The sequence below is a fragment of the Paenarthrobacter sp. MSM-2-10-13 genome (genome assembly GCF_011605365.1).
Lineage (GTDB): Bacteria > Actinomycetota > Actinomycetes > Actinomycetales > Micrococcaceae > Arthrobacter.
In genome coordinates this window covers 1-57671 of record NZ_JAAOXO010000005.1, presented here as the reverse complement: position 1 = coordinate 57671, position 57671 = coordinate 1, and the positions used below count along the sequence as shown (strand labels likewise).

Annotated in this window: 55 protein-coding genes and 1 riboswitch (1 of these 56 running past the window's edge); of the genes, 32 read left to right on the top strand and 23 right to left on the bottom strand. The window is 62.8% G+C overall.

The annotated features are described in order from the left end of the window. Window positions 1-155, top strand: partial view of an aromatic acid/H+ symport family MFS transporter gene (locus HAV21_RS12215; RefSeq protein WP_166841898.1) — the 3' portion only. The gene continues 1216 nt to the left of window position 1, outside the view; 155 of the gene's 1371 nt are visible here — the last part of the coding sequence; its start codon lies beyond the left edge, outside the window; it ends in the stop codon at window positions 153-155. 7 nt (window positions 156-162) lie between these two features. Beyond that, window positions 163-558 (top strand): thioesterase family protein, encoded by a 396-nt coding sequence (locus HAV21_RS12210; RefSeq protein ID WP_142937443.1) that lies wholly within the window; start codon window positions 163-165, stop codon window positions 556-558. A 99-nt stretch (window positions 559-657) separates the two neighbouring features. Here the strand turns inward: HAV21_RS12210 and HAV21_RS12205 are convergent, their stop codons facing one another. Further along, on the bottom strand, window positions 658-1191 hold the full coding sequence (locus tag HAV21_RS12205) for a hypothetical protein (protein WP_142937444.1): 534 nt from the start codon (window positions 1189-1191) through the stop codon (window positions 658-660). Window positions 1192-1453: 262 nt separating this feature from the next. Here HAV21_RS12205 and HAV21_RS12200 point away from each other — a divergent pair, with 262 nt between their 5' ends. Next, window positions 1454-2338, top strand: a complete 885-nt coding sequence (locus tag HAV21_RS12200) for a PaaX family transcriptional regulator C-terminal domain-containing protein (RefSeq protein ID WP_166841897.1) — start codon at window positions 1454-1456, stop codon at window positions 2336-2338. 50 nt (window positions 2339-2388) lie between these two features. Here HAV21_RS12200 and HAV21_RS12195 read toward each other — a convergent pair whose 3' ends face one another. Continuing rightward, the gene (locus HAV21_RS12195) at window positions 2389-3171 is read right to left on the bottom strand and encodes a VOC family protein (protein WP_166841896.1); all 783 of its coding nucleotides are present in this window, start codon (window positions 3169-3171) and stop codon (window positions 2389-2391) included. Between the two features lie 210 nt (window positions 3172-3381). Beyond that, window positions 3382-4023: an NAD(P)-binding domain-containing protein gene (locus tag HAV21_RS12190; protein WP_142937446.1), complete on the bottom strand. Its 642-nt coding sequence runs from the start codon at window positions 4021-4023 to the stop codon at window positions 3382-3384. Window positions 4024-4105: 82 nt separating this feature from the next. On the opposite strand from HAV21_RS12190, the gene HAV21_RS12185 reads away from it, so the two are divergent. Together HAV21_RS12185 and HAV21_RS12180 are read left to right on the top strand one after the other, a co-directional pair. Then, window positions 4106-4426, top strand: a complete 321-nt coding sequence (locus HAV21_RS12185) for a hypothetical protein (protein WP_223941232.1) — start codon at window positions 4106-4108, stop codon at window positions 4424-4426. After that, window positions 4416-5120: an HAD family hydrolase gene (locus HAV21_RS12180; RefSeq protein ID WP_347877648.1), complete on the top strand. Its 705-nt coding sequence runs from the start codon at window positions 4416-4418 to the stop codon at window positions 5118-5120. Before HAV21_RS12185 ends, HAV21_RS12180 begins: the two co-directional genes overlap by 11 nt. Before the next feature lie 49 nt (window positions 5121-5169). Here HAV21_RS12180 and HAV21_RS12175 read toward each other — a convergent pair whose 3' ends face one another. Further along, entirely contained in the window at window positions 5170-5781 is a 612-nt protein-coding gene (locus HAV21_RS12175; protein WP_142937448.1) for an NADPH-dependent FMN reductase, read from the bottom strand. A gap of 185 nt (window positions 5782-5966) precedes the next feature. On the opposite strand from HAV21_RS12175, the gene HAV21_RS12170 reads away from it, so the two are divergent. The 4 genes from HAV21_RS12170 to HAV21_RS12155 all read left to right on the top strand — a co-directional run bounded on the left by HAV21_RS12170 (window position 5967) and on the right by HAV21_RS12155 (window position 9329). Next, a complete protein-coding gene (locus HAV21_RS12170) occupies window positions 5967-7232 on the top strand; it encodes a Re/Si-specific NAD(P)(+) transhydrogenase subunit alpha (protein ID WP_166841996.1) in 1266 nt (421 codons plus the stop codon). Further along, the gene (locus HAV21_RS12165; protein ID WP_142937450.1) at window positions 7232-7600 is read left to right on the top strand and encodes an NAD(P) transhydrogenase subunit alpha; all 369 of its coding nucleotides are present in this window, start codon (window positions 7232-7234) and stop codon (window positions 7598-7600) included. Before HAV21_RS12170 ends, HAV21_RS12165 begins: the two co-directional genes overlap by 1 nt. After that, complete coding sequence (locus tag HAV21_RS12160) at window positions 7597-8970, top strand: NAD(P)(+) transhydrogenase (Re/Si-specific) subunit beta (protein ID WP_166841894.1); 1374 nt, start codon at window positions 7597-7599, stop codon at window positions 8968-8970. Before HAV21_RS12165 ends, HAV21_RS12160 begins: the two co-directional genes overlap by 4 nt. 167 nt (window positions 8971-9137) lie before the next feature. Continuing rightward, window positions 9138-9329: a hypothetical protein gene (locus HAV21_RS12155; protein WP_223941228.1), complete on the top strand. Its 192-nt coding sequence runs from the start codon at window positions 9138-9140 to the stop codon at window positions 9327-9329. Window positions 9330-9354: 25 nt separating this feature from the next. On the opposite strand, the gene HAV21_RS12150 is transcribed toward HAV21_RS12155, so the two are convergent. The 9 genes from HAV21_RS12150 to HAV21_RS12110 all read right to left on the bottom strand — a co-directional run bounded on the left by HAV21_RS12150 (window position 9355) and on the right by HAV21_RS12110 (window position 18782). Continuing rightward, window positions 9355-10089: an aspartate/glutamate racemase family protein gene (locus HAV21_RS12150; RefSeq protein ID WP_142937453.1), complete on the bottom strand. Its 735-nt coding sequence runs from the start codon at window positions 10087-10089 to the stop codon at window positions 9355-9357. Between the two features lie 8 nt (window positions 10090-10097). Beyond that, window positions 10098-11525 carry an amidohydrolase family protein gene (locus tag HAV21_RS12145; RefSeq protein ID WP_166841893.1) on the bottom strand — a complete coding sequence of 476 codons (1428 nt, stop codon included), beginning with the start codon at window positions 11523-11525 and terminating at the stop codon, window positions 10098-10100. Window positions 11526-11553: 28 nt separating this feature from the next. Continuing rightward, entirely contained in the window at window positions 11554-12363 is an 810-nt protein-coding gene (locus tag HAV21_RS12140) for an aspartate/glutamate racemase family protein (protein ID WP_166841892.1), read from the bottom strand. Then, window positions 12360-13043 carry a GntR family transcriptional regulator gene (locus HAV21_RS12135; RefSeq protein ID WP_142937456.1) on the bottom strand — a complete coding sequence of 228 codons (684 nt, stop codon included), beginning with the start codon at window positions 13041-13043 and terminating at the stop codon, window positions 12360-12362. The genes HAV21_RS12140 and HAV21_RS12135 overlap by 4 nt, the downstream gene beginning before the upstream one ends. A 104-nt stretch (window positions 13044-13147) precedes the next feature. Continuing rightward, entirely contained in the window at window positions 13148-14497 is a 1350-nt protein-coding gene (locus tag HAV21_RS12130; RefSeq protein WP_223941225.1) for an MFS transporter, read from the bottom strand. A gap of 265 nt (window positions 14498-14762) precedes the next feature. Then, window positions 14763-15641: an amino acid-binding protein gene (locus HAV21_RS12125; RefSeq protein WP_166841891.1), complete on the bottom strand. Its 879-nt coding sequence runs from the start codon at window positions 15639-15641 to the stop codon at window positions 14763-14765. 169 nt (window positions 15642-15810) lie between these two features. Next, window positions 15811-16275 (bottom strand): large conductance mechanosensitive channel protein MscL, encoded by a 465-nt coding sequence (gene mscL / locus HAV21_RS12120; protein ID WP_166841890.1) that lies wholly within the window; start codon window positions 16273-16275, stop codon window positions 15811-15813. 132 nt (window positions 16276-16407) lie between these two features. After that, window positions 16408-17403 (bottom strand): agmatinase, encoded by a 996-nt coding sequence (gene speB / locus HAV21_RS12115; protein WP_166841889.1) that lies wholly within the window; start codon window positions 17401-17403, stop codon window positions 16408-16410. Beyond that, on the bottom strand, window positions 17400-18782 hold the full coding sequence (locus HAV21_RS12110) for an MFS transporter (RefSeq protein WP_166841888.1): 1383 nt from the start codon (window positions 18780-18782) through the stop codon (window positions 17400-17402). The genes speB and HAV21_RS12110 overlap by 4 nt, the downstream gene beginning before the upstream one ends. 163 nt (window positions 18783-18945) lie before the next feature. Between HAV21_RS12110 and HAV21_RS12105 the strand changes: the two genes are divergently transcribed. The 16 genes from HAV21_RS12105 (at window position 18946) to HAV21_RS12030 (ending at window position 36762) form a co-directional block, all read left to right on the top strand. Continuing rightward, complete coding sequence (locus tag HAV21_RS12105; protein ID WP_166841887.1) at window positions 18946-20475, top strand: PucR family transcriptional regulator; 1530 nt, start codon at window positions 18946-18948, stop codon at window positions 20473-20475. Window positions 20476-20549: 74 nt separating this feature from the next. After that, window positions 20550-20648: riboswitch (glycine riboswitch) on the top strand. A 149-nt stretch (window positions 20649-20797) separates the two neighbouring features. Next, window positions 20798-23650 (top strand): aminomethyl-transferring glycine dehydrogenase, encoded by a 2853-nt coding sequence (gcvP, locus tag HAV21_RS12100; protein ID WP_166841886.1) that lies wholly within the window; start codon window positions 20798-20800, stop codon window positions 23648-23650. 11 nt (window positions 23651-23661) lie between these two features. Next, the gene (gcvT, locus tag HAV21_RS12095; RefSeq protein ID WP_166841885.1) at window positions 23662-24807 is read left to right on the top strand and encodes a glycine cleavage system aminomethyltransferase GcvT; all 1146 of its coding nucleotides are present in this window, start codon (window positions 23662-23664) and stop codon (window positions 24805-24807) included. Between the two features lie 84 nt (window positions 24808-24891). Next, window positions 24892-25275: a glycine cleavage system protein GcvH gene (gene gcvH, locus HAV21_RS12090; protein WP_017197389.1), complete on the top strand. Its 384-nt coding sequence runs from the start codon at window positions 24892-24894 to the stop codon at window positions 25273-25275. Next, complete coding sequence (gene glyA / locus HAV21_RS12085) at window positions 25272-26594, top strand: serine hydroxymethyltransferase (protein WP_166841884.1); 1323 nt, start codon at window positions 25272-25274, stop codon at window positions 26592-26594. Before gcvH ends, glyA begins: the two co-directional genes overlap by 4 nt. Window positions 26595-26924: 330 nt before the next feature. Further along, entirely contained in the window at window positions 26925-28325 is a 1401-nt protein-coding gene (locus tag HAV21_RS12080; RefSeq protein WP_166841883.1) for an L-serine ammonia-lyase, read from the top strand. 103 nt (window positions 28326-28428) lie between these two features. Continuing rightward, a complete protein-coding gene (lipA, locus tag HAV21_RS12075; protein WP_166841882.1) occupies window positions 28429-29448 on the top strand; it encodes a lipoyl synthase in 1020 nt (339 codons plus the stop codon). Window positions 29449-29977: 529 nt separating this feature from the next. Next, window positions 29978-30433, top strand: a complete 456-nt coding sequence (locus HAV21_RS12070; RefSeq protein WP_142937471.1) for a hypothetical protein — start codon at window positions 29978-29980, stop codon at window positions 30431-30433. Window positions 30434-30688: 255 nt separating this feature from the next. Next, a complete protein-coding gene (locus tag HAV21_RS12065) occupies window positions 30689-31372 on the top strand; it encodes a hypothetical protein (protein WP_347877647.1) in 684 nt (227 codons plus the stop codon). 1 nt (window position 31373) lies between these two features. Next, the gene (locus HAV21_RS12060) at window positions 31374-31889 is read left to right on the top strand and encodes a hypothetical protein (RefSeq protein WP_142937473.1); all 516 of its coding nucleotides are present in this window, start codon (window positions 31374-31376) and stop codon (window positions 31887-31889) included. Continuing rightward, window positions 31886-33142, top strand: coding sequence for an Ig-like domain-containing protein (locus HAV21_RS12055; protein ID WP_166841880.1), 1257 nt, complete (start codon window positions 31886-31888; stop codon window positions 33140-33142). Before HAV21_RS12060 ends, HAV21_RS12055 begins: the two co-directional genes overlap by 4 nt. Window positions 33143-33308: 166 nt before the next feature. Beyond that, window positions 33309-34373 carry an FUSC family protein gene (locus HAV21_RS12050; protein WP_166841879.1) on the top strand — a complete coding sequence of 355 codons (1065 nt, stop codon included), beginning with the start codon at window positions 33309-33311 and terminating at the stop codon, window positions 34371-34373. A 96-nt stretch (window positions 34374-34469) separates the two neighbouring features. Further along, window positions 34470-34967: a MarR family transcriptional regulator gene (locus tag HAV21_RS12045; protein WP_223941217.1), complete on the top strand. Its 498-nt coding sequence runs from the start codon at window positions 34470-34472 to the stop codon at window positions 34965-34967. A 116-nt stretch (window positions 34968-35083) separates the two neighbouring features. Beyond that, complete coding sequence (locus tag HAV21_RS12040) at window positions 35084-35449, top strand: hypothetical protein (RefSeq protein WP_223941216.1); 366 nt, start codon at window positions 35084-35086, stop codon at window positions 35447-35449. Next, window positions 35446-36426 (top strand): serine/threonine-protein kinase, encoded by a 981-nt coding sequence (locus HAV21_RS12035; protein WP_166841878.1) that lies wholly within the window; start codon window positions 35446-35448, stop codon window positions 36424-36426. Before HAV21_RS12040 ends, HAV21_RS12035 begins: the two co-directional genes overlap by 4 nt. A 75-nt stretch (window positions 36427-36501) precedes the next feature. Then, entirely contained in the window at window positions 36502-36762 is a 261-nt protein-coding gene (locus HAV21_RS12030) for a GlsB/YeaQ/YmgE family stress response membrane protein (RefSeq protein ID WP_142937478.1), read from the top strand. 190 nt (window positions 36763-36952) lie between these two features. On the opposite strand, the gene HAV21_RS12025 is transcribed toward HAV21_RS12030, so the two are convergent. The 4 genes from HAV21_RS12025 to HAV21_RS12010 form a co-directional block, all read right to left on the bottom strand. Beyond that, window positions 36953-38464 carry a leucyl aminopeptidase gene (locus HAV21_RS12025; protein WP_166841877.1) on the bottom strand — a complete coding sequence of 504 codons (1512 nt, stop codon included), beginning with the start codon at window positions 38462-38464 and terminating at the stop codon, window positions 36953-36955. Next, entirely contained in the window at window positions 38461-40233 is a 1773-nt protein-coding gene (locus tag HAV21_RS12020) for an MFS transporter (protein WP_166841876.1), read from the bottom strand. The genes HAV21_RS12025 and HAV21_RS12020 overlap by 4 nt, the downstream gene beginning before the upstream one ends. A gap of 45 nt (window positions 40234-40278) precedes the next feature. Further along, a complete protein-coding gene (locus HAV21_RS12015; RefSeq protein WP_166841875.1) occupies window positions 40279-42081 on the bottom strand; it encodes an SLC13 family permease in 1803 nt (600 codons plus the stop codon). A gap of 115 nt (window positions 42082-42196) precedes the next feature. Next, complete coding sequence (locus tag HAV21_RS12010) at window positions 42197-44755, bottom strand: LuxR C-terminal-related transcriptional regulator (protein WP_208096759.1); 2559 nt, start codon at window positions 44753-44755, stop codon at window positions 42197-42199. Between the two features lie 168 nt (window positions 44756-44923). Between HAV21_RS12010 and HAV21_RS12005 the strand changes: the two genes are divergently transcribed. Further along, window positions 44924-45559 (top strand): VTT domain-containing protein, encoded by a 636-nt coding sequence (locus tag HAV21_RS12005; RefSeq protein WP_238703306.1) that lies wholly within the window; start codon window positions 44924-44926, stop codon window positions 45557-45559. Window positions 45560-45569: 10 nt separating this feature from the next. On the opposite strand, the gene cls is transcribed toward HAV21_RS12005, so the two are convergent. From cls to HAV21_RS11990, 3 genes are read right to left on the bottom strand one after another with little or no spacing between them, the layout of a single operon-like run. Then, complete coding sequence (cls, locus tag HAV21_RS12000) at window positions 45570-47036, bottom strand: cardiolipin synthase (RefSeq protein WP_166841873.1); 1467 nt, start codon at window positions 47034-47036, stop codon at window positions 45570-45572. Window positions 47037-47042: 6 nt separating this feature from the next. Beyond that, window positions 47043-48107: an AI-2E family transporter gene (locus HAV21_RS11995; protein WP_166841872.1), complete on the bottom strand. Its 1065-nt coding sequence runs from the start codon at window positions 48105-48107 to the stop codon at window positions 47043-47045. A 44-nt stretch (window positions 48108-48151) separates the two neighbouring features. Next, on the bottom strand, window positions 48152-48529 hold the full coding sequence (locus HAV21_RS11990; protein ID WP_142937484.1) for a PLDc N-terminal domain-containing protein: 378 nt from the start codon (window positions 48527-48529) through the stop codon (window positions 48152-48154). A gap of 314 nt (window positions 48530-48843) precedes the next feature. Here HAV21_RS11990 and HAV21_RS11985 point away from each other — a divergent pair, with 314 nt between their 5' ends. Further along, window positions 48844-50130 carry a hypothetical protein gene (locus tag HAV21_RS11985; protein ID WP_166841871.1) on the top strand — a complete coding sequence of 429 codons (1287 nt, stop codon included), beginning with the start codon at window positions 48844-48846 and terminating at the stop codon, window positions 50128-50130. 46 nt (window positions 50131-50176) lie between these two features. Here HAV21_RS11985 and HAV21_RS11980 read toward each other — a convergent pair whose 3' ends face one another. Then, a complete protein-coding gene (locus HAV21_RS11980) occupies window positions 50177-50932 on the bottom strand; it encodes a ZIP family zinc transporter (protein ID WP_166841870.1) in 756 nt (251 codons plus the stop codon). Window positions 50933-51215: 283 nt separating this feature from the next. On the opposite strand from HAV21_RS11980, the gene HAV21_RS11975 reads away from it, so the two are divergent. From HAV21_RS11975 to HAV21_RS11965, 3 genes are all read left to right on the top strand, one after another. Next, window positions 51216-51824, top strand: coding sequence for a TasA family protein (locus HAV21_RS11975; RefSeq protein ID WP_142936802.1), 609 nt, complete (start codon window positions 51216-51218; stop codon window positions 51822-51824). A gap of 306 nt (window positions 51825-52130) precedes the next feature. Continuing rightward, window positions 52131-52871, top strand: coding sequence for a signal peptidase I (locus tag HAV21_RS11970; RefSeq protein WP_166841869.1), 741 nt, complete (start codon window positions 52131-52133; stop codon window positions 52869-52871). Next, window positions 52864-53277, top strand: a complete 414-nt coding sequence (locus HAV21_RS11965) for an Hpt domain-containing protein (RefSeq protein ID WP_166841868.1) — start codon at window positions 52864-52866, stop codon at window positions 53275-53277. The genes HAV21_RS11970 and HAV21_RS11965 overlap by 8 nt, the downstream gene beginning before the upstream one ends. Before the next feature lie 57 nt (window positions 53278-53334). Here HAV21_RS11965 and HAV21_RS11960 read toward each other — a convergent pair whose 3' ends face one another. Further along, a complete protein-coding gene (locus tag HAV21_RS11960; protein WP_243753278.1) occupies window positions 53335-54654 on the bottom strand; it encodes an aromatic acid/H+ symport family MFS transporter in 1320 nt (439 codons plus the stop codon). A gap of 228 nt (window positions 54655-54882) precedes the next feature. Here HAV21_RS11960 and HAV21_RS11955 point away from each other — a divergent pair, with 228 nt between their 5' ends. Next, window positions 54883-55623 carry an IclR family transcriptional regulator gene (locus HAV21_RS11955; protein ID WP_166841866.1) on the top strand — a complete coding sequence of 247 codons (741 nt, stop codon included), beginning with the start codon at window positions 54883-54885 and terminating at the stop codon, window positions 55621-55623. A gap of 118 nt (window positions 55624-55741) precedes the next feature. Further along, on the top strand, window positions 55742-56929 hold the full coding sequence (locus tag HAV21_RS11950) for a 4-hydroxybenzoate 3-monooxygenase (protein WP_166841865.1): 1188 nt from the start codon (window positions 55742-55744) through the stop codon (window positions 56927-56929). A 505-nt stretch (window positions 56930-57434) separates the two neighbouring features. On the opposite strand, the gene HAV21_RS11945 is transcribed toward HAV21_RS11950, so the two are convergent. Next, on the bottom strand, window positions 57435-57671 hold a 237-nt coding region (locus HAV21_RS11945; RefSeq protein WP_347877646.1), incomplete at its 5' end, for an HNH endonuclease.

The following is a 57671-nucleotide window of genomic DNA, read 5'->3' as shown; positions in this document are numbered from 1 at the left end:
GCTCCAAGCTGCCCTTCGAGGCCAACTTCGCAATCTTCGCCGGCATCGCGGTTCTGGCCGCGGGTGCTGTGGCGATGATTCCGAAGCCGCAGCCTGAGGTGGCAGTCGCCGCCGTCGACGTTGATCCTAACGACGCCGCCGTTAGCGCCCGCTAGGAGAATCGTGGATAGGTTTCCGGAGGCGTCTGTCCAGCGAACGGTGGAATGGGTGGACACCGACGCCTCCGGGCACCAGCACAACTCGGCCATTCTGCGCTGGGTTGAGGCTGCGGAGGCCGAGCTCTTCCGTTCGCTGGAGTTGCCGGACTATTTCCCCAGCGCTCCGCGTGTTCAGCAAGTCATCAACTACAAGGCCAAGCTGTGGTTCGGCCAGCGCATCACCGCCACGGTGACGGTAAGCGCGCTGGGCCGGACCTCGCTGACCCTGGCTTTTGAGGTAGCGTCCGACGCCGGTGAGGTCGCCGCCTACGGGACGGTCACCACCGTGTACGTCCCCCATGGAACCGCAGCTGCACAGCCATGGCCGGAACACTTCGTCAAAGCTTTGAAAGGAGCCTGACCCCCTACGCCGAGACGGCGGTTGATGACAATGGTGAGCAATGGGATTGTCATTCACTGCCGTCTCGGCCAGTGGTGGTTGGGGACGCGGGGTGGGTGGCTAGCGCAAGCCCTTGATGATGTTCTTCGGCCGCTGCATCTCGCCGTGCTTTGCGCCGAGGATGATCACCCAAGCCGCGAACGCCGGAATGGCCCACTGCAGTGCTTTGAGCTGGGTCTGAGCGGACTTCAACTCATCGGATGCGCCGGCCCGAGGTTCTGTTGCACCCTTGGCGCCTTCGTCGGAGAGCTCATCCACCTTCTTGCCCACAACACCTGCGTACAACGTGACGGCGGCTCCAGCCAAAGTCACTACAGTCTTGTAGACAGTGTTTGCGGCGACATTGTCCTGCTTGGCAATCCGGCCCTTGTTCTCCCATGCGATGGCAAGGTCAGAGGCCAGGTGTCCGGCGAAGGCTGCTGTCTGGATGGGGGCCCACTTTCCCCAGCCCTTGCTGGAGAGCCGGGTGCGCTCGGTGGGGTCTTTCGCTTCTGCAGCGGCACCATTAAGTCCGATGGCGCCCATCAGTGAGCCGCCAAACCATGCCGCGGCGGTGAGGTCGTGAATGGAGCGGGCTACGAGATTTCCTGCCATGATGTGTTTCCTATCGTTGATACGGAAAGGACCTTTCGGGGCGGTGTGAGCCTCGAATCAGCGTGGCTCCATAGTAAGCATGCTTACTATGACACGGCTAGCCGGACAGTCTCCAGAAGAAGAACGAGCGCCTCAGGCATTCCACATGATCCGTTGATCGGGGCCGAATATGGGCATTGAAGCAATCTGAGCGGAAGCATTACCGCGCCTATGATGAACTGGACTGGCGCCGGAACTGCGGCGCGGAAATGAGGATCCTTCGATGTTCGCCGTCCCGGCACCCCCGGTGCGCCACCAGCAGCTGCTCGTCACCATTTTCGGCCTCTACGGACGAAATGCAGGCGACGCATTGCCGGTATCTGCGCTGATCTCCATGTTGGGATCACTGGGCTACGACGCTCCCGGCGTGAGGTCGTCAGTTTCCAGGCTCAAAGCCAAGGGTGTTCTTAAGAGCGTCCGCGAGGGCGGGATTGCCAAGTACAAAATTTCGGAGTCCGTCAGTGATGTGTTCCGGGAAGGTGACCGCAGGATCTTCGCCCCGGAGCAGCCCGCGCCGGTGGATACCTGGGTGCTGGCGGTCTTCTCCGTGCCCGAATCCATGCGGAACCGCCGGCACCAGCTGCGATCAGCCCTGCTGTCCTTGGGCTTTGGTTCAGTCGCCAACGGTGTGTGGATTGCTCCCGCGCATAAATTGGAGCAAGCCCGGGAGCGGCTCACGGCTGGCGGGTTGATCGAGTTCGTGGATCTCTTTCGGAGCGACTACGTTTTTGATGGCCCTATGCGGCCCAAGATTTCGGAGTGGTGGGACCTCAAGGAATTGGACCAGCAGTTCACGGAATTCCTTGAACTCTACGACGGTGCGGAGCAGCGCTGGACCGGACTCGTGGGCAGCGATCCGGACATCGCACTGGCTGAATCCACCGAGGACATGCGTCGCGATGCCTTCCGCTACTACATCCCGATGCTCACCATGTGGCGCAAGTTTCCGTACCGGGATCCAAACCTCCCCACTGACTACTTACCGCCCGATTGGCACGGTCCTGCCGTGCGCAGGACGTTCCAGGCAGTCCACCGCTTGGCCGCTCCGCTTGCCGCGGCCCATGCGCATGAGGTCATAGCCGAGGCACTCAATCCGGCTGCTGCATAAACCCGGCTGCTGCCTGAGGCCCGGCTGCTGCCTGAGCGCGGGCCGGGTGTTTACTCGCCGATTCGGGGTGCGTCGATGATGCCAAACACCTCACCTTGTGGCGCTTGGATGATGGCCATGCGTCCCAGCGGGCTTTCGGTGACAGGCATCAGCAGGCTGGAGCCGAGCTCTACGGCCCGATTCGCAGTGCCCTCAACGTAGTCGCTGGCGAACCAGGTCAGCCAGTGGTTGGGGGTGCCGGAGGGAAGGTCAACGTCATGCTGAATCCCGCCCACTTCCCGGCCATCCAGCGGCCTGCGAATGGTGGAGTACACCAAGCCGTCTTCGGTGACGTCCTGGTAGCTGACGTCGAAGACCTCGGAGTAGAAGGACCGCGCCGATGCGAAGTCCCGGGTGTGGAGCTCATTCCAGCACAGTGCGCCGTGCTCATTGACGCGTTCCGCGCCGATATGGGTGCCTGCCTGCCACACGCCGAAGGTTGCGCCCACGCTGTCAGTCGCCAGCGTCATCCGCCCGGATTCCATGACGTCGAAGGGAGGGGCAAGCAGCTCTCCGCCGGCCGCGCTGATCTTCTTGGCGGTGACATTGACGTCATCCGATGCCAGGAACGTTGTCCATACGGTGGGCGCATCCGGATCCTGCTTGGGCCCTACGCCCGCCACCGCCCGCCCGGCGACGTGTGCAAGCGAGTATTCCCCGGCGTCCTGACCGCCGGCAACAAAATCCCATCCGAAGAGGTCTGCATAAAAGGCCTTCGCCGCTTGGAGATCGTCAACGCCCAGGTCAACCCACATGGGCGTCGCTGCGGGCCAGTTCGAGATTTTGGTGGACATGGAACTCCTCGGGGTAGGACGCTTCGGGGGCAGCTGCCTCCCGAACGCCTGATGCGCCAGGCATTAGAGAGGCAGCCACCCATAAAGTGCGCCGTGGCCCCGATTCGTGACACGATTTCGACCCAAAATTCAAGGCACCCGCAAAATTCACGGCGCCCGCAAAGGTGGGGCGGCAAGCGTAAGCCGCTTGCCGCCGTCGTGCGTTCCGGGTTAGACCGTGCGCGTTGCCTTGGCGAGGTTCCCGCGCAGTTCCTCCGCGTTCTGGCGGATGACGTAGGCGGGGCGGTCACGTTCTACGCGCCAACTGTCCTCCAGTGGGCCGATGTTGACGGTGTCGAAGCCGAATTCGTCGTAGAGCTTGGTGACAAGCTCGGCGGCTTCGGGGAAGTCGCTGGAGGTGGCCAGGGCGCGACGGTTGGGCGTGCCGGCAGCGGTGCCGTCCGTGGTGATGTCCTTGGCGAAAATGTGGTTGAAGCCCTTGGCTACCTTGGAGGTGGGCAGGTGCTTCTGAAGCAGGCCGGAAGTGGTGGCTTCTCCGTTGTCCAGCTCAGCGATCCGGCCGTCGCGCTCCCAGTAGTAGTTGTTGGTGTCGATGACGATCTTGCCCTCAAGCGGCTCGGTGGGGATGTCCTTATAGTTCTTCAAAGGGACGGTCACGACGGCGAAATCTCCTGCTGCTGCTGCCTCACCTGCTGTTGCGGCCCGGGCGCGCGGCCCGAGTTCGGTCACCAGCTCACGGAGGGTTTCCGGCCCTCGGGAGTTGCTGATGACTACGTCATAGCCGAGTTCTACCGCTTTGCGGGCGACTTGGCTGCCAATGTGTCCTGCACCGATGATTCCGATTGTTGTCATGCCTGCGACAACAACAAGTTGCACACGCCTAATTCCCGCGTGACGCAATATTACTGAGAGGTTTATACTAAGTAGTCTTACTATGCTGTTTGGCATCGAAGACGAGGAGGTTCGGATGGCCGGGCATTTGGAACTGGCTGAAACGCCTGATGGGGAATTCCGGATTCTGATGGTGGACGGCGACGACGTGTTGATGGGTCTGTCCAAGCAATTTTCCACCATGGACGAGGCTGTTGAGGGAGTCGCAGCCATCCGTGAAGTTGCAGGAACGGGGCTGCTAAGACCAGCTTCGGCTGAGCGGTATGCGGTACTCATGCTTGAGGAACCAGTGATCGACTCCGCGCTGGCCGCCCAAGGTGCGCAAGCGCAGACACATGCAGGGGTGGTCAGCTGTGGCAACTGATGAAGCGACAAAAAAGAAACGCGGCGTTCTTTTCGATGTGGATGGAACCCTGATCGATTCCAGCTACTTCCATGCCATGGCGTGGTGGCAAGCCTTCCGACGTGAAGGCCTGGATGTCGAAATGTCCGCCATTCACCGAAGGGTTGGCATGGGAGGTGACCGGCTCGTCCAGAGTCTGGTCCCGGACTGTCCCGAGGACATGCAGGAAGATCTCAAGTCTGCGCACGGTGCGGTCTTTTCGACGTTTTGGCCGGCTCTGCGCACCTTCGATTCGGTCCGTGACCTTCTGGCTGCATGCTCGGACGCGGGACTGGCTGTGGGCTTGGCCTCGTCAGCGCAGGAACGCGACCTTGAAGTGAGCAGGCACCTTCTCGATGCCGGATCCTCCATTGATGCGTGGACCAGCTCAAACGACGCAAAGCAGAGCAAGCCCGCACCGGACATCCTCGAGGCCTGCCTGGAAAAGCTGGGGCTCGGTCCGGAGGATGTGGTGTTCGTAGGCGACGCCGTGTGGGATGTAAAGGCCGGAGCTGCGATCGGCGTTCCCGTCATCGCCCTGACCTGCGGCGGAATCAGCGAAGCCGAACTGCGCGACGCCGGTGCCGCGGAAGTCTATGACAATCCGCGGCACCTGTTGGAGCACTTGGAGACCAGCATCATCGGCCAGCTGATGGCGGGTTCGCGGGACACCTAAGCGCCTGTCCAGCCGCCTGCGGGCATGCCGCCCGGCACCCGGAGCGGTGTTACCGCGTGAGCTTTGCCGAATCCGGTTCCTGATCACCGATGTGGCCGGGCGCGTTGGCGGCGAGGACGCGCTGAACGAACGCGCTGTATTCCTCCATATAGTGGCGCAGAAGCCCGGCTGTCGCTTCGTCCTTAACTGAACCGTCGTCGTCGTACGCATCTGCGACGAAGCGGATGTAAGCCTCAGGTGCGTTCAACTGTGGCGCATCCAGGAAGCTCAAAACGCTGCGCATGGACGACTGCATCACGGCTGTTCCAATACCGCCCGGCGATGCGCCGATGATTCCGGTGGGCTTGCGAGCGAATGAATTGGTGCCCCACGGGCGTGAACCCCAATCGATGGCATTCTTCAAGGCGCCGGGAATAGAGCGGTTGTACTCGGGCGAGATAAACAAGATGCCGTCCGATGCGGCGATGGCATCCTTCAAGTCCCGGCCCGCCGCCGGGAAATCAGCATCGTAATCCGAGCTGTACAACGGAAGGTCTTTGATGGCGATCTCATGGAACTCGAGTTCCGGCGGCGCCACGCTGATGAGGGCCTTGGAGAGGACCCGGTTGATGGAATTGCTTGCCAGGCTTCCGACGAAGTAACCGATTTTGAAGGTGTCCATAGTGGCGTTCCTTTCCGACGGCACGGCCGGAACCGGCTCGTCGACGGTGTGGTGCTGGTTGCTCCCAGCTTCCACCGACCTTAGTGGACTTATGCACATAGCGCAGCCCCTACTCCCGCCGGGCCCCTTGCAGTCATAGACTCATGCCAACTGAGTTCTGGAGGGTTCCGGAAAAGGGGTGGCGGGTGAAGGCAGGCATAGCGCGCGAGACGCTTGACGGTGAGCGACGTGTTGCTGCAACGCCGGAAACGGTGAAGCAACTGATGGGGTTGGGCCTTGAGGTGGATGTGGAGTCCGGCGCGGGGCTGGCATCGGGCCACAGCGACCACGACTACCTGGCTGCGGGCGCGTCAGTGGTGCAATCACTGGTTCCCGGATCGCTGGATGTCTACTGCCACGTGCGTCCCCTGGAACCGTCGACGGCGGGAGCTCTCCCACGCGGCTCGGTCACCGTTGGTCTGGGGTCGCCGTCCTCGGAGCTGCCCACGGTGCGGGCGCTCGCCGCCGGGGGCATCACCTCCTTTGCGCTTGAACTGGTCCCACGTATATCGCGAGCCCAGTCCATGGACGCGCTCACCTCGCAGGCCCTGGTGGCCGGTTATCGCTGTGTCCTCGAGGCCGCCATGAGGCTCCCGCGGTTCTTTCCGCTGTACATGACGGCGGCTGGGACCATTCCGCCCGCCCGCGTGCTGGTGCTCGGGGCCGGGGTTGCCGGCCTTCAGGCCATCGGAACCGCCAAAAGACTAGGTGCTCGCGTGTCCGCCAATGACATCCGACCCGCCTCGGCGGACGAAGTGGCATCCATGGGAGGAACCTTCATCAAGCTGGACCTTGAAACCGCAGAGGCTTCGGGCGGCTACGCCAGGGAGCTCAGCGCGGACCGGGGTGCCCTCCAAAGAGCCCTCTTGGCGCCGCACGTGGCTCAGGCCGACGTCCTCATCACCACCGCTGCCGTGCCTGGAAGGCGCGCCCCACTCCTTGTGACCCGCGAAATGGTCCAAGGGATGCGCCCGGGGTCCGTGGTGGTGGACTTGGCTGCGGAATCCGGCGGAAACGTGGAGGGGAGCATCCCTGGGCAGGACATCCCCATCCCCACCGGCGATGGCCAGGGCACAGTGACACTCGTGGGAATCAAGGACGCGGCATCGGCAATGCCTGCGGATGCCTCACGACTGTTCGCCAAGAACGTCGCCAACCTCCTGGCACTCATGACTCGGGACGGCGTGGTGGTTCCGGACTTTGAGGATGAAGTCATTGCAGGCACGTGCCTCACCCACAAAGGCCAAGTCCTCCACGCACCAACTGCGGAGGCACTTGCGGCGCTCGCAGGGGAGGCTGCGCCCCTTGTCGGCGGGAGTGCCGGCGTTTCCGGAGCCAGCAGTTCACCATCCGGCGGTTCTCGCACTGGCAGCGAACCCGGCAGCGAACCCGGTAGTGAAGGAGTGCGCTAATGGATGGCATGAGCCTGCTAACGATTACTGTGCTGGCGGTATTCGTGGGTTTTGAGGTTGTTTCCAAGGTCTCCAGCACCTTGCATACGCCCCTCATGTCAGGCGCCAATGCCATCCACGGCATCATCCTGGTGGGTGCCATCATTGTGGCGGGACAGGCCGCAGACCCGTGGGTGTTGGCAGTTGCGCTGCTGGCCGTTGTCCTTGCCACGGCTAACCTCGTGGGTGGTTTTGTGGTGACCGACCGGATGCTGGAGATGTTCCGCGGACGGCAGCGACCGCCTTCGAACGCTGCCGTTCCTGAAGGCCGCGGAGGCGCGGAGCCGGCCGCCACCGTGGAGCCGGAGAAGAAGGAGCGCCGGCCATGACGCTTCTGAACCCCACGTGGACCTCGCTGCTGTACCTCGCCGCGGCGGCCTGCTTCATCCTCGCCCTTAAGGGCCTAAGTTCACCACGGACTGCCCGGCGCGGGAACCTGATCGGAGCATTTGGCGCTCTGCTGGCTGTGGTGACGGTGTTTGTCTCTGTGAAACTGGACAACATCCCTTGGATTCTGGGGGCCATCGTTGTGGGCTCGGGTGTGGCTGCGCCGGTGGCCCGCCGGGTGCACATGACCCAGATGCCGCAGCTCGTGGCACTCTTCAACGGTGTGGGTGGTGGTGCTGCGGCGCTGGTGGCGTTGCTGGAACTCTCCCATTCGGGCGATCCGTGGGTTCGCCTGGCCATTGTCTTCACGTTGCTGGTGGGTGCGGTGTCCTTTGCTGGCTCCGGTGTCACTTTCGCCAAACTTCAAGGGCTCATGACCACCCGGCCGGTGACATTTCCCGGGTTACCAGCCTTGATGGCCGTGGTGCTGCTTGCCGCAGTGGGTGCTGGAATTGTGGTGATCCTGAACGGCTGGTTGGTGGTGGCGCTGCTCCTGCTGCTGTTGGGTCTCGCTGCCGGAATTCTGTTGGTGCTCCCCGTGGGCGGCGCTGATGTGCCGATTGTCATTTCGCTCCTGAACGCCTTCACTGGCTTGGCCGTCGCGGCATCCGGACTGGTGCTGGGCAATGTCCTCCTTGTGGTGGCCGGAACGCTGGTGGGGGCCTCGGGCACCATCCTGACCCGGGCCATGGCTGCCGCGATGGGACGCAGTGTCGCAGGCATCATGTTCGGGGCCTTCAAAGGTGGATCCACCGCGGGCTCAACTGCTGTGAGCGAGCGGCCCGTGCGTTCCTCCAGTGCGGAAGATGTGGCAGTATTGCTCGGCTATGCACAGCGGGTGATCATCGTCCCGGGATACGGCCTTGCAGTGGCCCAAGGCCAGCACACTGCCGCGGAGCTGGCCTCGGCCTTGGAGTCACGCGGAATTGAGGTGGACTTCGCCATCCACCCGGTGGCCGGGCGCATGCCGGGCCACATGAACGTACTCCTTGCCGAGGCTAACGTGCCCTACGAGTCCTTGAAGGAGATGAGCGACATCAACTCGGAGTTCAAGACCACCGATGTCGCGTTGGTGGTTGGGGCCAACGATGTTGTGAACCCTGCCGCAAAAACCACCTCGGGGTCTCCGATCTACGGCATGCCCATTCTGGAGGTCGCCGACGCCCGGCAGGTGGTTTTCCTCAAACGTTCCATGCGCCCCGGATTTGCCGGTATTGAGAACGAGCTCCTGTATGAGCCCCAGACCACCCTGCTGTTTGGCGACGCGAAGGACTCCTTGACCAAGGTGCTGGGGGCGGTCAAAGCGCTGTAATTGACGCAGGTCACACAACTGGGCCTGGTATTCGCGTCATGTGAGCATCGGCGACGGCACACTTCCTGTACAGAAAGTTTGTCCAGGACGCTAGGAGCCACCCATTGCAGCACCGTAAGAAGGATTCGTTATTTGGAGCACCCTTCGTACAAGCAAGGGGAAAGAGTGTGACCAACTGGAGGTCGCTGGTTGGTCTGAAAGTTCAGATCTGGCGCGGCGACGAGATCGTGGACCAGGGCGTAGTGGAGGCCGTGACATCTGACGGCAGCGTTGTATGGCTCACCCAAACGGGAGCAGTGGAACGTCGGATGGTGGTGAAGGAACGCGGCGCAGGCATCCGGATCCAGCTCATCAACTGAGCTGGATCCGGAGAGCTGGCTGACGCTACACAGCGTCAGCCAGCAAACGGCCCCACTTCGCGTCGAGCAGTGGGGCTCCCGCCAACTTCAGGGCATGCCAGAGGGTGACCGCCACGGAATCGAGAACGGGTACTCCGGTGCGGCTTTCCACCTCCGCCGTGATGTTGGCGCCGTACAGGTTGGTGCATAGGTAGACCAAGGCATCCGGGTGCGAAGCTGCCAACTCGAGTGACCCAGGAAGCATCTCTTGGTCGGTGACCCGCGCGAAGGACTCGTTGTCGCTGAGGTCCAGGTGCCGGTGGTCGACCGTCTTGATCCCTTCACGGGCATAGGACGAGATCACGGACTCGTTCACGTCGGCGGTGTAGGGCGTGAACAGCCCGATCCGCTCGGTTCCAAACGACGCGAACGCGTCAAGATAAGCGAGCGTGGACGTGGTGGCAGGGATGCCCGTGGCCTCTGTGATCTCGCGGACCAAAGCATGGTCATGCGCAGCGCCAAGCCACGATCCCGAGGTACCGTTCCAGGCGATCACGTCCACATTAGCCGTGGCCAGCAGCTCGGCCGCAGCACGCATCACTGAGGAATCGAACTGCTTGTCCGAGGAATCGTCCAAGGCAATGCGGGTTACCGGGATGCGCGTTGAGTGGATGGTGACGTCCTGGCGATCGCCGAGGATCCGGTACGTCTGCGGCTCCAGGCAGGTGTTGGAGGACGGCACGATCATTCCGATCCGGGTGGCGCGATTGTTGGAAGGCATGGTGGCTCCTAGAGAGTAAGCGTAGAAACGGGCACGGCCAGCGAGTCGCGGTGTTCGGTGAAGCCGTTTCGGGCAACGAAACGTCCCACGGGCCCTGGATCATGGAAACCGTCGCCGTCGAGTACCACGCGACCAGCGGAGACGACGACGGCGGGCCAGCCGTTCAGCGTCTTCCCCTCGAAAGGCGAGAAATCAGTTCCCATGTGCAGCGCGCCGCCATCGACGGTTTGCTGTCTGACGGGATCGAAGACCACCAGATCGGCGTCGAAACCTTCCACGATTGCGCCCTTGCGCGGCACGGCGTTGATCCGTGCGGGGCCGGCAGAGAAGACCTCCACGAAGTCCTCCACGGATCCGCCGGCTTCGGAAACCAAAGCGGTGAAGCTCACCGGCATGCGGGTCTCAACGCCGGGCAGGCCGTGCGGCATGTAGCGGACATCGTCGGTGCGCTCGCGTTTTTGGGAGAGGTCGTAGCAGGAGTGGTCCGAGGAAACCGTGTGGATGGCTCCGGCTGCAAGGCGGTCTTTGAGAGCGGCCACTGTTTCGGCGCTGCGCATGGGCGGGCAGCACGCGTACCACTCGGGAAACGCCGAACCGTAGACAGTGTCATCGAGGGTCAGATAGTGCGGGCACGTCTCGGAGTACGCCTCCTGCCCGCGCTCGCGGGCCTCGGTCACCAGGTCCACGGCGCCGGGTGTTGACTGGTGCACGAAGTACACGGGAGCCCCGGTGTACTCGGCCATGGCAAGCGTCTCTTTGACGGATACTTCCTCGGCGAGTTCCGGCCGGGTCCGGTGCAGGTGCTCGATCCCGATCAGGCCATCGGAGGCGTGTTGTTCCGTGCAGTCGGTGATGATGGCGTCGTGCTCGGCGTGGATGTAGGTCAGGCCGTCCAGGCGAACCATTTCGCGCATGACCTTCAGGACCGTATCTCCATCGGCCATGGTGGAACCACGGTTGGTGGTGTACATCTTCACGGACCGAACACCCTCGGCGGCCAGTTGCTCCAGTTGCCACGGGACGGTCTCGTCCCACGTGACCACTGCCCCGTGCAGTGCGACGTCGCAGCGTGAATCGGCGGCGAGCCGTTTCTTGTTCAGGACGGCATCCAGGGGAGTTTCCTGGGCGTCGCGTGGAATACCGAAGTCAATGATGGTGGTGGTCCCACCCCACAGCGCAGCGGTGGAGGTGGTCCGGTAGTCATCCAGGGTGCGGAAGCGGCCGGTCACTTGGGCCACGTGGCAGTGGCCGTCCACGCCGCCGGGAATGACCAGTTGACCCACCGCTTCTACGGTGCGGACGGCGGCAGGAACGGGCTCGGTGGCGTCAATGAGCTCGATGATGCGGCCTCCGTCCACCACTACATGGGCGTCCTGTCGGCCAAAGCTGTTGACCACGGTGCCGTGGGCAATGACGAGATCGGGGAGTTGGGACATCGTCGTCCTCCTTTGTTCTTGAAAAGTTCTAGACAGTGGCAGGGCGGTGGGCCGACTGCGCTGTGGCCAAGGCGGCGTCGAGGTCTTGCGACAGGCCCCGCCTGGCCTTCACCGGCGGTGCTGCGAACGAACCGCTGCGATGGGCGCCGGAACGCAGGGCCACCACGGCCTCCGTCATACGAATGCCGGCCGAGATACCGTCAACCACCGGCACGGGGATGTGGCCTTCAAGTTCCCGGGCCAGTCCGGCGAGCGGTGCACCCGCGAGGATCACGACGTCGGCGCCGTCCTCGTCGACGGCCTGCCGGCTAAGTGCCAAGAGGGTTTCCTTGAAATCGGCTTGTACGGAGCCGATCGAGTTCAGGCTCTGGTTGATGGAGCGAATGGAGGCCAGGCGGCCACCGAAGCCGAATCGTTCAACACAGTCGAGGTACCAGGCTTGTATGCGGTCCGAAATGGCGATGATGGAGAACCTGTGGCCTTGCAGTGCTGCTGCGCACAGGGCGGCCTCGGTGATGCCGATGACCGGTACGTCCACCAGCTCTTTCAAGGCCGGCATGCCGGGGTCTCCGAAGGCAGCCACCACAACGCCGTCCACCGCGGTTCCGCCGGGTTCGTCCCCGGCGTGAGTGCCGCCGTCGTGCCCGTATTCGGCGATGAGTTCGGCAACCGCACCCGCAGCGATCAGTGCCTCGAAGCGCGTCTCGATATATTCGAAGCCGTGCCCGGCGGTCCGCACGATCAACTTGGTATCCGGACCCGCCGACCGCTGTGCTTCGGCTTCGATCAGGGCTGTGACGTCGTCACTGATATTGGGATTGATGACCAGGAGTTTCATGGTTTCTTCCGTTGCAGCTTGGGCTCCGTCGCGCTGGACTCCTGCGGGAACTGCTCGCGGTACTTGCCGATGTGCGACGCCGATTGCGCGGCGGCGCGGTCTGGATCGCCACTGGCGATGGCGGCGTAGAGGTCGCGGTGTTCCTGGATGAGTTCCGGGAGGTCGCTGACATGGCGGAAGAGCCAATGCATGCGTCCCTGCAGGGGTTCCAGTGCGGAGCGGAGGAAATCGTTGTTGGCGATGCGCGTGATGGCATCGTGGAATTCGCTGTTGGCGCGGTGGGCTTCCAGAATGGAGCCCTTGGCCAGGCAGCGGTCGGCCTCGTTCAGGAGGCCTTGGAGGTGTTCGAGATCTGTCACGGTGGCTCGTTTGGCGGCCAGGCGGCAGGCAAGCACCTCAAGGGATTGGCGGACATCGAAGAGATCTTCCACGTCCTTGGGGCTCAGCCCGCTGACCTCGGAGCCGCGGCCGGCGCGGTCGCGGATCAGGCCCTCCTGCCGGAGCATCCTCAGGGCTTCGCGGATGGGAAGGCGGGAGACATTGAATTCGGCGGCGAGATCGCGTTCCACCAGCCGGGTGCCGGGCGCATAGTGCCCCTCAAAAATCCTGGAACGGAGCGTGTCACGCACAGACTCCCGGAGGGGGCGGTCAGTGTTCTTCGTGTCTTCTGCGGCAAGCATGTCCAGCTCCAATTCGTGATGTGTGAGGCAGTGCGCCCGGCGACCCGACGGGCATCCGGCCATCCGGCGGTTCAGGACCGTCCGGCCGGACCGGTCGATGCGAGTCAGACCGGGAGTCGCTTGTTGTAATCCAGTGCCAGCACCGAGATGCCCATGATGACGGCGGATCCAACAAAGTACAGCAGTGCCCAGGTGTAGGAGCCGGTGGCCCCGACAATCAGGCCTACCACAATCGGGGTGACGAATCCGGCAATGTTGCCGCTGAAGTTCATGGCACCGCCCAGGACACCGGCGTTGGTCCGGCCACCAAGGATGGACGGGATGGACCAGAACAGGCCAACCCAGCGCAGGAAGAACAGGACCACCGAGAGAAGCACGACGGCGGTGATCGGGTCCGCGACAATGGTGACACCTACGAGGCCGCTCACCACGACGACGCTGGAGATGCCCAGCAGCGTACGCATGACGAGGTTCGCGGATGCGCCGGAGGCGCGCCACTTGTCGGCGATGATGCCGCCGAGGATTTCACCGACGAAGCCGGCACCGAAGATGACGAACGTGGACCAGCCGATGGTCTTGAGGTCGAAGCCCTTGGCTTGTGCCAGGTAAAGCGGACCCCAGGTCAGCAGACCGTAGAAGACGCCGTTGAAGCCAAGCCAGCCGAAGCACATGGCCCAGAAGGACCGGAACTTCAAGTAGGGGAGGAGCGCGCGCTTGCCTTGGGCGCCTTCCTTTGCGGCCTCGGCATCGTCCTCGGCGTGGGAAGCCTCGATGTAGGCGGCTTCTGCCTCATTGACGCCCTTGTGCTGGCGGGGGTTGTCGCGGATGTACCACCAGACTGCAAGGCCCATGAGGATGGTGGCTGCTCCGGCGATGATGAAGGACATCCGCCAGCTGCCGGTGGACGCGATCAGCCAGGTGATGAGGATGCCGCCCAGGCCCGCGCCAAGGGGAGCTCCGGCGTCGAGGATGGTGGCGCCGCGGCCACGTTCCTTCTTGTGCATCCAGATGGCATTGAGCTTGCCACCTGCCGGCATGACGCCGGCTTCAGTGACGCCGATACCCAGGCGGGCGATGAACATGCTGACGAATCCGCCAGCGAAACCGGAAGCGGCCGTGGCCGCGCCCCAGCCGATGCAGGAAGCGGTGACCATTTTGCGGGGGCCGAACTTATCGATCAGCCAACCGACGGGGATCTGCATCAGGGCATAGGTCCAGAAGAAGGCCGACAACAAGAGCCCGACGAGCTCGGGAGGCAGGTTGAATTCCTTCTGGATGATGGGGAGGGCTACGGAGATGGAACCACGGTCTATGTAATTGACCGCGACGAGGACCAGAAGCAGGATGAAGAGCTTCCAGCGGACGTTCGTGCGTCGCTGCACGCCGTTCTTGCCGGATGTGGGCTCGTTCTCCTGGGTTTCCTCGGTTGCCAGTTGGGTGTTTTGGGGAGACACAGCTTCTCCTTCATTAGGAGTCAACGGGATGGAATGTCTTGGGGGGATGAGCCGGGCGGGATACCGCTGCAGCCTGACCCGCGCCGGCGGCAGCTGTTGTGGGCCTGCCCATCGATGGGGCGGAACCACAGCCGGAAGCGGGATCATTTGGGATCCCGCTTTGGGATCCCAAAAACAAAACTAGATGTGATGTGCGGCACTGTCAAGGGTTTTGGTATACCTGCGCTCCCCGCCGAATGTGACCGAGCCCGTTGCGGCGCCCTGCCTAACCCCGCTGTCCCTCCGTTGAGGCCGAACTGTATGCCAGAATCTCTGCCAGCTCGGCGAGCCGGTGCGCACGCGCCGATTCTGCCGGAGTGAACGGCTCGCCAGCACGAGAGAAGACCAGTGGTCCATGCCAGGCCGTCGGGATCTTGAGGATGTCTGTTGAAGGCCCGACGCCGGTTGTCGCCTCGCTGCCCGGGCGTTCCGGATCGATGGGAACTACTTTCGCGGAAAGAAGCTCGGCGACAGCCAGGGGGAGTTCCTGCGGATTCCCGGCGACCCTTGTGGCGAGGCTCAGCGCCTTGGTTTGGCCATCGGCCATGGCCAGTGCGGTGGTGGGCCAAACCTGGGACTCACGCCCGCCGCCGTCGTGCAGTGCCTTCAGCAGTTCCTGTTCGGTGACGCTCCCCGGTGCCGAGAGCACGAACTCGTCCATCACCGCACCCTCCATACCGGCTCCGGCCGTCACATGGACATGCAGGCTGAGGATGTTGCTGTCCAACTTCGCGAGTGATTGGGTGATTTTCTGCAGTGATCCCGGCTGGTCGTGGAGCAGGGTACGCGCGCGCCACAGCGAGGGCGCCAGATGAAGCTGCCTGCGCTGGTGAAGGGCTGCGCCGTGCAGCCAACGCCGCAGAACCTTCGCGGCAGACGGCTCAGCCACCCAGATGACCAGCACGGTGGCCGTGACCGCCAGCAACAGGACCTTGGCCACGTAGGGCAGATGGGTTTCCACCACTGCGGCATGGACCAGGAGCTCGATGGGAAGCATGACCGCGATGTTGGCGAGGGTGAGGCGGGCCTTGGGCGGTTCGGGCAACTGGCCGCAGACATCACAGAGGAGGTCCGCGGTGACGGGAGTGCTCGGGTTGGGCTTCATGCTTTCATGCTGCCCTGCCCCTGTTTCGAACCGATTGCCTGTGCGTCACGTTCCGGGGACAGCCCAGTGAACGCAAAGAACCCGGCGTTCTCGCGAGGAGAACGCCGGGTTCTTCAAGCAACCGGGTTCAGTGAAGCAACCGGAAAGGGGCGATCGCGGAGAGCGGGGCCTAGCGGATGCGGTCCGAATCGAGGTCCGGGTCGAGGTCCGAACCCTGGCCTGCGTTGCGGGCGGCGGCCGCGTCCTTCAGGAGATCGCGGATTTCGGCCAGCAGCGCAGTATCTGCAGGCAGCGGCTCCTCCTCGGGCTCCTCGGTGGAGAGCCGGTCCTTGACCAGGGAGTTGATCTTGTTCATGGGTGCCACGAAGATGAAGTACACCACGGCCGCGGTGATCACGAACGTCACCAGGGCGGTCAGCACGGCGCCGAAATCAACGAACGTAGCGGGGTTGTTCTCCCAGATCTTGAAGCCCAGTCCTTCGGCGTTCATGCCGCCGGCGGCAGCGATCACGGGGTTGATGATGTGGTTGGTGAAGGCTCCGACAAGAGCGGTGAAGGCACTGCCGATGACGACGGCAATGGCCAGCTCAATCACGTTGCCGCGAAGTATGAAGTCCTTGAAACCCTTAAACATGGATGGTCCTCCGATTGGGTGCGGGTGTCTGCCTCAGCAGAGATCAAACTACCACTCCGGGGTTTCACGTGGGGGTCAAGCGGTGTCTTTGGCCGCCGGACCCCCACTGGATTCCAGCTTGGGCGTTCCGGATCAGGCGGACGTTGCTTCCAGATCGCGCTGGGAAACCCTTGCGCCCTTCCCTCTGTTCACCATGAGAGCCAGCAGGTCGAACACCACGGTTGCCGCGGCCACGCTGGTGATGTCGGCGTGGTCATAGGCGGGCGCTACTTCAACGACGTCGGCGCCTACGATGTTGATGCCGTTCAGGCCGCGGAGCAGTGCCAGAAGTTCGCGGGCATGCAGTCCGCCCATTTCAGGCGTGCCAGTGCCCGGTGCGTAGGACGGATCCAGGACGTCGATGTCGATGGAAACGTACACGGGAGTATCGCCCAACCGCTGCTTGACCTGGTCAATGGCCGCCGGGACGCCGATGACATCCAGGTCAGAACAGCGAATGATCTGGAAGCCGAACTCGTGGTCCTTAAGGAAGTCGTTGCGATCGTAAACCGGGCCACGGATGCCTACATGCATGGATTTGTCTTCAATCAGGAGCCCCTCTTCGAAGGCCCTGCGGAAGATGGTCCCGTGAGTGACCGGCTGGTCAAAGTAGGTGTCCCACGTGTCCAGGTGGGCATCGAAGTGAAGCAGTGCAACGGGGCCGTGCACTGTGTTGAGGGCCCGCAACATGGGGAGGGCAATGGTGTGGTCGCCGCCGATGGAGATCAATTTCTTGTCCTGGCTGATCAGCGGGCGGGCCTGCTCCTCGATCTCGCGCACTGCCCGGCTGATGTCGTAGGGCGTACACGCGATATCGCCGGCATCCACTACCTGGACTTCGTTGACCGGCTCGACGTCCAGCTCGGGGTGGTATCCGGGGCGCAACAGGCGGGAGGCCTCGCGGACTGCGGCCGGGCCAAACCGGGCGCCGGGACGGTAGGAGGTACCGCCGTCGAACGGGACGCCGACGATCGCGATGTCGTAGTCGGGAACGCGATCGATCTGCGGCAGCCTCGCGAAGGTACCCAATCCTGCGAAGCGGGGAACCTTGGTGGCATCGACGGGGCCAATGGGCTGGTGAGTGGTCATGACAGGGATCCTTCGGTTACTTTGTGGGACTCCGGGGTGCCCGGCTTCTTTTTACTGGTGAGTTCTGAGAGGGACTTGTTGGCCGTTTCCGGCGCGAGCAAGAACGTCGCTATCAGGCCAACCAGAGAGATGACGGCGCCGATGAGCAGGGAACCGGCGGCACCAAAGCTCACAATGGCGATGGGCATCAAGTACGTGCTGGCCGCCGAGCCGATGCGGCTGATTGCCGTGCCGAAGCCCACTGCCGTTGCGCGGACCTCCGTAGGGAAGAGCTCGTTGGGGTAGACAACTTCGAGGAAGCTGGAGGCGCCGGAAGCCAGCGCGAAGATCGCCAACGCGATGAACAGCGGTGCGGCCTGGACGTCGGGAATGAAGGCCGGGATGGCGAGTGCCACCACGATGACGCCGAAGCTCCAAAGGAGCAACTTGCGTCGACCTATTCTTTCCACGAGCCAGAGGCCGGGAATGCCACCCACCACGAACAACATGGAGATCAGGAACGATCCCCCGTAGAGGTTGGCGTCGCCGTGCATCCCGAAAGATGCCAGAAGGTCCGGGGCGAACGTGTAGACGGCGAAGAGCGGGATCACCTGGGCCGTCCAGAAGATGGAGACAAACAACGTGCGCTTCCAATACTGGCCCCTGAAGATATCCAGGAACCGGCCCTGCTTGGCGGGACCCTCGCTGTCAGAAGCGATATCGCTCAGCCCGTATTGCTGCCCGTAGACCTTCTTGATGACTGCGTCAGCCTCATCACGTCGGCCTCGGGAGAGCAGCCAGCGAGGCGACTCTGGGGTGCCTAGACGGCACAGCAGGGTAATGATGGCGAAGATCGCAGGGCTGGCGACCATCCAGCGCCAGGCGTCCGGACCCATGTCCCGAAGCAGATAACCGACGGCGTACGCGACGGCCGCGCCAACGGCCCAGACCACGAAGGTGGCGCCCAGCAGACGGCCGCGGTGCTTCTTCGGCAGGAACTCTGCCAGAAGGGAGGTGGCGATGGGGTAGTCGGCGCCAATGGCCATTCCAAGGAAGAAGCGGCACAGGACAACCTGCCACACTTCGGTCGCGAAGCCGTTCAAGAGGGAGAAGACGGCCAGCGCGATGAGGTCGGCTATGTACATCTTGTGCCGGCCGATCTTGTCGGTGAGCCACCCAAAGACGGCACCGCCGAAGAAAATGCCCACCAAGCTGGCCGCGCCGATCAAACCGATTTCAGCCGTGCTGAGCTGCAGCCCCGGCGTCATGGTGATCAGGGCGATGCCGATGATGGATAGGGCATACCCATCAATGAACGGTCCGCCGGAGGCGAAGAACGTCAGCTTCTTGTGAAACGTGGTCAGTGGGGCATCGTCAATGAGGTTGCTTGTTGCGCTCATTGCAACCCTCTCTCGTGAGTGCTCTTGGGGAGCGGGGGGAGTAAGTACTTCAATTCTTGGTGACCCGCGTCACTCCGGCTATCTGCACTTTGAATACAAATGATGAAGTCTCTTATACCTTTGTCTAAAGCGCCCCATCAACGTACAGAACAGGAGTCCACCCATGGCAATCACCGTCGCCGAACTCGTCGCCGAGCCGCAGCTTGGCCTCACGCTCCTGGCCGGATCTGGCGGCGCCGACAACCGCATCACGTGGGCCCACACCTCGGACCTGCCACGGCTCTGGGAATGGGTCACAGGCGGCGAGCTCATGATGACCAATGGCCTCTCGATTCCAGCTGACGCTGACGGGCAAGTGGCGCTCGCCGAAGCCTTGATGGACTCCGGCGCCAGCGCCTTGGCCATCGGCGAGAAGATGCACGCGCCGCCCCTGACCGCGGAATTCCTGGCCGCTTGCGACAGGCTGCCGTTGCCCCTGCTCAACATCCCGTATCCCTTGCCGTTCATCGCGATCGCCCGCTCGGTTGCTGAGGCGTCGTTGGTGGAAGAATCCCGACGACTCCGGCAGACAGCGCGGGTCTACGATCTACTCCGGACTGTCGGGGCATCCGAGGATCATTGGCAGAGCCTTGTCCAGCGGCTTGCCACGGAGCTCGACGCAGAGCTGTTCGTGGTGGACCGCCGCTGCCTGCATCCGTGGCATCCCGAAGGTCAGCGGCTCCCGGACTTCCTGGCCGACGAATGGGCCCCGCTTCCCGGCCGGGTCTCTGTGGCCGGCAAGAACTTCCAGTGGCACCGGATCCGCGGCAGGCACGTGCTGACCATGGACATTCCCACCCATGCAAACGCGCTTCTGGTGGTGCTGCCCAACAGCGAACCGCACCCGGACGCCGTCGTACTTCTCCATGCCGCGACCGTGCTGGGACTGCAGCTTTCGCGCATCGTCCTGTCGTTGGAAGGCCGCCACCGGCTGGCCGGCGAGTTCCTGATGCAGGCCATGGAGGGACGCCTCGGAGTGGCCGAGATGGAGAGCCGGCTGACGGCTTTTGAGGTGCCGGCCCGGGATTTCGTGCTCGCCTCCATGTCGGCGGACGCTGCCAGGGAATTGGACGCTGTCAAGCAAGCGGACGACGGCGGTGGGCTGGCTGGCGTGCACATCGAACTGTGGCGGCACGGAGTTGCGTCAGCGTCCTTGAAGCGGAACAACAGGCTGCATGTGGTGGTCCCAGCTGATGTGGACGACGACGTCCTGGCGCACTGCGCCGGCGCGGAAACCGTCATCGGCATCAGTGCCCCGGCCGCCGTTGCGGGGCTGCAACGGGCTCTTCAGGAGTCCCTTTGGGCTCTCGGCTCGGCCAAGGCCAACAAGCTGGACGTCGCCCACTATGCGCAGGGACCATCGTGGTTGGGCATGACGGGTTTTGAGGAAGGAACGGCGCTGGTCCGGCGACTGCTGGGCCCAATTTTTGACTACGAGCAGAGCCAGGACGGCGATCTCATCGTCACCTTGCGGACCTATCTGAACTCGCAACGTTCCTGGCAAAAGTCGGCTGCCGCCCTGTTCGCGCACCGGCAAACAATCATCTACCGCATACGAAAAATCGGTGAGCTGACGGGGCTGGACATGGGTGAGACCTCCACGGTGGCGCAACTCTGGTTCGCGTTGCAGATTCACGAGACCATGCACCAGTAGCCGCACCTTGCTTGCGCTTTTTCGAAACTACCCGCTATGGTGTGAAGCGTGTCACTCAGGTGGCGCAACGCTTTTGATCTGCGGCGGGAGAGTCCTGCCGGTACATCCAGTCAGGCGCCGTAGGAGCAAATCCTCCCCAGGAATCTCTCAGGCCCATGTACCGCCGCGGTTAGGCAACTCTGGAAAGCAGTCCGGGCAACCGGGCTCACCGACGGTGCAAGCAGGAGACCATCCCTGCGGAATCTCTCAGGTCCAATACAGAGCGGGGAGGAACCCCACATCATCGTGGCGCTCAGTGGGCGCCTGAATCATGGAGTTCCTCTTGACTGTTAAATCAACCCCCACCGCCTTCGCGGACCGGCATATTGGCGCCAGGCGCCAGGCCGACGTTGACACCATGCTCAAGGCAATCGGCTACGACTCTGTCGACGGCCTGGTAGACGTCGCGGTCCCCGATTCCATCCGCCAGGACACTGCCCTGAAGTTGCAGGACGCCCTCACCGAGGTGCAGGTACTCGCCGAGCTCCGCAAGCTGGCGTCCAAGAACAAGACCGCTGTCCAGATGATCGGCCAGGGCTACTACGACACCGTCACGCCCCCGGTTATCCGCCGCAACATCCTCGAAGCTCCCGCTTGGTACACGGCCTACACCCCGTACCAGCCGGAAATTTCCCAGGGTCGCCTTGAAGCACTCCTGAATTTCCAGACCATGGTGCAGGACCTCACGGGGCTGCCTGTTGCCAACGCTTCGTTGCTGGATGAAGCCACCGCCGTTGCCGAGGCCGTGTTGCTGATGCGCCGGGCCAACAAGAACAAGGCTGCCAAGGACGGCAAGACTGTCCTGGACTCCGACCTCCTCCCGCAGACCATCGCGATCGTGAAGGGACGTGCCGAGGCGTTGGGCTTTGAGGTTGAGATCGCGGACCTGTCGGCCGGACTTCCCGACGGCGACATCAATGGCGTCGTCCTGCAGCAGCCGGGCGTTTCGGGCCGAGTCTTCAACCACTCCGGCGTCATTGCCGACGCGAAGGAACGCGGCGCCCTGGTAACGGTTGCCGCCGACCTTCTGGCGCTCACCCTCATCACGCCCCCGGGTGAACAAGGTGCGGACATCGCCGTCGGAACCGCGCAACGCTTCGGTGTGCCGCTGTTCTTCGGCGGCCCGCACGCTGCCTACATGGCCGTCCGTGAAGGCATGGAGCGCACGCTTCCCGGCCGCATCGTGGGTGTTTCCAAGGACAACGCCGGTGTCCCTGCCTACCGCCTGGCGCTGCAAACCCGCGAGCAGCACATCCGCCGCGAGAAGGCGACGTCCAACATCTGTACCGCGCAGGCTTTGCTCGCCATCGTTGCGTCGATGTACGCGGTGTACCACGGCCCCGAAGGCCTGAAGGCGATCGCTGAAACCGTCCACGGCCATGCCCGGGTTTTGGCTACCACTCTGCAGAAGGCCGGCCGTGAACTCGTCGCCGATTCCTTCTTCGACACCCTCACCGTCCGCGTTCCCGGCAAAGCTGACAAGGTCATCGCCGCCGCCGAAGCCCGCGGCATCAACCTGCGGCTCATCGACGCGGACACCGTTGGCGTTTCCGTTGATGAAACCACGACGCCGGAGGTCCTCTCCGCGGTGGCCGTCGCCTTTGGTGCCGGTCCAGTAAGGGACGCCGCAGGGTTCGAACTGCCCTCTGATGTGGTCCGAAGCAGCGACTTCCTGCAGCACCCGGTGTTCAACACGCACCGTTCCGAGACGCAGCTGTTGCGCTATATCCGCAAGCTGTCCGACCGGGACCTCGCTCTGGACCGCACCATGATCCCCTTGGGATCGTGCACCATGAAGCTGAACGCCACCGCGGAAATGGAAGCCATCTCCTGGCCGGAGTTCGCCTCAATCCACCCGTTCGCTCCGGACCACCAGACAGCGGGTTGGCGCGAACTGATCGAAGACCTCGAGGCCGACCTCACCGAGATCACGGGCTACGACCAAGTTTCTATCCAGCCGAACGCCGGTTCCCAGGGCGAGCTCGCGGGCCTGCTGGCGATCCGCGGCTACCACCTCTCCCGCGGAGACCAGCAGCGCAATGTCTGCCTCATCCCGGCCTCGGCTCACGGCACCAACGCTGCCTCCGCGGTGCTCGCCGGCATGAAGGTAGTTGTGGTGGCAACGGCTGCTGACGGCACCATTGATCACTCGGACCTGGCCGCCAAGATCGAGGCGAACAGGGACGTTCTGTCCTGCATCATGATCACGTACCCGTCCACGCACGGTGTGTACGACGCCGACGTCCGCGAGGTCTGCGACGCGGTCCACGCAGCGGGTGGCCAGGTGTACGTTGACGGCGCCAACTTGAACGCGCTGGTTGGCTTGGCGCAGCCGGGCAAGTTCGGTGGAGACGTGTCCCACCTGAACCTGCACAAGACCTTCTGCATCCCGCACGGTGGCGGCGGACCGGGCGTTGGCCCTGTTGCTGCGAAGGCACACCTGGCTCCGTTCATGCCAGGCGATGCGAACAAAGCGACGCACGAGGAAGGACACGGGGTGGCCATCTCGGCGTCCCGCTATGGTTCTGCCGGCGTTCTGCCGATTTCCTGGGCGTACGTGAAGCTCATGGGCGGCCAGGGTCTCACCGAAGCCACCAAGTCCGCGCTGCTCGCAGCCAATTACGTTGCCTCCCGCCTGGATGAGCACTTCCCGGTTTTGTACACGGGCGAGGGCGGACTGGTAGCCCACGAGTGCATCCTGGACCTCCGCGAGCTGACCGCCCGCACGGGTGTCACGGCCGAGGACGTGGCCAAGCGACTGATCGACTTCGGATTCCACGCTCCCACCCTGGCTTTCCCGGTGGCGGGCACGTTGATGGTGGAACCCACCGAATCCGAAGACCTGGCAGAAATCGACCGCTTCATCGAAGCCATGATCACCATCCGTGCCGAGATCGAGCAGGTGGCCAGCGGTGATTTCACTGTTGAGAAGTCGCCGCTGCGCAACGCGCCGCACACGGCTGCCGCCGTCGTGAGTTCCGACTGGGACCGTGAATACCCGCGTGAGCAGGCCGCCTTCCCGGTCCACCACCTCAAGCAGGAGAAGTACTTCCCTCCTGTTGGCCGCATCGACGGCGCCGCCGGTGACCGCAACCTCGTGTGCTCCTGCCCGCCCCTCGAAGATTTTGAAAACTAAGGACTCCCCACATGTCTGAGAACTACACCGCTCTCTACGAGCAACACAAAAAGGCTGGCGCGTCCTTCACCGACTTCGGTGGCTGGCAGATGCCCCTCAAATACGAATCCGAGCTCGCCGAGCACCACGCAGTCCGCAAGGCGGCAGGCCTGTTCGACCTCTCCCACATGGGAGAAGTATGGGTGTCCGGCCCGGACGCAGCCGCGTTCCTGGACTATGCGCTGGTGGGCAAGCTGTCCGCGATTGCGGTAGGCAAGGCGAAGTACTCGCTGATCTGCAACGCCGACGGCGGCATCATCGACGACCTCATTACGTACCGCCGCCCCTCCGAAGAAGGCGTGGACAAGTACCTGGTGGTCCCCAACGCGGGCAACGCGGAGGTGGTTGCTTCGGAGCTGCTGGCGCGCGCAGCCGGCTTCGACGTCGTGGTGGACAACGCCTCAGCCCAGACCTCACTGATCGCCGTACAGGGTCCCAACGCCGAGGCCATCCTGCTGACCCTCGTCCCGGCCGAACAGCACGCACTGGTTACTGAATTGAAGTACTACGCGGCCGTGGAGGTGGGCATTACTTTCGACGGCGGCACCCAGGACCTGCTGCTGGCCCGCACTGGCTACACCGGCGAGGACGGCTTCGAGATCTACGTCCCGAACGTCGATGCGCCTGGCCTCTGGGAAGCATTCCTCGAGGCAGGCGAAGGCCACGGACTTATCCCCGCCGGACTCGCAGCCCGTGACTCCCTGCGCCTGGAAGCAGGAATGCCCCTCTACGGCAACGAGCTCTCCCGCCACGTCAACGCCTACGCCGCAGGGCTGGGCCCGGTGGTTTCCCTGGCCAAGGAAAGCGACTTTGTGGGCCGCGACGCGCTCACGGCTATCAAGGCCGCGGGCGTCGGATCCACCCTCGGCCAGAAGCTCGTGGGCCTCAAGGGCGCCGGTCGTCGAGCTGCCCGCGGACACTACTCGGTCCTCAAGGACGGTTCCCTGATCGGCGAAGTCACCTCCGGCCAGCCAAGCCCAACGCTCGGCTACCCGATCGCGTTGGCGTATGTCGACGTCGAACATTCAAAACCCGGCACGATGGTGGACGTCGACCTCCGCGGCAAGGCAGAAGCCTTCGAGGTTGTGCAGCTGCCGTTCTACAAGCGCCAAAAATAGGAGTTTTTGTACACATAACGCCCTTATGAGGCCCCTTTGAGGGCATCAACTGTACAAAAACTCGAAGAGAGAGAAGGAAATGGAATGAGCAAGGTAGTTGCTGAATTGAAGTACTCGGCTGAGCACGAGTGGGTTGCCGTCGATGGGGACGGGCCGGTGGGGATCGGGATTTCCGCGGTTGCCGCTGATGCCTTGGGCGACATTGTGTATGTGGACCTGCCCGAGGTTGGTTCCACTGTGACCGCGGGGGAGACCTGCGGCGAGGTGGAATCCACCAAGTCCGTGTCCGATCTGTACTCGCCCGTGACGGGGGAGGTGACCGAGATCAACGACGCCGTTGTCAGCGATCCGGCGCTCATCAACAACGATCCCTACGGTGCAGGCTGGCTGTTCAAGGTGGCCGCAACGGAAGAAGGGCCGCTCATGTCGGCCGAAGAATACGCTGCAACGAACGGTGGAGAACTGTGAACCCGGTATCTGTAACTGACTACCAGCAGGTGGTGTCGGCGTCGTTGGACGCACAGCTCGCCGAGCTGGACCCCGAGATCGCTGCGAAGATCGACGACGAACTGGGTCGCCAGCGCGACGGCCTGGAAATGATCGCGTCCGAGAACCACACAGCCGTCGCTGTGATGCAGGCTCAGGGCTCGGTGTTGACCAATAAGTACGCCGAAGGTTACCCGGGCAAGCGTTACTACGGTGGCTGCGAGCACGTAGACGTGATCGAGCAGCTGGCCATCGACCGGATCAAGTCCTTGTTCGGGGCCGGGTACGCGAACGTGCAGCCGCACTCCGGAGCGCAGGCCAACGCCTCGGTGATGCACGCGCTGATCAAGCCCGGCGACACCATCATGGGGTTGAACCTCGCCCACGGCGGGCACCTGACGCACGGCATGCGCATCAACTTCTCCGGCAAGCTCTACAACGTGGTCCCGTACGGCGTTCGCGAGGATACGCACACCGTGGACATGGCCGAGGTTGAGCGCCTGGCGCAGGAACACAAACCGGCACTGATCGTTGCCGGCTGGTCCGCATACGCGCGGCAGCTGGACTTCGCTGAATTCCGCCGGATCGCTGATTCTGTGGGCGCTTACCTGATGGTGGATATGGCCCACTTCGCCGGGCTGGTGGCCGCCGGGCTGCACCCGTCCCCGGTCCCGCACGCGCACGTCACCACGTCCACCACGCACAAGACCCTCGCCGGTCCGCGCGGCGGCATCATCCTCTCCAACGACGCCGACATCGCCAAGAAGATCAACTCGGCCGTGTTCCCGGGCCAGCAGGGCGGACCACTTGAGCACGTCATCGCGGGCAAGGCTGTCGCGTTCAAGATTGCCGCTTCGGAGGAGTTCCGTGAGCGCCAGGAACGCGTCCTGGCCGGTTCCCGCATCCTTGCCGAGCGCCTGATCCAGGAAGATGTGGCAGCCAAGGGCATCTCCGTGGTGTCCGGTGGAACAGATGTGCACCTGGTCCTCGTGGACCTGCGCAACTGCGAACTCAACGGCCAACAAGCCGAAGACCGGCTCGCCGCGATCGATATCACCGTCAACCGCAACGCCGTCCCGTTCGACCCCCGCCCGCCCATGGTCACCTCAGGCCTACGGATCGGCACCCCGGCGTTGGCTACGCGCGGATTCGGCGAAGCAGCCTTCCGGGAGGTCGCGGACATCATCGCCGAAGTGTTGATCGCCGACGCCGATGCCGACCTTTCCGGGCTGCGTCACCGCGTTGAGGTTCTTGCGAAGGCGCACCCGCTGTACCCGGGTGTAGCTAACCTCTCGCAGTAGCCCGGCGTGTTCGCCCCTCGGGTTCGCCTGTTGGGTTCGCTCGGGTTGCCCGGTCCATAGGGGCCGACGTTCCACTCACCAGTGTTGGGGCCGGGCGCGCTTGTCCGTTTGCTTGGGAGATTATTCCTGGCCGATTCGGGGGTTCCCTGCGCAGTATGCCGTGCGAACGGCATGTTGGGCAGCGAACCCCCGGAATGGCGAGGCGCGGTGCCGAGGGGCGGCGTCGGAGGGGGCAGTCGGGCTCGTGGTTGGTGTTTGGGGTTTGAGGGTCCGCTCCGTTTGTTGGGGGCGGGGCGGGTTCTATTCGTTGTACGTCGTTAGGAAATGACCATGGCCGTTGGGGTCTTTGATCTGTTTACTGTGGGTATTGGCCCGTCGAGTTCTCATACTGTGGGACCGATGCGGGCTGGGGCAGTGTTTGCCCGGGAGCTCCGTGAGTCCGGGGTGCTCGAATCCGTTGCAGGCTTGCGGGTTGATCTCTACGGCTCCTTGGCCGCCACGGGCAAGGGACACGGGACGTTCACAGCTGTCTTGCTTGGACTTGAGGGCTTCGACCCCGAAAAGATCCTGCCCGCTGAGGTAGAGGAGCGGCTGGCATCCATTGCTGACACGGGCAAGCTCAATCTGGCCGGCGGGATCCTCCTCGACTACACCCTGGAGGATATGGTTCTTCATCCGTTGACGGTGTTGCCGCGGCATACGAATGGGATGAAGTTTCAGGTCTCTGATGCTGAGGGGAACGTTCTCAGGGAGGCGACGTTCTTTTCGGTGGGTGGTGGGTTCATTGTCCGGGAGGGTGAGGAAGACGCGGCCATGGAGGATCTTGAGGAGTCGAAGAAGGAGTTGCCGTTGCCGTTTAGGACGGCGGCGGAGTTGATGGGCCGGTGTTCGTCCAAGGGGTTGGGCATTAGCGACATCATGTTCATCAATGAGCGTGCCAGCAGGTCTGAGGAGGAGATCCGTGAGGGTCTTCTGCATATCTGGGCCGTGATGGAGGCCTGTGTTGAAACGTCGTTGAAGCGTGAGGGTGTGTTGCCTGGGGGTTTGAAGGTTCGTCGTCGTTCTCCTGATTGGTTGGAGCGGCTCCTGAAGGAGGACAAGGACCGGAATGATCCGAAGTATTGGCAGGAGTGGGTGAACCTGATCGCGTTGGCGGTCAATGAGGAGAACGCTTCCGGTGGCCGGGTGGTAACGGCGCCGACCAATGGTGCGGCGGGCATTATTCCGGCGGTGTTGTATTACGCGTTGAACTATGCCCCGGGCATGGACAAAGCTACCCAGCAGGACCGGGATGATGTGGTGGTGAAGTTCCTGCTCGCTGCTGGTGCGGTGGGTGTGTTGTATAAGGAGCAGGCGTCCATTTCGGGTGCTGAGGTGGGGTGTCAGGGTGAGGTGGGGTCGGCGTCGTCGATGGCTGCTGCCGGGTTGGCGGAGGTGATGGGCGGTACGCCGGGTCAGGTGGAGAACGCGGCGGAGATCGCCATGGAGCATAATTTGGGGCTGACGTGTGATCCGATCGGGGGGTTGGTGCAGATTCCGTGTATTGAGCGGAACGCGATCGCGGCGGCGAAGGCCATCAACGCGGCGAAGATGGCGTTGTGGGGGGATGGGACGCATCGGGTGTCGTTGGACGAGGTGATCGTGACCATGCGGGAGACGGGCAAGGACATGTCCCATAAGTACAAGGAAACCGCGATGGGCGGCCTGGCCGTCAACGTCGTCGAATGCTAAGTGGCACACCACCATGCATTGCGAGGCCCGTTCTGCGCCCTAAAACGCACGCTGAACGTGCAGAGCAGGCCTCACAACTGGAAAATCAACACAAAGGAACGTCATGACACTCGCACCTGAAGGCCGTAAGTTGCTGCGCGTTGAGCAGCGTAACTCGGCGGTCCCGGTTGAACGTAAGCCTGAGTGGATCAAGGCCAAGGTCCAGATGGGTCCGGAGTTTGTCCAGCTCAAGAACCTGGTGAAGAAGGAAGGCCTGCACACGGTGTGTGAAGAGGCCGGGTGCCCGAACATTTTTGAGTGCTGGGAAGACAAGGAAGCGACGTTCCTGATCGGCGGGTCCGAGTGCACCCGGCGCTGTGATTTCTGCCAGATCGATACCGGCAAACCCTCCCCGGTGGACATGTTCGAACCCACCAAGGTGGCCCGCAGTGTCCAAGCGATGCAGTTGCGCTACGCCACGGTGACCGGGGTAGCCCGTGATGACCTGGCCGATGAAGGTGTGTGGTTGTACGCCGAGACGGTTCGGAAGATCCATGAGCTGAACCCGGGTACGGGGGTGGAGTTGCTGATCCCTGATTTCTCCGGCAAGCCCGAGCACATCGCGGCGATCTGTGATTCCAAGCCCGAGGTGTTCGCCCATAACGTGGAGACCGTGCCGAGGATTTTCAAGCGCATCCGTCCGGCGTTCCGGTACGAGAGGTCCCTGGATGTGATCACGCAGGGCCGGGATTTGGGCATGGTGACCAAGTCCAACCTGATCCTGGGCATGGGTGAGACCCGCGAGGAAATCTCCGAAGCCCTGAGGGACTTGCACGCGGCCGGCTGTGACCTGATCACGATCACCCAGTACCTGCGCCCGTCCGAGCGTCACTTGCCGGTGGACCGGTGGGTCAAGCCGCAGGAGTTCGTGGACCTCCAGCACGAGGCCGAAGAAATCGGGTTCCTCGGCGTCATGTCCGGGCCGTTGGTGCGGTCCTCGTACCGTGCCGGGCGCCTCTGGGCAACCGCGATGCGGAAGAAGGGCCGGGACATCCCCGACGAGCTCGCCCACATCGCCGAGGGCATCCAGGACTCCGGCACCACCCGCCAGGAAGCCTCCACCATCCTCGCCGCCCACGGCTAAACACCCGCACAAGCATTTCGCTGGCCACCACGTTGCGGGCCATCACAACAGCAGTAGTACGACGGCGGTCGGTTGCCTCTCAGGGGCGACCGGCCGCCGTCGGGCGTGAGTCCTAGACACTAGTAAAACTGTCCGTCAAGGAGCCGACACAATCGAACACCAGCGCAGTTTTTGCTCAAGACGAGCACAATATTCGCGCACTCGCGCCACGGTTCGGGCGTTGGCGGCGGCGACGGCTGTGTCCATATTTTGGACACAGCCCGGGGAAGGTGAGTACTCGACGCGCCGCCGAAGCTGGGTATACCTGCGGGGGGCCAAGTAGTGAGGCGGAAAAACTAAGTACCGGCATCGCACAGGTGGGTATCTTTCGACTCCCCGTTCGAATGAAAAGAGAGGTACCCGGAAACCTAGCCACGGCACTTGCGCTGACTGAACTATTGGGGACATCGCTTCATCCGACAAGAACGATCGGATGCTTGGGGGTTGCGACGCGGCTCCCCGGGACGTAGATCAACCAAGGAGTCTTATCATGCGCAAGCTTTCCAAGAAGAGCCGGGTCACCGCAGCCGTCGCAGGTGTGGCATTGGTAGCAGTGGGTGGCGGAGCCGCCTACGCCTACTGGACCACCACCGGTTCAGGCAACGGCACGGCAACCAACTCGGCCGGCGGCGGAACGGTCACCCTTCACGCTAACTTCGCAGGAGGACTCGCGCCGGGCAACCAGGTTGATGTTGCCTACACGGCCGACAATTCGACCACTTCCAGCACCGTGGTGGGCGCCCTCACCGCCAGCGTGACCACAAACGTGGCTGGCTGTCTTCCGGAGTGGTTCCAGGTCACGGCCGTCACCAGCAACAGCCCGGTCGCGGCCAACACCACAGGAACGTCCGTGGGCGACGGCGTGCTGACGTTCAACGACAGCGCCACGGTGAACCAGGACGCCTGCAAGGGTGCAGTCGTCAAAATCACCGTCACCAGCCTGTAGCTCAGGACCGCCGGGGACCACTTTGCCAGTGGTCCCCGGCCTACGCATTTCTTCCCGCAGCACCGAACACGTCCGAAAAGAGCTTCCATGGACCACCGGCCAACGCGAACAACGCCGTTCCACCGAACACGAGTGCCACTCCGCGCGCTGATACTTGCGCTCGTAGTTGCTTTCGTCCCGGTGGCGGCCCTCGCGGCAAGCAGCGGGCAGGGGACCTCGCAAGGGAACCAGGCGAAGGACAGCAAGGGAATAACCGTGACGCTGTCACCCTCCAGCCGCACCGTGGACCAAGGGCAGTCCGTCACGTTCACGGTGGCTGCGACGTCCACCGGGGGCTTCGCCGGCCCGGTGACCTTCGCGGTCGCGGGACTGCCGGCAGGAGCGACTGCCAGCCAGTGGCCGTCGTCGGTTAACCTCACGTCCGGTAGCACCGCACAGGTGACGCTGACCGTTGCCACGGCAACCACGACGCCGGCCACGAAGACCGACTTCACCGTCAAGGCCGGCAGCGGGACAACCATGTCCAACACGGCACCGGGACAGCTGCAGGTTTTGGAGGTCAAACGGAACTTCGGCGTTTCCGGTTCCGTCGTCGGGCTCTTGGCCCCGGGGGTTTCCCGCGGAGTGGACCTGCAGATCAACAACACCAACAACAAGAGCATCGCGGTGACGAACTTGAGCGTGCAGATCAGCCAAGTGGTCAGGACGCCCGCCGCTGTGGCCGCTAACCTGCCGTGCACGGCCGCGGATTACCACATCGCCCAATACACAGGGTCATACCCACTCACCGTTGAGCCGGGCACCAGTTCACTTTCACGCTTGAACGTGCCGCCAGGGAAGTGGCCGCAGCTCAAAATGCTGGACACCGCCCAGCTTCAGGATGGTTGCAAAGGCGCGACCCTCAAGCTCACGTACTCCGGCACGGGACAGGCGAACTGACATGACTGCGACAGCCCGAACTCCGCGCACTCCAAACACAGGACGCCTGGCACGAACAGCCGCTGCCACCGTGGCCCTCTGCATCCTGGGCGGCGCAGGGACCGCGTACGCCTACTGGGCTACCAGCGGAACTGGCAGTGGATCAGCAACGAATGGCACCATGCAGACCGTCACGGTGGACGCGCTCATTCCGGGCGATACCCTGCAAACCAGCCTTGCACCCGGTGGGACCGCCGACGTCATCTTGCGAGCCACAAACCCCAATTCCCACGCGGTGACCATTTATGGCATCGCGGGCAATGGTGCCGTCACCGCCGACGCAGCCCACCCCGGTTGTGCCACCACAGGCGTCACCTTCACGCCGCCTCCCATTCCTTTGTCACCGCCGATAACTATTCAGGCAAACAGCTCCATCCCGCTCACGCTTCAAGGAGCGGCAAGCATGAGCGCTGCTTCGCCGTCTGCTTGCCAGGGCGCCCAGTTCACTGTTCCCGTCACCATGGAGGTGCGGAAGTGAGTCGGCTTGGTAAGGCCACGGGCCCGGCGACGTCCTCGCCGACTAGTGCCTTTGGTCGCTGGAACAGGATCGTCGTGATTGTCCTCGGGATACTTCTGGTCTCCTGGGGAGGGCCCGCTGCCGTTGCTTTCTGGGGTTCGGTCAGTGCCGGCTCCGGAGTGGCAAAAGCTGATGCCCTTAGCCAAGGCGCGAGGCCAACTACTACCGTTTCCGGCACCAGCGTGACGGTCGCCTGGACCGCTAGTACGACGGCGGCAGGACGGTCCGTAACCGGCTACAGCATCTCCCGCTACAGTACGGCGACCGGCGGGACGAAGGTTCCGGCAACGGGCAGCTGCAGCGCAACCGTTGCAGCATTGAGCTGCGTTGAAGTTGGCGTCCCGGCCGGAACATGGTTCTACACGGTGACTCCCCTGCTGTCCCTCTGGCAAGGAGCCGAAAGCCTGCGAAGCAACGCAACCACTCCGGTTACGGACACCACTGCGCCGGACGCGCCAAGTGTGAACGCACCCGCCGCCCTTAACGGGACAACTGCTGCGGAAGTTCTGGTCAAGGGCGCAGCCGAACCGAACTCGACGATCACCCTGACCATCTCCGGCGCAGGAGCGCAGCCCAAAATCCAACAAATAGGCACCGACAGCTCTGGCAAGTGGACGGCTGCAGTGGTTGATCTCCGTGGCTTCGGTGACGGAACCATCACCTATTCTGCGAGGGCAACGGACGCAGCAGGAAACGTCAGCCTCGCAGGGTCTGCGACCTCATCCAAGGACGCAACAGCGCCCAAGGTTACGGGCGTCAGACTGAACAACGGTGGGAGCAGGGATGGGAAGATCGACCCGGGCGATACCGTGACGCTGACGTACTCCGAGGTTCTTAAAGTCAGTACAGTCAACACCGCATGGACTGATTCGCCGGGTGGATCACCTACCCAAAATGTGACGGTCAGTATCAACTCAGGCAACGTGCTCACGGTCAGCGCCGGCAGCTCGCCGACACTTACGGTGGGCAGCGTGGATCTGGGAGCCATCTACGGGCCGTCACCAGGAGTCCTGACGTACTCCGGGTCAACCCTGGTTTGGGATGCCACGGCAAAAACACTCACCATCACCTTGGGTGCAACTGTTTCGGGCACCCCAAGCAACGCAAATCGAAGCGCGCTAGCGGCGACGTACACGCCCGCATCTGGAATCACGGACTTGGCCGGCAACCTACTGGCGACAACCCCGATGGCTGGAGCAGCGTCAAACTTCTAGTCCCAGGGTCCCGGCCATGTTTCAAAGATAGTGCCCCTCGTACACGTGATGAGGGGCACTATCTGCGCCCAATACCCGGGTAGCCCTAAATGCCGGGCGTAACCTTGAAGCGGACGCCAGCGCCGCCGTCGTACGTTTGGTCCTGCGACGAAAGGCGAGCCGCCCCTTGAAGGCTGTAGCGGAAATGTTCACGATGGGTCCTGGAAACAAGGACCACCATCCCGCACTCCGCTGCGCTGTAGGTGTGTTTGTTCCGTTGATTACGTTGACGCTGCTGGGACGGCTGGATCTGGCCGTGTTTGCTTCGTTCGGGGCGTTCACCGGTATTTATGGCAGGAACGAACCTCACAGCGTGCGCTTCCGCAGCCAGTTGCGCGCCGGCGGCTTCATGCTTCTCATTATTCTTCTGGCCACGATGGTTGCCCGCCTGGCGCAAGCAGGGGGCATGGATGGTGCAGCATACTCCTGGCTACTCACGGCAGTGACCACACTGGTTGCCGGCGCCTGCTCCGTGGTGGTTGCAGCGTGGCGGCTCCGGCCCGGTGGCTCCTTGTTTCACATCTTCGCCTTCGCTGCCATTGCCTCGATCACGGCTCAGCCTCCCCTCTGGGAAGCCATGCTGGTGGCGGTGGCGACTACCGTGTTTTGCCTGCTGATCGGTATGTCATCGCGGATCCTCAAGAGCCACCGGACTCCGTGGAAGCGGCCCCCGTCCATTCGTCACACTGCGGCCGAAAAGCGTGCCATCTGGCTTGAGGGTGCCGGCTACCTGGTGGCCGCAGGGCTGGCGGGAACCATCGCTACGTTGGTGGGGGAACGGCTGGGGTTCGGGCATACGTACTGGGCCATGGTGGCAGCTGTTGTTCCGTTGGTGGGTCACTCCACACGGCACAGGGTGAGCCGTGGCATTCAAAGGATCGCAGGAACGGTGATTGGGCTGGTCTTGCTCGCTGGCATTCTGTGGCTGAATCCTGCGCCGTGGGTCATGGTTTTGGTCATTGCCGCGTGCCAGTTCGGGGCGGAGATGTTCATTGCACGCCAGTATCTGGTGGCCCAGGTCTTCGTGACGCCGTTGGCGTTGATTGCTACTCTGCTGGCCGCGCCGGTGGATCCTGCTTTGCTGCTGCGGGACCGCATCATCGAGACCGTCATTGGCGCCGCCGTCGGTGTTGCCGTGGTAGTGGCGCCGGCTGTTTGGCGGCGTTTACGGGCGGCAAATTCGGGCGCTTAGCCTCGGGAAAAACGGATGCGGTCAGCGCCGCCCGGGCAAATCACTTAGTATCAATTGCTTAGACAATCTAGATACATGTCTACCAAAGGACCGGTGATGAGCGACAAAAGTGAACGTCAGGGCTATTGGTACGGGCTGGAAAGCCGCAAGCGGATGGGTGCTGTTGACGTGTTGAATGCACTGAGGGACTATCGCACGGCCGAGGCTGACATGCGTCGTCGAACCCAGGCGGCCATGGGCATGGGTGAGACGGACCTCATGGCATTGAGGTATCTGCTGGAGGCCGAGCGCGCTGGAAGGGACGTGGGCCCCAAGGAGCTGACGGTGCGTTTGGGGATGACGTCTGCCTCCATGACGTCCCTGGTGGACCGCTTGGTCCGTTCCGGCTACGTCACCCGTGAGCCGCATCCAACTGATCGGCGCGCCCTTATTCTCAAGCCCACACCCGGGTCCGATCAGGAAGTTCGTAGCACCCTGGGTGACATGCATGCCCGGATGATGGAGGTCGCCGAGACCCTGGATCCCGAGGAATCGGCAGTAGTGGTGGACTTCCTGCGGCGAATGCGCGGAGCCATAGACAGCGTGGCCAAATAATCCGGACTGGACATTAAGTAGTAAGTACACATATAACTAGATAGCCAAGCTACTTACTAGGGAATGTGTGGGAGAGAACGATGACAGTCGCGCTGCGTGAACCAAGTTCTAAACCAGTGGCTGAAAACACCGTGGATACCGTCACGGAACAGACAATTCCCAGTGGACCCGTGCACTGCGGTTCGCATATGGCAATCTCCGCCGGACCATCCTACGACTCCATGCAGTGGGTCGCAGTGGAGCCGATCTGGCCCGAATGGGCCTGCGGGTGCGGCTTCCGCATGGACATCGACGCCTTGGACCCCGTGAGTGGTGTCTGGATCGCGGCTCTCCGCCGCCAGAGCCTGCAGCATGAACTGGCAATTGCGCAGAACACGCTGGAGCTGGCGTTCAAAAAAGCGGTCGACGCCGGTGTCGACCCTCGCGCTCTGGCCGAGGTGACCGGAGTCCCGGTCACCGAAGTCGACCTCCTCCTCAAGTGACGCTCCTTGAACGGGCGGCCGTCCGCGCTGATCGCGGGGCCGTCTGTACCGAACGCGCCGCTAAGAGGGAAACATCAACCACGGCAGTCGCAACAGCAACGTCCGCGAGCATCGTCGCCGGGACTCCCGCCGCAATCGCCGTAGCCTCAAGTGACAGCCAACCGGACGTGGTCCTTGGAGGCCGCTACCGGCTCGGCACCCAACTGGGCGGAGGCTCGGAGGCTTACGTCAATGAGGCCTGGGACCTGGCTACCGGCAAAGCGGTTGCGGTCAAGATTTTCAGGTCCACGGATTCAGCGGATAACGCCCCTTTCCGGCGAGAGCTGGAAATCCACGGACGCCTGCGGCACAAAAACATTGTCAGGCTCCTGGACTCGGGAGACTCCCGCGACGCAGGAATCCACCATCAGGAAAGCCGCAGTTACGTGGTGCTGGAGCTGGTGGGCGGCAAGGATTTGCGCGGGATCATGCACCATAACCCGGCTTCCCCTGAACAAACGGCTGCCTGGATGACGGACATTGCCCGTGCCTTGGCCCACGTTCATCGCAGGGGAATCGTCCACAATGACATCAAACCCGGCAATATCCTGGTGGACTTCGCTTCCGACCCGCAAGGGCCGGGAATTGCGAAACTGACCGACTTCGGAATCGCGCTCAACGGACGCCACGCGGCGCCCAACTCTTCTTCGGGCACACCTCACTACCTCAGCCCCGAGGAGGTGTGCGGCGAAGCATCCACCACCGCCAGCGACATCTACTCACTGGGTTTGGTTGCGCTCGAATGCCTGACCGGGACCAAAGCGTTCCCAGGCACACCCTTGGAGTCCATGGTGGCAAGGACTCTTGGGGAACCCCGAATTCCCGGCACGGTGCGGCGGCGCTGGTCCATGGTGCTTCACGCCATGACTGATCCCCGCCCTGCCGGCAGGCCGTCTGCCAGCCAAACCGTCGGCATGCTCCGACGCCTCAGCTGGTAGCCAAACAATCAGGCAGATAGCGGCACACGTCCCCGTGCCGAACTGGGGCCTCCTTCAGGAAAGAGAGAATGAAAAATGGGAATCATTGGTTGGATCGTCTTGGGTTTGATTGCCGGCGCCATCGCAAAGGCCATCATGCCCGGTAAGCAGGGCGGCGGCTGGATCACCACCATCCTCCTTGGCGTCGTTGGCGCCGTGCTGGGTGGTTGGATCGGCAGCGCACTCTTCAAGGTGGGCATCAACGAGTTCTGGTCGCTTTCCACGTGGCTGCTGGCAATCGGTGGCGCACTGCTGGTCCTCATCATCTGGGGACTGTTCACGCGCAAGAAGGCGTAACTGCCCAAGCCCAAGAGGCCCCGCCGCTGCACGTTCTGCAGTGGGGGGCCTCTTTGCTGTCCATGAGGCCGGCACTTCGACGAGTCAGCGCCCCAGGATCCTGGCCTTCTGAACCTTGAACTCCTTGTTTGTGAGCACGCCGGCGGTTCTGAAAAGGCCCATCGCGGGATCCCTTCGCTGGAGGTAGTGGCTAACCGGCGGAGTAGCCGAGGGCCAGGTCGATCAAGAGGCGGGCGCCGAAGCCAGTGGCACCTTTGCTTCTCCACAAGTCGTCCTTGTCCGACTGCATGGTGCCGGCAATGTCGATGTGCGCCCAAGGGGTCTCCCCAACGAACTCGGCCAAGAACAGCGCAGCTGTGGTGGACCCCGCGTAGGGTCCGCCCAGATTGGAGATATCAGCAACGTCGGAATCCAGCTGGGGACGGTAGGCCCGCTCCAGGGGAAGCTGCCACACCTGCTCGTCAGCACGGCTCCCGGACTCAAGCACCAGGTCCACCAGGCGTTGATCGTTCCCGAACACCGGAGCGGTGAGCTGCCCCAGGGACATCAGCGCCGCGCCGGTGAGGGTGGCTATATCCACAATGCCGTCCACGTCGTCCTCCACCGCCAGCGTCATGGCATCGCACATCACCAGGCGACCTTCGGCGTCGGTATTCTTCACCTCGATGGTGAGGCCGCTGCGGGTGGTGAGAACGTCCCCCAACTTGTACGCCGAACCGGAGGGCATATTGTCCGTGCACATCAGAAACCCGGTAACGGCGGCCTGGCAGTCGAGGTCACGGAGAGCGGTGAAAACGGCCAGGACCGCTGCCGCCCCGCCCATGTCCATTTTCATGAGCAGGTGCATGGGATCGCTCGGTTTCAGGCTGACGCCGCCGGAGTCGTACATGATGCCCTTGCCCACCAATCCGAGGTGTCCTGTTGGCGATCCCTCCGGTCGGTAGCTGAGCTTGATCATGCGGGGCTCTTGGGCGCTGCCGGCATTGACGCCGAGGAGGCCGCCGCACCTGAGGTCGATGAGTTGTTGCTTGTTGAACTCCTCCACCGTGAAACCGAACCGATTGGCTAGCTCCTGCGACACCTCGCCCAAACCCGCAGCCGTCAGGTGGCTCGGCGGTGCATTGCACAAATCGCGGGCTATGTTGGTGGCGCGGACCTTCACCCGACCCGTGGTCAGCCCCCGTTCCGCTGCCGCTGTGTCTACGCCCGGGGCGAGGAACTGCACCTCGCTCAGAGCCGTTGGCTTGGCCTTGCTCTTTAGTGTGTCGTAGCGGTAGCGGGCCAGCAGCAAGCCCTCGGCCAAAACCTGCCCCAGGTGCTCGGCATCGATTCCCGCAGTATCGGAAAGCTCAAATCCAATCCGCGCGTGGCGCTGCGTGGCGCGAACCAAGGCCGCTGCGGCCTTCCGCCAGCCGTCAGCGTCCAATGAGCCCGGTTTGCCGCCGCCGACCGCAACCACCAGCGTGCCCGAGGCGTTTGCCAACTGCAGCGTGGTTCCGGGTTTGCCGTCGAAGCCCGCACTTTCCAAGGTTTCCCGGTGCAGTCCGACGGACGCCGGAACCTCACCCTCGGAGGGGACAACCACGGCAAGGGCATCCAGCTGGCCAAAGCCGTCCACGAAGTGCAGCTCCGGTTCGTCGGCCTCAAGGGACGGGACAGCCGTGAAACCTTCAGGGATGAGTTTGTAGGGTTCGTGATTCACCGTTTCGCCTGTTCTGTAGTGGTTTGAGCCGCTGTAGTCGTTTGGGCCGCCGTGGTGCCTTGCGACGCTGTAGTGGTGGGATGCGCCGTAACCGCTTGGTCCGCCGGGAGGCCGGGTTCCGGGATGGCATCCGGATCGTCCGGTTCGAGTTGCTCAGGGAGGTCACCCTTCATGCGTCCGGGCATGCGGCCTGCCGGGACAACCGCCAGCAAGGCAAGCCCGGACAACCCGAGGAGGGAGATCTGCAGGGCCCGAAGGCGAGCTTCCTCATTGACTTCGATCGCGGCCTCCAACTCGGCGGGACTGCTGACCCGGTCGCCGATGACGCCTTCAACTTGGGCATTGGTCATGAAGTCGGCCTCGTTGATGTTCACCTTGTAGATCAACTCCTGGGACACCTCCGGATGCGCGGCGGCGCCGCTGGCTATCAGGCTGGACAACATTCCGACGGCGAACGCGCTCGCCACCGCGATGCCCACACTGCCGGAGAGGTTATGGACCAGCCCGCGCCAAGCTCCGACGTCGCCGGCCAACTCGCGGGGAACCGCGCTGAGCAGCGTGTTGAACACCAAGGCGACGATTGCGCCTTGGCCAAGTCCCAGCAGAATCAGCCCCAGCACCACGAAGATCTGACCCCAGTCATTGCGGATGGTGAAGGCGAGCAGGATGAGTGCGCCGGCCACCACCACGAAGCCGCCCTGGGCGATGACACGTGGCGGGAATTTGTCGTACAGGAAAGCCACAAAGGTGCTCGCGAGGAAGATCGACAAGGTGTAAGGGATGATCGAAAACGAGGTCTCAATGCTGGAACGGCCCTGAACGATCTGTATATACAGGGGGATCAGGAAGTTTGCGGCTGTACCCACAAACAGCATGATGGCCATGCACGCCGTGACCGCGAGCTCGGAACTGGAAGCGAGCACCCTGAGGTCGAAGATCCGGGGAAGCTTGGCATCCTGGCGCTTCCTGATCCATGTGAAGAACACCTGGCCCATGATGAGCCCCAGGATGATCAGGAGTGGCGCGGGTGAGAGGCCGAGGATCTCGAAGGGTGCCTGGCTGGTGGCGAACCACGTACCCCAGGAGGACAGGCCGCTGAAACCGAAGCTCAGCAGGATGACGGCCACCGCGGCGATGATCGACCCCGTCCAGTCGATCTTCAGGTTCGGTTGCGCCGGGACAGTCTTGAGCCTGAAACTCAGCAGCAGGTTGATGGCACCAAGGACCACCATGAGACCAAACGAGTAACGCCAGCCGATGGTGGTTGCGAACCAGCCGGCAATGAGCAGCGCCAAAACACCCGCTGCCGGGATGGCCGCGGCCAGGAGCCCGATGGCTTTGGCTTGTTGCTGGTCCTTGTAATTGGTGGCGATGAAGACCGTGAGGGCCGGTGCGATCAGTGCAATCACCGCGCCTGAAGAAGCTTGGGCAATGAACAGCATTGCGGGACTGAGACTCAGTGCCACACCCGCCATGGCGGCCGCATGGATGGCCACGGCGATCTGGAACACCTTGCGCGTTCCGAACCGCGCGCCCAGCTTCGCTCCCAACAGGATGAAGGCCGCCATTGAAAACGTTCCGGCAGTGATGGCAGTGCCCACGGATGTAGCCGCAGTGTCCAGGTCGGTAGTGATGCCTTGCATTGAAACCGTCAAGGCGTTGACGGCGAACGATGCCTGGATTTGGGTGAGGACCACCACGATCAGGGGCAGCCAGGAAGCCGCCTTGACGGGTGGTGGGGTTTCTTTGGTGGTGCGCTCACTGGCCATGTCTTGCTCCTGGTGTGCTCTGTTGGTTGCATGGGTTTATTGGTGCTAGTTCTGAAGCGGCCAGATCACGGGCACCAGCAGGATGGCCACAGCTGCATAGAGGGCCATGATCGCCAGCCCGAACTTCCAGTAGTCGCCGAATCGATAGCCTGCCGGTTGCATGATCATCATGTTGGCCGGAGTCGCCACCGGCGTCAGTAAGGCAGCGGAGGACGCCACCGACACACACATCAGCACTGCGTAGGGGTTGATGGAGGACTCCTGCGCCACGGACAGGGCAATGGGGATGATGATCAGCGCCGTGGCCGTGTTGCTGATCAACTGCCCCAGGACGGCGGTGACCACGAACAGTCCCACCAGCAACAACAACGGGCCGCCATCTCCCACTACGGACACCATGCCTTCAGCCAGGATCTCCGCAGTGCCCGTCGAGGTGATCGCCGTGGACAACGGGATCATTCCCGCCACCAGGATGAGCGTGGTCCACGCCATGGAACGGTGGGCCTGCTGAACGGTCACCACGCGGAGTACCACCATGGCCAGCGCGGCCAGGAGCGCGGCGACCGGCGCAGGGACGAGATTGGTGGCCAAGAGGACAACCATGACGCCGACGACGATCAGCGCCGGTGTGGCGCGGGGCCCCAACGGGACGGTCTGCCTACGGATGGTATCCGGCGAGTCCACCAGCAAGACGTTGTGATCCACTGTGTGCTGGTCCAAGGCAGACCAGGTTCCCTGCAGAAGCAGCCTGTCTCCGGCGGTGATGAGAGTGCGTCCCGACGATTCCGGCTCGCCCGGATGATGGTGGGCCAGCACCACCAGATCGCCGCTTTCGGTGACCATGCCGGGGTAAGCCTCCGTGCCAACGAGGTTCGAACGGGGTGCGACCACCACCTCGGCTACTCCGTAGCTGCTGCTGATGAGCCCGCACGTCGCGTCGTCGTCCTGTTTCAGGCCATACCGGGCGGCAAGGGCGTTGATGGTTTGCTGTCCCCCTCGCACCACAATCTCATCGCCTCCTTCGAACACATCGCTCCCGGACGGCTTGCCGGCCGGGTCCTGAACGCTGATGAGGTGGAGATGACCGCCGTCGTGCTCGTCCTGAAGACACGCAACCGGCTGGCCCACCAAGGCCGAACCGGCGGGGATGCTGAGCCGGCTCAACCCATCGCCATCCAGATAATGGTTCATGAGCGTCTCACCATGGGAACCCAGATCCTTTGGGAGTGCCTCAGGTGTCCTGGTGGGCAAAAGCCGTGGCCCCAGCCAAAGGGTCAAACCGATGGTTCCCAACAACAGCGGAAGCCCCACCAGCCCGAACTCGAAGAACCCGATCCCCGTTCCGGTAGTGTCCAGCGCCGCATTGAGAATGAGGATGTTCACCGGTGAACCGGTCAGGATCAGCAGTGAACCCGCGTGAGCGGCAAAGGCCATGGGCATCAACAGCTCGGAAGGCCGCCTGCCCAGGCGAACCGCCAGCACAACCACCATGGGAAGCAACGCGGCAACTGCCCCATTGACACTGATGAGTGCCGTTAATAGGGCCGTAAGAACCATCATCAACACCATCAGCCGGGTCCGGCTCGTCCCCGAAAACCTGATGAGCAGGCTTCCCAACCATGTAGTAACGCCTGCGGCATCAATGGCCTCCGCCACCACGAACAGCGCCGCAATCAACACCACGGTGCCGCTCCCGAAACCGGCAAACGTATCGTCCAACCCCACAATGCCGGTGCCATACAAGGCCAAGGCCGCTCCGAGTGCCACTACCTCAACCGGCAGGCGGTTCCACACGAACGCCGCAATCACCACGACGAGCACCAGCAACGTGAGGGCGACGTCTGTCATGAGCGCCTTCGGTAACCCGCAGGATCTTTGGCCAGCATTCTCTCAGACTAGATCCGTGTTCCCGCCGCAGGGTCACCCCAAACAGGTGAGTGATGGGCGTTTTCCGAGGTCACGGCTAGGGTAAATATCCGGTCTTATAGGCCGCTGCCACCGCGTCATGCCGTGAACCGGCCCCCAGCTTCGAATAGATAATGCGAATGTGAGTCTTCACCGTGTTCACGGACAAGTGGAGTTCCGCTGCCATCTGTTCCTGGGACAAATGCGATGGAAGGAGAGCGAGGACCTCCCGTTCCCGGGGAGTCAACGACTGCGCTTGCCGGGTGTCAGTGGGCGGCCGTAAAGTCAGCAGCCGCTGGGCCAGGGCCTCTCGGGGCCCATAGGCGCCTACCCTTTCCACCAGGAAGTCCATCACTTCCCGGGGTGCGATGGCCAGGGGTCGGAGGACGTCCAGTTCGGCTGCCGTGTGGAGGGCTTCTTCCAGGAGTTTGCCGGCCAGTGTGCGTCGTCCGGTCCGTAGGGCCATGGAGCATTCCAGAACGGTCACGTGGAGCCTGGTCCATTCCAGCAGCGGCGTTATTGTGCCGGCGTGCAATGGCCTGAGGCGGTCCGAAGCAGCGTCGAAGCGGCTGATCCCGGCTGGCCCCTGAGCACGCAGGAGGCAAAGTTCACCCGTTCCTGGAATTCGCTCTTCCGCCCATTCCAACACCTCACGGGCTTGGTCGGCATGGCCAAATGCCAGTGCAGCGGTGTGCTCGATCACAGCGATGCTGGCAGCCAGCGGCCGGGCAAAGACATGGTTTCTGCTGATCCGCAGCCTGGCTTGCCGCAGGTCGCCAAGGGAGTTGCGCCTGTTCCCGGAATCCAGGTGCGCGCATGCTGTAATGATCTCCAGTGTGGCTCGCATGGCACCCCCGACTCCCGTGGAGGAAGACCCGAGTTGTCCGAGTTCGGAAAGGCCTGCCGCGGCAAACTGCAGGGCCTTGTTCGGTTCAGCACGGAGGAGCGCGGCCGAGGCATGCATGAGTGCGCCAGCAGACCTTCCGGCGCCGGCCGTCCACAGTTGTCTCGGCAGCTTTTCCTCTGAGAGCCGCAGAACTTCACCGGCACGGCGGAGCTGGCCTTGCAGCGAATACATGGCTGCCAGTTTGAGATAGACCTTGCCGGCGAGGTAAGCGTTGCCTGCCTCGCTGGCTTCGATGAGGGCTGCGGAAGCTTCGTTCTCGGCAATCCCATAGCTGCCTTCCACCAACGCCGCAGTGACCGTAACCATCCTCGCCTCGATACGGACGTCGCTGTGCCCCGAGAAACGGAGCGCAGCGTGGTCCACGGTGGCCTGCGGGTCATGGCTCTCCCACGCGTCGCTGAACCAGGAAAGTCGCGCTTTTGCCAGAGCCTGCAGCTCTCGGAGTTCGGCAGGAGGGTCGGCAGTCCGATGCCGGTTAGCCGCAGCTAAATAACGGGTAGCGGTGGTGGGCTGACGGCTTTCAACATAGGCCAGTGCGGCAACCACGCAGAGTTTGGGATTCACAGCGAAGAGGGCGTCAGGCAAAGCAGCAATCGCACGGCGGACGTGCACCACTTCACCCGACCCCAAGAGCGCCGCGCCATGCCGTTCAAGGACGTCGATGATCAGATCATTGTCCGCGGAGTCCATGGCGTGCCTGAGCGCCGCAACAGGCTCGCCGGCACACTCATGCCACCGCGCAGCAATCCGGCTGAAGCGCAGTAGTTCGTCGGGGTGCTTCCGGGCCAGCCTGGCTTTGAAATAGCCGCGGATCAGAGGGTGGACCAGGAAGACATTCCGCCCGATGCCTGACGACTCAACGATTCCCTTGTCATCGGCCAGGCGCGAGAGGATGCAGCCGGCGTTCGTGTTGCCAGCAAGGATGTTGGCCTGTGCCGCAACCACCTCGCGGCACACGCTGGAACTGGACAGTACATGCCGTTCCTCACGGGAAAGAGCACTGAGGATCTGGTGGTCCAGGTAATCGGAGAGCTGCCGGTCGTTGGCAGCGAGGTCTCCCAGCGCGGCGTCGGGATTGGCAGCCTCGCGAAGATAGCGCAAGGCGAGGACCACACAGGCCGGCCACCCCTGGGTCTGCCTGAAAAGCTCAGGCAGTTGCTGCACCCCCACCAGGGTGGTTGTCCTTGCTGCCAGTACGTTGATGTCGTTCACAGTGAAAGCCAGGTCTTTCGCGCCCAACTCAATGACGCGTCCGCTCAGCCGGGCAGGTCCCGGGTCAACCGCAGAGTTGTCCCGGAAAGCAAGGACCAGTTGAAGGGGCAGGCCCGCTTGGTTGAGCAATGCGGGTATCCAGTAATCTCGTTCAACCGGAGCAAAGCCGTCCACGCCGTCGATCACCAGACGAATGGTGGTGCCGGATGCAGTCAGTACTTGGGCAAGATCTCCCAGGACGTCCACAGCACAGTCTTCGGCTCCGGAAAATTGCTCCAAAGCGCGCGGTGGAACGGCAGGGCATCGCCGGAGCGCTCCCAATATGGCGGGCCATAGGGCTTCCCTGTTGTGTTGGTCGGGGCCGAGCCACGCGACGTCGTGCAACTGACCTTCCAGCCACTGGCTCAAGAGCACTGTTTTTCCGTACCCTGCGGGGGCGCAGATCAGCACGGTGCTGGCCGTGCAATCAAGCTTGGCCACGAGTCGGGGGCGTGCCATCAATGCCAAGGGCGGCCGTGGGACCGCAGTTGGCTTCGGGCTTAAGAGGTCCGGGCGGGTACCACCTAGGTCGTCCACACCTTCAGTGTAGGGGCGGGGCTTCGAGGATTCACCCGGTATAGACGATCCGCGTGGCGGCCATGGGACGTAAGGATGATCTTGGCGGCCGTGAGACGCTTGGAGAAGGCCCGCGAGAGGGGTTTCACCATGCAGTTTTTCAAGGACATCATGAGTGCCGCGGACTCCGGGTGGGTCTACCCGCTTGGGGCGATCTTTGTTGCGCTCTCGGCCATCTTCCCGCCGATTCCCACGACGTCATTGTTCGTGGCCTTGGGTGCGCTCGCGGCCACGGATAACCTCCCCAACGCGTTCCTGTTGTTCGCAGCCATGCTCGCCGGTGCCGTGGCCGGCGACGTGGGCGCCTACGAACTGGTCCGTCGCCGGGATATGGCCAACTGGAGGATGCTTCAGGGTCCCCGCCCCCAGAAGGCTCTGCACGCCTCCCGGGAACGCTTGGCCAAGCATGCGGCCTCGTGGGTCCTGACGTCCAGGTTCGTGCCCATGGGGCGGCTGACCATGAACGTGGCCAGCGCGATCACCCCGGTCCCACGGGGGAGGTTTGTCCTGTATTCCGTGGTGGCAGGCATCGTGTGGTCCGCATACTCCGTGGGTATTGGTGCCCTCTCCGGGCTCCTGCCCGGGCTTTCCACTGAGTTCGCCGTGGTGATTGCCATAGCGTTCTCATTGCTTCTGGGCCGGGCCATCAGCGCTGGAGTGACCTGGTATCTGCAGTTGGATGACTAACCAAGCCACGCTACTGAAGCGAGGACGTCAACCGCGCCAGGTTATCCAGTGCCTTGTGGCCTACTGGCCGGCGGAGCCAGTCCTCCAGCAGCAACTCCGTGCTGGCCGCGCGGTAGCTGTCCTCGACTGCCCGCATTTGGTCGACTATTGAGCGTCCATGAACCAGTACGGAAACTTCCATGTTGAGGCTGAAGGATCGGACATCCATATTGCTCGAGCCGATCACAGCGACGTCGTAGTCCACGGTGAAGTGCTTGGCATGCAGGACTTGCGGGGCCTTGTACAGGTAAATTCGGACGCCTGCCCGCAGTAGAACCTCGTAGTAGGAACGCTGTGCGTGGTAGACCATGGCTTGGTCGCCCACTTCCGAGACGAAGAGCTCCACGTTGAGGCCACGGGAGGCTGCTGTGATGATGGCCAACTGGATGGCCTCGTCCGGTACGAAGTATGGGCTGGTGATGCTGACGCGGTGCTCGGCCTTGTAGATGAGTGTGGTGTAGAGCTTGAGGTTGTTGTCATTGTCGAAGCTGGGGCCACTGGGAAGGACCTGTGCGTCGATGAGCTCGGGTGCGGAACCAAGGACCACCGGCGAAGTGTCCAACGGCAGCAGTGTCTCGGATTCGCTGTACCAGTCAGTGACGAACACTGCGTCCAGTTCCCGCACCACGGGGCCTTCCAACCGCACCATCAATTCGTGCCATTGGAGGCCCCGCTTGATGTTGCTTTTCTTGTTATAGGACGCATCAATGAGGTTTTGCGAGCCCGTGTATCCCACGCTGCCGTCCACTACCACCAGCTTGCGATGATTGCGCAGATCCGGGCGCTGCCACTGTCCTTTGAAAGGACGCAAGGGGAGCATGGCATGCCATTCGGCGCCCATCCCATCAAAGGCGCTCAGCATGTCCCGATACGTGGGGTCGCGGACCGCTGCCAAATGGTCGAAGAGGACGCGGACCGCAACTCCCCGCCGGCAAGCCCTGGCCATGGCCTCGAAGAACGGCTCAGTTGTGGGGTCCAACGCCAAAATGTAGAACTCCACGTGCACGTACTCCGTGGCGGCGTCGATGTCCGCGATCATGCGGTCGAAGCTTCCTTTGTAGTCCTCCAGCAATTCGGCCCGATTGCCGCCCACCATGGGCAGCGCGCCCAGCCGGAGGTTAAGTTCGACGGCGGAGCGCAGCCAGGCGGGCCAGTCCTCACTGTGGCTCACTGCTGAGAGGCCGGGCGTCCGTGCCAGCATGAGCTCGTTGACGGCGCGCTGCTTATCGCGCCTGGCCTTGGGAAGTTTGCCGCGGCCCACCAGCAGGAATGCCACCATTCCCAAGTAGGGGATGAAGATGATCGCCAGCACCCAGGCAATGGCAGAGGACGGCCGCCTGTTTGCGGAGACCATCACTGCCGCGATTGATCCGAGCACAATGTGGAGCGCCAACAAGATCCAGGCGACAGCATCGGCGTCGTTCAGTAGTCCTTGCATGCCGCGCTACTTGGCGTTCTGCTGCGGTATGACCACCTTTTTGATGATCAGCAGAATAGAGGCCGTGGTGGGGCACGCTATCAGCGCCCCCAGCAGGCCCAGGAGCGTCCCGCCCACCATCGCGCCAATGAGGACCAAGGAGCCTGGGATGCTGATCGCCTTTCCCACTATGCGTGGTGTGAGCACGTAGGCCTCCACTTGCATGTAAGCCAGCATGACGAGGAAGACCACAAGGGCCGTCGAGGGAGAGGTGAAAAGTGACACCACGGTAATGATTGCCGTGCTGATGGCGCTGCCCACCAAAGGTATGAGGGTGATGGGGAACGCCAGGACAGCGAGGACCGCCGCGTACCTGACTCCTGCAACAGACAGGAGAATGAAGGTGAAGATCGCATTGAACAACGCAAGGACGGACATGCCGCTGAGGTATTTACCCACCGAAGCAACAATTGTGTCGGTTATCTCCGCGAATGATTCCCGTCGTGATGCGGGAACCAGGGAGTAAAGGCTGGCTTTCATCATTTCGTGCCCAGCCACAAAATAGAGGGTCAGGACAACAACAAAAATTACGGCGAAGGTGCCATTCACCACGTTGTAGCCCACCTGCACGGCACCCCCGCCAATGGCGAGCCACACATTGGGATCCGCCGCCGAGGTTTCCAGCCACTCCAAGAGCGGGGTCAGCGCTCCTCCTAAGGTTCCGTTAAATTCCAGGAACCATTCCTGTTCACTGACTGCTTCGAAACTGGATGGCAGCAAACTGACCAGCGCTGCGCCTTCCTCCACCAGGATGGGGACGATGAACCGTATCAGCACGGCCACCAGCAGCAGGAAGCCAACCGCCACGGCAAGGACTGCGCCGCCGCGGGAGAATTTCCACCGTTCCAGCCAACGAACCAGGGGATAGAGGCCCAGGGAGATGAACAATGCGGCAAAGATCAAGGTCAGCGAATACCGCAATGTGATGACTGCGGAGCCCAAAGCCAGGGCTACCAGTACACCGAGCGCCGCGATGAGGCCGAAGCGGAACGGTCCGCCTTCCAACAGGGGGAATGCCTTCAATCGCGTCATGCGGTCCCTTTCGGCTGTACGTGAAGAGCAGACCGTAGCCTGGGTCAGGCCAAAGCGATCTCCTTGAGGCGAGCGTACTCGGCTTCGTTAATGTCTCCAGCGGCAAGCAGCGCTTTGGCCGCTTCGATTTGTTGGGTGGGGGAGGGGGCTCCGGCGACGTCGCGGATGTAGTTCTCCGCCTCTTCCACCGATTCCCTGACCCGAATCTCACTACGCAGAGCCATGCCCTTTCCACGCATGATCACGTAGATCAATGCGGAGATGAAAGGAGCCACGAACAGGCATAGGATCCACAATGCTTTTACGCCACCACTCAGGGCTTTATCGCGGAGAAGATCGGAGATGATCTGAAAGAGGAGGATCAAATAGGCAACAAAGAAAAACGCAACAATGATGCTCCACAACGATTCCAAAAAGCTCATGGTGTCTTTCCCATCGTTCGTTCGGCCCGGGGCTGGACCGCCGTCCTCCGGCTGGGGAATCGCTCCCCGGCTGGACCACACCACCATTCTCGATTCGCCAGCACCCCCAGCGCGCGTGCCTTCGGGGGATCGGTATCGAATGGGTAGAAAGATCACCCACTAAGGGTGAGCGGGTTGATGGCGTTGGACGACTGACGGATTGATACGTGCCCGCTGCCGGTCACAAATCCCCCGTAGCGCCGTGGCTGCAGCTCGCATCCGGAGGTCCGCTACGCTGCTCAGAGCCACGCCACTCCGCACGCATAGGGCCACCAATGACGCACTCTTTCGCAGCCGACAACGCCCTCCCGCAGTCGCAGCATTCGCCGGGACCGACGCCCGAAGGCAACGCCGAACGCAGCCCCGAGCGCAGCCCCGAACGCAGCCCCGAGCGCTCCGCGGCCGGCACCGCTCTGGGAGCCTTCGGAATGGTGGCACTCATCGGCGTGATCGCACTCCTCCTCCACATGCTCGCGGAGCATTCTCCGCGAGTGGGTCCCGGTTATGCCGGCTGGGCGCAGGAAACCATCGGTTCCCCTCTGGCCGCAGTGCGCTGGTTCCTCGGTGACATGACCGAGCCGCTGTTCTACAAGTCCGATCTCGGAGCGGTCGGACTGCTCACGGGTGCCGCGTTAGCGTGGTGCGTTGGCCGTCGCGGTGTGAAGTGGGTCGGCACACTTAGCTACGATTCCGGGCTGTGGCCCTGGGTTTTGGCTTCCGCTTCGATGAGTTTGTTGCTGTCCAACCTGGTGTTCGGTTGGGTGCTCGACGACGGGTGGCAGCCAACGTTCGTTCCGTTCGTTTGCGTCGCTCCCGCTATGGTCCTGCTGTACGGGGCTGGTTGGCGGACCTGCATCACCGGAGCGATCCTGGGTGCAGCTACCACCACACCGTTGGCGTTGCTGTTTATCCCCACTGTTTCAGCCCCGCTTGCCCTGCCGGCTGTGGTGGCAAGCGTGCTCGCCATGTCAGTGGGCTCGGTCATCTCATTCCTGATAGCCCGGCGTCTGACGTGGCTTGTCCTGCGGGAGGCTCGGGAGGTTCGCCCTGCCACGCAAGCGGAGCTGCCGCCGTCGAGCCTCAACCGGCGCGTTCCCGCCGACGCCGTTTGGGCTGCGCGGCGGGTCCTCAAGGACTTCACGGAAACTCATTTCTTCGCCAACGAGCTCGCCGGCGCCGGTGTAATCCTTGCTGTGGCCGCGGCATTTGTCCTGAACCCGGGACTGCCGTCGTACGGGACCGGCCTGCTGCCGCACATACTGTTTGCCCAGGCACTGACCTCGGCCATCGGTGTCACGCTGTGGCGGGGCTGGTACCGCGAGGGCGGATGGGCGGCCACCTACGCGTCCGTTGTGTCGGTTGCCCCGGCGGCAGTCCTCGCGTACGGCGGCTCCTGGCAGGGAATGGTGGGTGGTGCCGTGATAGGTGCCATCCTGGCACCGCCTGTAGCCAAGGCGATCTCTGCGCGGCTGCCCACCGGCTTCCATCCCGTCATCGGCAACACGGCCGCCATGGCAATCTCGACGGCGGTCGCCTTGCCCCTGATTGGGCTGCTGCCGTAGTTCGCGTGTCCCCGCCCAAGTGACGTGGGGCCAACCCGGCCGGTGTTTAGCCGCCGACGTGATGAATCGTGAACGCACTCAGGAATCCCACCGCGGCCGTTAGCCCGGTCAGATTATGGTGCTCCTCGAAGGCCTCGGGAATCATGGTGTCCGCGAGCATGGCCAGGATTCCGCCAGCGGCAATGGCCGTGATAAACGCGATCACGCTCTCCGGTGCATTTTCCAAGGCGGTGTATCCCAGCAGGGCAGCAAGCCCGCTGAACACTGCAATGCCGGCCCAGGTGCCAAAGACGTAGGCGGGGCCGCGTCCGGCCTTCTTCATGCCTGCCGTGCTGGAGAGGCCTTCCGGGACGTTGGATATGAAGACGGCGGCGAGCATGGCCGGACTCACTGCTCCGCCGGCGAGAAGGCCAACACCAAGGACCACTGATTCCGGGATGCCGTCAATAAGTGCCCCTACTGCGATGGCCGTGCCGCTTCCCGGGGAATCCTTCTCCGAGGGCTGAGGTCCACCGGAACGTTTCCGATGCTTGGCTCCAGCCCGGGCCAGCAAGACGTTGGAGCCCACAAAGATCACCGCCCCCAAAAGGAAGCCAAAGATGGTGGGGATCAGTCCGCCGCCCTCAACGGCCTCATCCACAAGTTCGAACGACAATGCAGAGATCAGGACGCCGGCGCCGAATGCCATCACCGTGGACACGATTTTGGCCGGCACTTTCCAGATCCACGCTATGCCCGCTCCGAGGACTAAAGCGCCACCGGCAAGTGATCCCCACATCAAGGCCTGCAACCACATTGGCATGAGTCCCACCCTTCCATTGGCCGTTCATGTGCATCAAGAAGTGTTGCACATGGGGTTCGATGGGCTATCCCGACGTGCGTAGATTGCCCGGGGTTCGGCTGGGTTGGGCTGGGCTGGGTTGTATTTGGCTGCGGGAGTCTTGAGGTTTTCCTGAGGAAGTGTTGCGGGTATGCAGGATTTGTTCTTGATCCGGGCCCGGCACAGTAGTTCTTGTCAGCCACACAGGCTGGAAACGAACGGCCGGCCGGTCTCACGGTGGCCTCCCGAAAGGAAACTGATCCCCATGGCCATCAGCCTCAAGACCACCTCCGGCAAGATCCTCGCTTCCGTCGCACTGGTCGGCACCGCAGCCGCCGTCGCCGGCATGGGCACCTACGGCGCGTTCACCTCTTCGACCTCCGCCTCCCAAGCCGTCACCGCAGGAACGGTCACCATCGCCCTGGGCGCACCCGGTCCGGCCAACACCCTCAACGTCCCGGTCGCTGGACTGCTGCCCGGTGACAAGGTCGAAAAACTCGTCACCCTGGCCAACACCGGCAACTCGGACCTGAACAACGTCACCCTCACCACCAACGCCGGCACCACCGCATCCCTGCTCACCACGGACGTGACCAACGGCCTGCAGCTGACCATCGAAAACTGCTCCGTGGCCTGGACCGGCGCCGCAGCCCCGTACAACTGCACCGGGACCAAGACCACCGTCCTGGCCTCCGGCCCGGTCATCGCAGCGAACAAGGTCCTGAACAACCTCACCTCGCTGACCTCGGCCAAGACCGACAACCTCAAAGTCACCACCGCGTTCCCCACCACCGCGAACAACGACTTCCAAGGCGCCACCTCCACCATCGCCTTCGCCTTCACCGGCACCCAACGCACCGAAACCACCAAGTAAACAACACCACCGGCCCCGCCGGGTCTGATCGGTTCCTTTCCCCCAGCCCGATCAGGCCCGGCGAGTATCCCGTCAAGCACAGCCGCTTCACCAGAACGGAGAATCACCACCAGCCCCGCCGGGCCTGGTCGGGCGCCCCCCCTGCCCGATCAGGTCCGCCGGTATTGACGCACCCGGTTCTGCTGTTGGGCAGCGTTTCTGCTGGAGAGCGGTTCTCCTGTGGGTCACCGGTTTCGCTGTTCAACACGGTGAGCGCGCCTTACCCCCCACGAACTTCAACCCCCACCACGGAAGGAACGCCACGTCATGAGCATTATCACCAGCATCAAAGAACCCGCACTCCACGGCCGGCGTTCCGCCGGGGAGGCTAGTGCCGCCGTCGGAATTTCAGCTGATGCGGCCACCCCAACTGTTGCCGCCGCAGCTGCCGTCACAACTGCGGCCCCTACAACTGCTGCCAGGGCCGCTGGCACTGCTGGCCGGTTTCGTCGGATTGCCGGCAAAGTGGTCAAGGGCATCGGCGTGGGCATGCTGATCCTAGGCGCGTTGGTGTTCCTGTTCCTGGCGATCGGGCCACGGATCCTGGGTTACCAAACCTCCACCATGCTCACCGGTTCCATGGCCCCGCTGATCAACCCGGGCGACGTCGTGGTCACCGTCCCCACCCCCACCACCGACGTCAAAGTAGGCGACATCATCACCTACCACATCCCCGTCGAAGACCAGCGCGTGGAAACCCACCGCATCACCGAGATCACCACCACCGCCGACGGCGGAATCGCAGTCCAGACCAAAGGCGACGCCAACAACGGCCTCGACCCCTGGATCGCCACCCTCCAAGGCAACACCGTGGACAAGCACGTAGCCACCATCCCCTACGTTGGCAACGCCATCCGGGCCCTGCGCGAACCCATCGTCATGAACACCCTCATGTACGGCGCACCCGCCATCCTCGTCATCGGAATGCTGGCCTCCATCTGGACCAAAGACCCGGACAACACAGCCCCGCAAGGCACCGCGAAGCCCCAGGCGGCAAACGGTGAGTGAGGACCAGGGCCCCGCAACGGAGGCCACCACCTTGGAACCGTGCCGCCTTCAAGAGTTGGCTGACGAGCTGGGAGATCCATCACCGGCGCTCGGTTTTCTCTCCAATTACCTGTCCATGCTGCCGGACCGGGTGCTGAGCATCTCCAACGGCTTATGCGGGCACAACGCTGAAGCGAGTATGGACGCCATCCTGAGCCTGAAGATTTCCTCGGCCATGGTGGGAGCCATGGAGACGGAGGATCAGTGCCAGGTCATTGAACGGATGATCCGGGAAGACCACTTCGACTCCGCAATCCGGGCATTCCCGGCCCTTCAGAAGTCCACGGACCGCTGCTTTGCCGAGGGTCCGCAGCTGCTGGGGAAAGCACGGGAGTCCCTCTGCACCACGCCCCGGACTTCTCTCTAGTGCGAAGCGCTCACCTGGTGTTCAGCACTCACCGGTCGTTCAGCACTCACCTGGTGTTCAGCGCTCTGCCGGCACGCTGGTGTCGGCCGTTGTGACCTGGTGCGGCACGAGGAACAGCGCGGCTACGGCCAACAGCCCGGCGGCGGCGAAAACGTAGAAGCCTGCAGGGTAAGCGATGTTTGCGGCAACCAAAGTCCCCGTCACCGCCGGCCCGACGATTGCGCCGAGCCTGCCCACCCCTGCTGCGAAGCCCAGCGCCGTACCACGAAGGCGGGGAGGGAAGAGTTGGCTGACCCAGGCGTACACCAGTACCTGGGAGCTGAAGACGAAGACCCCCGTGACGAATACGGCTGCGTTGAGCAGGAACTCGTTCTGGATTTTGACGCTCAGGATCGCCAGCAACACTGCGGACAAACCGAACCACATCAGCACGATCTTTTTGGTCCCGTGTTTGTCGGCCAGGATTCCGGCGAGGAAGAGACCAGCGACGGCGCCGAGGTTGAGGACCAGCAGCAGTGTAAGGCCCGTGCTAACCGGGTAACCTGCGGCTGCCATCAGCTGTGGCAGCCACGTGTTCAGGCCGTAGACCGGCAGCAACCCCATGAACGAGGCGATGCCGATACCCAAGGCAACCATCGGATACGGCTTCTGCAGGAGGTCGCGGAAACCTGTCTTCGGCTTGGCGCTGGTTGAATGTCCGCTGGTTGAACGCCCGACGGCGGTTGTTGCGTTTGCGGGTTGGCTCGTCTTGAGTTCGCTGGCCTGCGTCGGAGCCGTTGTGGCCGGGGTGCCTGCAGCAGGGGCTGCTTCAGGGAGAGACTCCGGGAGTTTCGCCCACAGGAAGGGCAGAAGGGCGAGACCCGCAAAGCCGCCGATGATGAACATGAGCCGCCAGTTCGGAACGATGAAAATTGCCAGAAGCGCCGTTGCTACAGCGCCAACGTGGTAACCGGTCATGGTCCGGGTAGTGGACTTGCCAGCCGATCCGGCAGGGGCGTAGTCGTTGATGTACGCCAAAGCCGCAGGGAGGCACGCGCCCAAGCCGAGTCCGGCCAGCATACGAAGCAGGGAGAAGACGGCGACATTCGGGGCGAAGGCAACTCCGACGGTGAACAGCGAGAAGCTTGCTACGCAGGCGATCAGGAGTTTACGGCGTCCGAATTTGTCCGAAAGCGGCGCGATGAAGAGGGCGCCGAGGCCCACACCTACCAATGAAATGGTGGCGGCGAAGGTAGCCCCGAACGCGTCAAAGCCCAACTCGCCGGTCTTGATGAGTGTTGGGATGACGGTACCCAGGACAACGAGGTCGAAGCCGTCCAACACCATGGCCAGCCAGCAAAGCCAGACGGGCCATTGAGAGCGGCGGGCAGATGACATCGTTGGCATAGCGTCCTCGGTACTTCGCAGATAGGTCGACCCACCGCAGAACGGTCGGTCGGTCGGTTAAGAGAGTTGTATCACCGCTCGGTGTTGCCTGGCACACGTTCTACCATTGAACGGAAGGGAGCCAGCAGGGCATTCGCCCAGGCCGTGTCCCGGAGCACCGCAATCAGCAGACTGATGAGCGCCCTCATGAGGCGGCGGCCGGAAGCAAAGGAGCAGAGCATGGCAAACTCGGCGTCAGGCGATTCAGTGGTAGACCGCGTGGTGCGGGTCATAGAGGCCTTCCCGGAAGGAACCACCTTGCTGCAGCTAAGCGAGTTGGCTGACCGATCTGGACTTCCGTTGTCATCAGCCCACCGACTGGTCCGGCAACTCTCCGAACATGGACTCTTGGACCTCGGCGCGGGCGGTACTGTTCGCTTGGGTCTGCGTTTATGGGAACTCGTCAACCGCAATTCACCCACCCTGGCTCTCAGGCAGGCTGCCATGCCGTTCATGGAAGATATACAGCAAGTCCTCAACCAGAATGTGAATCTGGCGGTGCTTGACGGGTGGGAGGCACTATTTGTGGAGCGGCTTTCGCGTCGGGGATCAGTGACCAACCGGGCGCGGATCGCCGGGCGGATGCCCGTCCACATTTCCTCGGCCGGTCTGGCCCTGATGTCGAACCAATCGCGCGAATTGCAGACGGAGTACCTCCGGCAATTCGCAGATCCCAGCGCAAAGGTAACTGCCGGCGTCGTGCGTCAACTTCTAGCCGAAGCGGCGCAGCAGGGGTACGCGCAATTGGCTGGTGTGGTGGATCCCGATACGTTGGGGATTGCCGTGCCGGTGATCAACAGCAAGCGTCGCACCGTGGCGGCGCTCGGAGTGGTTGTGCCGCTGGCGGAAATGCGACTTCAGGCGCTGGTGCCCGCGCTCCAAACGGCTGCCCGGGGGATAGGACGTCAACTCGGCGACTAGAGTCCAACTTCCGTTCAACGGAATTGTTGTAACGCCAATCACTCCTCGCGGGCCACACTAAATGCAAGATTCATCCCGCTTCACGGCAAGCAGGGATCCGCAACGAAGCGAGGAAACCATGGCACGTACACCGATTACCACCCAAGTGGCCATCATGGGTGCAGGCCCAGCCGGCCTGATGCTCTCCCACCTGCTGGCCAAGCAGGGCATCGAATCTGTGGTGGTGGAAATCCGCAGCCGCAAGGAAATTCAGGAAACGGTTCGTGCAGGCATCCTTGAGCACGGAACAGTGAACCTGCTGGTGGATTCCGGCGTCTCGGACCGGGTATTGCGCGAGGGCGACCGACACGACGGAATCGAACTGCGGTTCAACGGTGAGAGTCACCGCATCAACTTCAAAGAGCTCGTGGGTGAATCCGTGTGGCTGTACCCGCAGACAGACGTGTTCGCGGACCTTGCCGCAAAGCGGGCGGCCGACGGCGGCGACGTCCGGTACAGCGTCACGGACACCACCGTGCACGACCTCGAAGGCAAGCCAAAGGTCTGGTTCACCGACTCCGACGGACAGGAGTTCGAAATCCAGGCCGACTTCCTGGTGGGTGCCGACGGGTCGCGCAGCCACTGCCGCTTCCAGATCCCCGAAGCCAACCGCAAGTGGTACTTCCACGAGTACCCGTTCGCGTGGTTCGGAATCCTCGCTGAGGCCCCGCGCAGCGCCGACGAACTCATCTACGCGAACTCCGAGAACGGGTTCGCCCTGATCAGCCAGCGCACCGAAACCGTTCAACGCATGTACTTTCAGTGCGACCCCAAAGAGAACGTGGCCGACTGGGACGACGAACGGATCTGGTCCGAGTTCCGCAAGCGCGTCAACGGCAACGGCTTTGAACTCAAAGAGGGGCCCGTTCTGGAAAAGATGCTTTTGCCTTTCCGCAGCTTTGTTCACACACCCATGCGGCACGGAAACCTCTTCCTCGCCGGCGATGCAGCGCACACAGTGCCGCCCACTGGCGCCAAAGGCCTGAACCTGGCAATCCACGACGTCAAGGTGCTCTTCGAAGGGCTGGACTCCTTCTACTCCAACGGCTCCACCGCGCTGCTCGATTCCTATAGCGACCGCGCCCTGGACCGCGTATGGAAGGCCCAGCACTTCTCTTACTGGATGACGTCCATGCTCCACACCGTGCCAGGTGCCGACGATTTCGACCGCGCCCGCCAGCTTGGTGAGCTTCACTCCGTGGTCACATCCGAGCATGCCAAGGCGTACCTCGCGGAGTCGTACACGGGCTGGCCAACCTCGCGGTAGCGCTTTTTTTGGGGGCTGTTGGGCGCTGTCGTTGCTGCGCTGGTTGCTGGTTGCTGGTTGCTAGAGAACGAATTTCACGTGTCCGCCGAAGTATGGGTCCTGGGCCACGGGCCTTGGACCCTAGGCCCTGAAACACGGGCGCGGTTCGTAGGAGGTCCTGTGCGGTCATGATCAGGTCACGGTTCGCGTGCGGAGCGCCGGTCCCGGGTTGCAGGTCGAAAGCAGCGAAGGCGCTGCAGTGATCGGAACTCACAGGCCACAGATAGCCAGTAGGGAGTGCTGGGCAGGCAGCTGCACGGGCGGTCCAAGCGCCACCATGAGCGTTGAGCACACGTTCCTGTATCGCTCTTTGCCCATCGCGCCCTGCCGCTCCTCGGGTTCTGCCGCCCTCGGGTTCTGCCGTCCCCTCGGGTCAGGCCCCGCGCACCGTTTTCAGGCGATCCCGTTCAGGCAGTCCCATTGAGCCTATTCAGACAGACCCGCGTGGGGTTGTTGTGGGTTGGGTTTATGTTCGTTGGGGTGTGTGGTGGTGGTTGCGTCGGGGTTTTTGGTGGGGGTCGATGTGGGGTGGGGGGATGAACCAGGGGGCGCCGGTTGTCATGTCGATGCGCCATTGTTCTTTGTGGATGATGTGGTGGTGGTGGCTGCAGAGCAGGGTGCCGTTGTCTGTGCCTGTGGTGCCGCCGTGGGACCAGTAGGTGGTGTGGTGGGCTTCGCACCAGGGTGCGGGCATGGTGCAGTC

Coding starts and splice junctions, on each gene's coding strand:
- speB (WP_166841889.1), bottom strand. CDS start 17,403: ATGACCACTCACCAGCCCATTGGCCCCGTCGATGCCACCAAGGTTCCC.
- HAV21_RS12205 (WP_142937444.1), bottom strand. CDS start 1,191: ATGGCAGGAAATCTCGTAGCCCGCTCCATTCACGACCTCACCGCCGCG.
- HAV21_RS12030 (WP_142937478.1), top strand. CDS start 36,502: ATGGGAATCATTGGTTGGATCGTCTTGGGTTTGATTGCCGGCGCCATC.
- HAV21_RS12070 (WP_142937471.1), top strand. CDS start 29,978: ATGCGCAAGCTTTCCAAGAAGAGCCGGGTCACCGCAGCCGTCGCAGGT.
- lipA (WP_166841882.1), top strand. CDS start 28,429: ATGACACTCGCACCTGAAGGCCGTAAGTTGCTGCGCGTTGAGCAGCGT.
- HAV21_RS12020 (WP_166841876.1), bottom strand. CDS start 40,233: ATGGCCAGTGAGCGCACCACCAAAGAAACCCCACCACCCGTCAAGGCG.
- gcvT (WP_166841885.1), top strand. CDS start 23,662: ATGTCTGAGAACTACACCGCTCTCTACGAGCAACACAAAAAGGCTGGC.
- HAV21_RS12150 (WP_142937453.1), bottom strand. CDS start 10,089: ATGCCTTCCAACAATCGCGCCACCCGGATCGGAATGATCGTGCCGTCC.
- HAV21_RS12165 (WP_142937450.1), top strand. CDS start 7,232: ATGGATGGCATGAGCCTGCTAACGATTACTGTGCTGGCGGTATTCGTG.
- HAV21_RS12060 (WP_142937473.1), top strand. CDS start 31,374: ATGACTGCGACAGCCCGAACTCCGCGCACTCCAAACACAGGACGCCTG.
- HAV21_RS12160 (WP_166841894.1), top strand. CDS start 7,597: ATGACGCTTCTGAACCCCACGTGGACCTCGCTGCTGTACCTCGCCGCG.
- HAV21_RS12195 (WP_166841896.1), bottom strand. CDS start 3,171: ATGTCCACCAAAATCTCGAACTGGCCCGCAGCGACGCCCATGTGGGTT.
- HAV21_RS11955 (WP_166841866.1), top strand. CDS start 54,883: ATGGCAAACTCGGCGTCAGGCGATTCAGTGGTAGACCGCGTGGTGCGG.
- HAV21_RS12200 (WP_166841897.1), top strand. CDS start 1,454: ATGTTCGCCGTCCCGGCACCCCCGGTGCGCCACCAGCAGCTGCTCGTC.
- HAV21_RS12110 (WP_166841888.1), bottom strand. CDS start 18,782: ATGAGCGCAACAAGCAACCTCATTGACGATGCCCCACTGACCACGTTT.
- HAV21_RS11975 (WP_142936802.1), top strand. CDS start 51,216: ATGGCCATCAGCCTCAAGACCACCTCCGGCAAGATCCTCGCTTCCGTC.
- HAV21_RS12145 (WP_166841893.1), bottom strand. CDS start 11,525: ATGTCCCAACTCCCCGATCTCGTCATTGCCCACGGCACCGTGGTCAAC.
- HAV21_RS12135 (WP_142937456.1), bottom strand. CDS start 13,043: ATGCTTGCCGCAGAAGACACGAAGAACACTGACCGCCCCCTCCGGGAG.
- HAV21_RS12010 (WP_208096759.1), bottom strand. CDS start 44,755: ATGGCACGCCCCCGACTCGTGGCCAAGCTTGATTGCACGGCCAGCACC.
- HAV21_RS12175 (WP_142937448.1), bottom strand. CDS start 5,781: ATGGACACCTTCAAAATCGGTTACTTCGTCGGAAGCCTGGCAAGCAAT.
- HAV21_RS11960 (WP_243753278.1), bottom strand. CDS start 54,654: ATGTCATCTGCCCGCCGCTCTCAATGGCCCGTCTGGCTTTGCTGGCTG.
- gcvH (WP_017197389.1), top strand. CDS start 24,892: ATGAGCAAGGTAGTTGCTGAATTGAAGTACTCGGCTGAGCACGAGTGG.
- HAV21_RS11990 (WP_142937484.1), bottom strand. CDS start 48,529: ATGAGCTTTTTGGAATCGTTGTGGAGCATCATTGTTGCGTTTTTCTTT.
- cls (WP_166841873.1), bottom strand. CDS start 47,036: ATGCAAGGACTACTGAACGACGCCGATGCTGTCGCCTGGATCTTGTTG.
- HAV21_RS12015 (WP_166841875.1), bottom strand. CDS start 42,081: ATGACAGACGTCGCCCTCACGTTGCTGGTGCTCGTCGTGGTGATTGCG.
- HAV21_RS12045 (WP_223941217.1), top strand. CDS start 34,470: ATGAGCGACAAAAGTGAACGTCAGGGCTATTGGTACGGGCTGGAAAGC.
- HAV21_RS12190 (WP_142937446.1), bottom strand. CDS start 4,023: ATGACAACAATCGGAATCATCGGTGCAGGACACATTGGCAGCCAAGTC.
- HAV21_RS11985 (WP_166841871.1), top strand. CDS start 48,844: ATGACGCACTCTTTCGCAGCCGACAACGCCCTCCCGCAGTCGCAGCAT.
- mscL (WP_166841890.1), bottom strand. CDS start 16,275: ATGTTTAAGGGTTTCAAGGACTTCATACTTCGCGGCAACGTGATTGAG.
- HAV21_RS12080 (WP_166841883.1), top strand. CDS start 26,925: ATGGCCGTTGGGGTCTTTGATCTGTTTACTGTGGGTATTGGCCCGTCG.
- HAV21_RS11980 (WP_166841870.1), bottom strand. CDS start 50,932: ATGCCAATGTGGTTGCAGGCCTTGATGTGGGGATCACTTGCCGGTGGC.
- HAV21_RS11970 (WP_166841869.1), top strand. CDS start 52,131: ATGAGCATTATCACCAGCATCAAAGAACCCGCACTCCACGGCCGGCGT.
- HAV21_RS12185 (WP_223941232.1), top strand. CDS start 4,106: ATGCTGTTTGGCATCGAAGACGAGGAGGTTCGGATGGCCGGGCATTTG.
- HAV21_RS12105 (WP_166841887.1), top strand. CDS start 18,946: ATGGCAATCACCGTCGCCGAACTCGTCGCCGAGCCGCAGCTTGGCCTC.
- HAV21_RS12125 (WP_166841891.1), bottom strand. CDS start 15,641: ATGAAGCCCAACCCGAGCACTCCCGTCACCGCGGACCTCCTCTGTGAT.
- HAV21_RS11950 (WP_166841865.1), top strand. CDS start 55,742: ATGGCACGTACACCGATTACCACCCAAGTGGCCATCATGGGTGCAGGC.
- HAV21_RS12140 (WP_166841892.1), bottom strand. CDS start 12,363: ATGAAACTCCTGGTCATCAATCCCAATATCAGTGACGACGTCACAGCC.
- HAV21_RS11995 (WP_166841872.1), bottom strand. CDS start 48,107: ATGACGCGATTGAAGGCATTCCCCCTGTTGGAAGGCGGACCGTTCCGC.